Origin of the sequence: Bradyrhizobium sp. HKCCYLRH3059 (assembly GCF_051168035.1) — a bacterium.
Taxonomy (GTDB): Bacteria; Pseudomonadota; Alphaproteobacteria; order Rhizobiales; family Xanthobacteraceae; genus Bradyrhizobium.
The window spans coordinates 113,538-167,125 of record NZ_JBNPUF010000002.1 but is presented as its reverse complement, the minus strand read 5'-3'; the positions used below and the strand labels follow the sequence as shown (position 1 = coordinate 167,125).

Here is a 53,588-nt window from a genome sequence, read left to right as displayed (position 1 = left end):
AGAAGTCGGTCGCCGAAGGTATCGTCTACGGCGCGTTCGGCATCATCGAGGCCAAGACCAAGCAGAGCCCGCTGACGGTGTTCGAGCAGGCTCTCGAAAACGTCATGCCGACCATCGAGGTCCGCTCCCGTCGCGTCGGCGGCGCGACCTACCAGGTGCCGGTCGAGGTTCGTTCGACTCGCCGGCAGGCGCTGGGCATCCGCTGGCTGATCTCGGCCGCGCGCGACCGCAACGAGAAGACGATGACCGAGCGGCTTTCGGCGGAGCTGCTCGACGCCTCGAACAATCGGGGTAACGCCGTGAAGAAGCGTGAAGACGTGCACCGGATGGCGGAAGCCAACCGCGCCTTCTCGCACTATCGCTGGTAACGGCGACCCGAACGGAAATCAGGGAACACACCCATGCCCCGCCAACACGCCATCGAAGACTATCGCAACTTCGGCATCATGGCGCATATCGACGCCGGCAAGACCACGACGACCGAGCGCATCCTCTATTATACCGGCAAGAGCCACAAGATCGGCGAAGTGCACGAAGGTGCCGCGACGATGGACTGGATGGAGCAGGAGCAGGAGCGTGGCATCACGATCACCTCGGCTGCGACCACTGCGTTCTGGAACGGCAAGCGCCTGAACATCATCGACACCCCCGGCCACGTCGACTTCACCATCGAGGTCGAGCGCAGCTTGCGGGTGCTCGACGGCGCCGTGTGCGTTCTCGACTCCAACCAGGGCGTCGAGCCGCAGACCGAGACCGTCTGGCGCCAGGGCGACAAGTACAAGGTTCCGCGCATCGTCTTCGCCAACAAGATGGACAAGACCGGTGCCGACTTCTTCAAGTGCCTGGCCGACATCGTCGATCGCCTGGGCGCGAAGCCTGTTGCGATCCAGCTGCCGATCGGCGCCGAGAACAATTTCAAGGGCTGCATCGATCTCGTGACGATGAAGGCGATCGTCTGGAACGACGAGGCGCTCGGCGCGAAGTTCGACTACGTCGAGATCCCGGCTGATCTCGCCGACCAGGCCAAGGAATATCGCGAGAAGCTGGTGGAGGCCGCCGTCGAGCTCGACGACGACGCGCTCACCGCGTTCCTGGACGGCAAGGAGCCGGACGAGGCGACTCTGAAGCGCCTGATCCGCAAGGCCGTGCTGACCGGCGCGTTCTATCCGGTGCTGTGCGGCTCGGCCTTCAAGAACAAGGGCGTGCAGCCGTTGCTCGACGCCGTCGTCGACTATCTGCCGTCGCCGCTCGACGTGCCTGCGATCAAGGGCACCGACGACAAGGGCAACGAGGTCGTGCGCAAGGCGGACGACAAGGAGCCGCTGGCGCTGCTCGCGTTCAAGATCATGGACGACCCCTTCGTCGGCACGATCACGTTCTGCCGCATCTATTCGGGCATCCTGACCTCGGGCACCGGCGTGGTGAACTCGACCCGCGAGAAGAAGGAGCGCATCGGCCGCATGCTGCTGATGCATGCGAACAACCGCGAGGACATCAAGGAAGCCTATGCCGGCGACATCGTCGCCCTCGCAGGCCTCAAGGAAGCCCGCACCGGTGACACGCTGTGCGATCCGTCCAACCAGGTGATCCTGGAAAAGATGGAATTCCCGGAGCCGGTCATCGAGATTGCGATCGAGCCGAAGTCGAAGGCCGACCAGGAGAAGCTCGGCGTCGCGCTGGCGAAGCTGGCCGCTGAGGATCCGTCCTTCCGCGTGTCGACCGATCACGAGTCGGGCCAGACCATCCTCAAGGGGATGGGCGAGCTCCATCTCGACATCAAGGTCGACATCCTCAAGCGCACCTACAAGGTCGATGCGAACATCGGCGCGCCGCAGGTGGCGTTCCGTGAGCGTATCACCAAGCCGGCCAACGTGGACTACACCCACAAGAAGCAGACCGGTGGTACCGGCCAGTTCGCGGCCGTGAGCCTCGTGGTCGAGCCGAACGAGCCCGGTGGCGGCTACGTGTTCGAGTCCAAGATCGTCGGCGGTGCGGTTCCGAAGGAATACATCCCGGGCGTCGAGAAGGGCATCGAGAGCGTGCTCGGCGCGGGCGTCGTCGCCGGCTTCCCGGTGGTCGACGTCAAGGTGGCGCTGGTCGACGGCAAGTATCACGATGTCGACTCGTCGGCGCTGGCCTTCGAAATCGCCTCTCGTGCGGCTTTCCGCGAGGCGCTGCAGAAGGGCAAGTCGGTTCTGCTCGAGCCGATCATGAAGGTCGAGGTGGTGACCCCGGAAGACTACACCGGCTCGGTCATCGGCGACCTGAACTCGCGTCGTGGCCAGATCCAGGGCCAGGACATGCGCGGCAATGCCAACGTCATCAACGCGATGGTGCCGCTCATGAACATGTTCGGTTACGTGAACAACCTGCGCTCCATGAGCCAGGGGCGCGCGACCTTCACGATGCAGTTCTCGCACTACGCTGAAGCGCCGGCCAACGTGTCGGCCGAAGTCCAGAAGAAGTTTGCCTGATTGTCGTTAGCTCAAGTTAGCGACTGAACGGAGAGTCAAATGGCCAAAGCTAAGTTTGAACGTAACAAGCCCCACTGCAACATCGGCACCATCGGTCACGTCGACCACGGCAAGACCTCGCTGACGGCTGCAATCACCAAGATCCTGGCCGAGACGGGCGGTGCGACGTTCACTGCCTACGACCAGATCGACAAGGCCCCGGAAGAGAAGGCGCGCGGCATCACCATCTCGACCGCGCACGTCGAGTACGAGACCAAGAACCGCCACTACGCCCACGTCGATTGCCCCGGCCACGCCGACTACGTGAAGAACATGATCACCGGCGCTGCCCAGATGGACGGCGCGATCCTGGTCGTGTCGGCCGCTGACGGCCCGATGCCGCAGACCCGTGAGCACATCCTGCTCGCTCGCCAGGTCGGCGTGCCGGCGCTGGTCGTGTTCCTCAACAAGTGCGACATGGTCGACGATCCGGAGCTGCTGGAGCTCGTCGAGCTCGAGGTCCGCGAGCTGCTCTCGAAGTACGAATTCCCGGGCGACAAGATCCCGATCATCAAGGGCTCGGCGCTGGCCGCTCTGGAAGATTCGGACAAGAAGCTCGGCCACGACGCCATCCTCGAGCTGATGCGCAATGTCGACGAGTACATTCCGCAGCCGGAGCGTCCGATCGACCAGCCCTTCCTGATGCCGGTCGAAGACGTGTTCTCGATCTCGGGCCGCGGCACCGTGGTGACCGGCCGCGTCGAGCGCGGCATCATCAAGGTCGGTGAGGAAATCGAGATCGTCGGCATCCGTCCGACCCAGAAGACCACCGTCACCGGCGTTGAAATGTTCCGCAAGCTGCTCGATCAGGGCCAGGCCGGTGACAACATCGGCGCGCTGCTCCGCGGCACCAAGCGCGAGGACGTCGAGCGCGGCCAGGTGCTGTGCAAGCCGGGTTCGGTCAAGCCGCACACCAAGTTCAAGGCTGAGGCCTACATCCTCACCAAGGAAGAGGGTGGCCGTCACACGCCGTTCTTCACCAACTATCGTCCGCAGTTCTACTTCCGCACGACCGACGTGACCGGCGTCGTTCACCTGCCGGAAGGCACCGAGATGGTGATGCCGGGCGACAACATTGCGATGGAAGTGCACCTGATCGTGCCGATCGCGATGGAGGAGAAGCTGCGCTTCGCCATCCGCGAGGGCGGCCGCACCGTCGGCGCTGGCGTCGTCGCCTCGATCATCGAGTAACAACAGCGAATAGGGAATGGCGGGTGGGCGAGTGGAGATTATCCATTCGCCGTTCGCTACTCGCCACTCACTACTCACAGAAAGATACGGCAATGAACGGCCAAAATATCCGCATCCGTCTCAAGGCGTTTGACCATCGTATCCTCGATACGTCGACGCGCGAGATCGTCAACACGGCGAAACGGACCGGCGCGCAGGTTCGCGGACCCATTCCGCTGCCGACCCGCATCGAGAAGTTCACCGTGAACCGTTCGCCGCACGTCGACAAGAAGAGCCGCGAGCAGTTCGAGATGCGCACTCACAAGCGCCTGCTCGACATCGTCGATCCGACCCCGCAGACCGTCGATGCTCTCATGAAGCTCGATCTGGCCGCCGGCGTCGACGTCGAGATCAAGCTCTAAGTTTTTGGATTCACGTTCGCACCTCACGCGGACATAGAGAAGAACAGGAAGCACGCCGATGCGCTCCGGAGTGATCGCACAAAAGGTCGGGATGACGCGGGTCTTCACGGAGACCGGCGAACATATCCCCGTGACCGTGCTGAAGCTCGGCAATTGCCAGGTGGTCGGTCACCGCACCACCGAGAAGAACGGCTACGTCGCGCTGCAGCTCGGCAGCGGCAGCCGCAAGACGGTCTACATGCCGAAGGCGGAGCGCGGCCAGTTCGCGGTCGCCAAGGTCGAGCCGAAGCGCAAGCTCGCCGAATTCCGTGTCAGCGAGGATTCGCTGATCCCGGTCGGCGCCGAGATCCAGGCCGACCATTTCGTCGTCGGCCAGTTCGTCGACGTCACCGGCACCTCGGTCGGTAAGGGCTTCGCCGGCGGCATGAAGCGCTGGAACTTCGGCGGTCTGCGCGCCACGCACGGTGTGTCGATCTCGCATCGTTCGATCGGTTCGACCGGTGGCCGTCAGGACCCCGGCAAGACCTGGAAGAACAAGAAGATGCCCGGTCACATGGGCGTCGATCGCATCACCACGCTGAACCTGCGTGTGGTGCAGACGGACGTCGAGCGCGGCCTGATCCTGGTGGAAGGCGCGGTGCCCGGCTCCAAGGGTGGCTGGATCTCGGTGCGCGACGCCGTCAAGAAGCCGCTGCCGAAGGAAGCGCCGAAGCCCGGCAAGTTCAAGGTCGCGGGTGAGCAGGCTGCCGAAGCGCCGGCCGTGCAGGAGGGCGCATAAATGGAACTGAAAGTCACCACCCTCGAGGGCAAGGAAGCCGGCTCCGTCCAGCTGTCCGACGCCATCTTCGGTCTGGAGCCGCGTGCCGACATCATCGCGCGCTGCGTCCAGTGGCAGCTCAACAAGCGTCAGGCCGGCACCCACAAGGCCAAGGGCCGCGCCGAGATCTGGCGCACCGGCAAGAAGATGTACAAGCAGAAGGGCACCGGCGGTGCTCGTCACGGCTCGGCTCGCGTGCCGCAGTTCCGTGGCGGCGGCCGCGCCTTCGGTCCGGTCGTGCGCTCGCATGCGACCGACCTGCCGAAGAAGGTCCGTGCGCTGGCGCTGAAGCATGCGCTGTCGGCCAAGGCCAAGGACGGTGATCTGGTCGTGCTGGAGAACGCCACCCTGGAGGCGGCGAAGACCAAGGCGCTGATCGGTCACTTCTCCGGTCTCGGCCTGACCAACGCCCTGATCATCGACGGCGCCGAGCTGCATACCGGCTTCACCAATGCCGCCCGCAACATTCCGAACATGGACGTGCTGCCGATCCAGGGCATCAACGTCTACGACATCCTGCGCCGTCAGAAGCTCGTGCTGACCAAGGCGGCGATCGATGCGCTGGAGGCGCGCTTCAAATGAAGACCATCGATCCGCGCCACTACGACATCATCATCGCGCCGGTCGTGACCGAGAAGGCGACCTTCGCCTCGGAGCACAACAAGGTTCTGTTCAAGGTGGCCGCCAAGGCGACCAAGCCGCAGATCAAGGAAGCGATCGAGAAGCTGTTCGACGTCAAGGTCAAGAGCGTCAACACGCTCGTCCGCAAGGGCAAGACCAAGGTGTTCCGCGGCAATTTCGGTTCGCAATCGGACAGCAAGCGCGCGATCGTGACCCTCGAAGAGGGCCACCGTATCGACGTGACCACCGGACTGTAAGGCTGAGCTGCCATGGCACTGAAGACATTCAATCCCACGACGCCCGGCCAGCGCCAGCTGGTGATGGTCGATCGTTCGGCCCTCTACAAGGGCAAGCCGGTCAAGGCGCTGACCGAAGGCAAGCAGTCGAGCGGCGGTCGCAACAACACCGGCCGCATCACCGTTCGCTTCCTCGGCGGCGGTCACAAGCAGTCGTACCGCACGGTCGACTTCAAGCGCGACAAGGTCGACGTTCCCGCGACCGTCGAGCGCCTGGAGTATGATCCGAACCGGACCGCCTTCATCGCGCTGGTCAAGTATCAGGACGGCGAGCTCGCCTACATCCTGGCGCCGCAGCGACTGGCGGTCGGCGACACCATCGTCGCCGGCAACTATGTCGACGTGAAGCCGGGCAACGTCATGCCGCTGGGCAACATGCCGGTCGGCACGATCGTGCACAACATCGAGGTCAAGATCGGGAAGGGCGGCCAGCTCGCGCGTTCGGCCGGCACCTACGCCCAGATCGTCGGCCGCGACCAGGACTACGTGATCGTCCGCCTGAACTCGGGCGAGCAGCGCCTGGTGCACGGCCGCTGCCGCGGCACCATCGGTGCGGTGTCGAACCCGGACCACATGAACACCTCGATCGGCAAGGCCGGCCGCAAGCGTTGGATGGGCCGCAGGCCTCACAACCGCGGTGTCGCGATGAACCCGATCGACCATCCGCACGGCGGCGGCGAAGGCCGTACCTCGGGCGGTCGTCACCCGGTCACTCCGTGGGGCAAGCCTACCAAGGGCAAGAAGACCCGCACCAACAAGTCGACCGATAAATTCATTCTCTTGAGCCGCCACAAGCGGAAGAAGTAAGGAACGACGGACATGGTTCGTTCAGTCTGGAAAGGCCCGTTCGTCGAGGCGTCGCTGCTCAAGAAGGCAGATGCGGCGCGCGCGTCCGGCCGTCACGACGTCATCAAGATCTGGAGCCGCCGCTCGACCATCCTGCCGCAGTTCGTCGGCCTGACGTTCGGCGTCTACAACGGCCAGAAGCACGTGCCGGTGGCGATCAACGAAGAGATGGTCGGCCACAAGTTCGGCGAGTTCTCGCCGACCCGCACCTTCCACGGCCATTCGGGCGATAAGAAAGCCAAGAAGGCTTGAGGATTAAGCGATGAGCAAACCAAAGCGCGAACGGAGCCTCCCCGAAAACGAGGCCAAGGCTGTGGCCCGGATGCTTCGGGTGAGCCCGCAGAAGCTGAACCTGGTGGCGCAGATGATCCGCGGCCGCAAGGCGTCGGCCGCCCTCGCCGACCTGCAGTTCTCGCGCAAGCGGATTGCGGTCGACGTCAAGAAGTGCCTGGAATCGGCGATCGCCAATGCCGAGAACAATCACGAGCTCGAGGTCGACGATCTCGTCGTCTCGCAGGCTTTCGTCGGCAAGGGAATCGTGATGAAGCGTTTCTCGCCGCGCGGTCGTGGCCGTTCGGGCCGAGTTTTCAAACCGTTTTCGCAGCTGACGATCATTGTGCGTCAGGTCGAGGCGAGCGCTTAAAGCAGGCGCTGGGAGAATACGATGGGTCAAAAGATCAATCCGATCGGTCTGCGTCTCGGCATCAACCGGACCTGGGATTCGCGCTGGTTCGCCGGCAAGGCCGAGTACGGCAAGCTGCTGCATGAAGACGTCAAGATCCGCGAGATCCTGCACAAGGAGCTCAAGCAGGCGGCCGTCGCCCGTATCGTGATCGAGCGTCCGCACAAGAAGTGCCGCGTCACGATCCACTCGGCACGTCCGGGCGTCGTGATCGGCAAGAAGGGCGCCGACATCGACAAGCTGCGCAAGCGCGTCGCCGACATCACCTCGTCGGACGTCGTCATCAACATCGTCGAGATCCGCAAGCCGGAGCTCGATGCGACCCTGGTCGCCGAGTCGATCGCCCAGCAGCTCGAGCGCCGCGTCGCGTTCCGCCGCGCCATGAAGCGCGCCGTGCAGTCGGCGATGCGTCTCGGTGCCGAGGGCATCCGCATCAACTGCTCGGGTCGTCTGGGCGGCGCGGAAATCGCCCGCATGGAGTGGTATCGCGAGGGCCGGGTGCCGCTGCACACGCTGCGCGCCGACATCGACTACGGTGTGGCCACCGCGTTCACCACCTTCGGCACTTGCGGCGTGAAGGTTTGGATCTTCAAGGGCGAGATCCTCGAGCACGATCCGATGGCACAGGACAAGCGGATGAACGAAGGCGGCGGCGAGAGCTCGCAGCCCCGGTCGCGCCGCGACGCGGCCTGATCGATCAGCCGCGACAAGACAGGTTTGAGGGCTCAAAGCCATGATGCAACCAAAGAAGACCAAGTTCCGAAAGGCGCATAAGGGCCGTATTCACGGCGTTGCGTCCTCGGGCGCGACGCTGGCCTTCGGCCAGTTCGGGCTGAAGGCGATGGAGCCGGATCGCGTCACCGCGCGCCAGATCGAGGCCGCCCGTCGTGCCTTGACCCGTCACATGAAACGCGCCGGTCGCGTCTGGATCCGCGTGTTCCCGGATCTCCCGGTGTCGAAGAAGCCGGCTGAAGTCCGCATGGGCTCCGGCAAGGGCTCGCCTGAATTGTGGGTGGCCCGCGTCAAGCCGGGCCGGGTGATGTTCGAGATCGACGGCGTGAGCAACCAGATCGCGCGCGAGGCGCTGCTGCTGGCGGCCGCCAAGCTGCCGATCAAGACGCGCTTCGTCGAGCGCATTGCGGAGTAATGGTCATGGCCGAGATGAAGATTGCCGACATTCGCGCGATGAGCCCCGATCAGATGGACGATGCGATCGTCAACCTGAAGAAGGAGCGCTTCAACCTGCGCTTCCAGCGTGCCACCGGGCAGCTGGAGAACACCGCGCGGCTGCGTGAGGCGCGCCGCGACATCGCCCGTATCAAGACCATCGCCGCGCAGCAGCGCGCCAAGACGAAGTAAGAGGCTCGACATGCCGAAACGGACCCTTCAGGGCGTCGTCGTCAGCGACAAGCAGGCCAAGACGATCGTTGTGCGCGTCGACCGGCGCTTCACCCACCCGATCTACAAGAAGACCATCCGCCGCTCGAAGAACTACCACGCCCACGACGAGAACAACGAGTTCAAGCCGGGCGACATGGTGTGGATCGAGGAGAGCAAGCCGATCTCGAAGCTCAAGCGCTGGACCGTGGTCCGGGGCGAGCACAAGAAAACCGCCTGAGGCGCGGACCGCGGCCCTCGTCGAAGAGGGCCCGTTTCGCTTTCGGGATCAAACAAGGCGCAGCTTTCCTGCGCAGCAGATGAAGAGGACGAGGTGCATCAATGATTCAGATGCAGACCAACCTCGACGTGGCCGATAATTCCGGCGCACGCCGTGTCATGTGTATCAAGGTGCTGGGCGGCTCGAAGCGCCGCTATGCCACCGTCGGCGACATCATCGTGGTGTCGATCAAGGAAGCCATTCCGCGTGGCAAGGTGAAGAAGGGCGACGTCATGAAAGCCGTCGTGGTGCGCGTCCGCAAGGACATCCGCCGCGCCGACGGCTCGGTGATCCGCTTCGACCGCAATGCGGCCGTCCTGATCAACAACCAGTCGGAGCCGGTCGGCACCCGTATCTTCGGGCCGGTGCCGCGCGAGCTGCGCGCCAAGAACCACATGAAGATCATTTCGCTTGCGCCGGAGGTGCTGTGATGGCTGCCAAGATCCGCAAGGGCGACAAGGTGATCGTCCTGACCGGTCGCGACAAGGGTCGCACCGGCGAGGTGTTCGAGGTGCGTCCCGACGAGGGGACGGCGCTGGTGCGGGGCATCAACCTGGTGAAGCGTCACCAGAAGCAGACCCAGAACCAGGAGGGCGGCATCATCAGCAAGGAGTCGCCGATCCAGCTGTCGAACGTCGCTTATGTCGGCAAGGACGGCAAGCCGACGCGCATCGGATTCAAGATTCAGGCGGACGGCAAGAAGGTCCGCGTTGCCAAGAGCTCGGGAGTTGAGATCGATGGCTGAGACTGCTTACACCCCGCGCCTCCGCACGGAATACGACCGCACGATCAAGAGCCAGCTGACCGAGAAGTTCGGCTACGCCAACGTCATGCAGGTGCCGCGGCTCGACAAGGTCGTGCTCAACATGGGTATCGGCGAGGCCGTGAACGACCGTAAGAAGGCGGAAACCGCCGCGGCCGACCTGTCGCTGATCGCCGGCCAGAAGGCGGTCGTGACCTACTCGCGCGTCGCCATCGCGACCTTCAAGCTGCGCGAGAACCAGCCGATCGGCTGCAAGGTCACCTTGCGCAAGACGAAGATGTACGAGTTCATCGACCGCCTGATCAACGTCGCGCTGCCGCGCGTCCGCGACTTCCGCGGCCTGAACCCGAAGAGCTTCGACGGCCGCGGCAACTATTCGCTCGGCATCAAGGAGCACATCATTTTCCCCGAGATCGACTTCGACAAGGCCGGGGAGAGCTGGGGCATGGACATCACGGTGTGCACCACCGCGACGACCGACGACGAGGCCCGTGCCCTTCTGACCGCATTCAATTTCCCGTTCCGGCAGTGAGCAGCTGACTTCAAGCTTCTCAAACGCGGATACCCAGGAGCCAAGCATGGCAAAGAAGAGTTCAATCGAGAAGAACAACCGGCGCAAGCGGATGGCGAAGAACGCCGCCCCGAAGCGCGCCCGGTTGAAGGCGATCATCGCCGACAAGTCCAAGCCGATGGAGGAGCGCTTTGCCGCGACCCTGAAGCTGGCCGAGATGCCGCGCAATTCGTCGGCGACTCGCATCCGCAACCGGTGCGAGCTGACGGGCCGGCCGCGGTCGAACTACCGCAAGAACAAGCTGAGCCGCATCGCGCTGCGCGAGCTCGGGTCCAAGGGCCTGGTTCCGGGCCTCGTGAAGTCGAGCTGGTAAGGAGGGTCGCACCATGTCAACGCACGATCCCATCAGCGATCTGATCACCCGCATCCGCAACGCGCAGATGCGCTCGAAGTCGAAGGTCTCGACGCCTGGCTCGAAGATGCGCGCCAGCGTGCTCGAGGTGCTGAAGTCCGAAGGCTACATCCGTGGCTATGCCACGCTGGAGCATCCGTCGGGCCGGAGCGAGATCGAGATCGAGCTGAAATATTTCGACGGCGAGCCCGTGATCCGCGAGATCGAGCGCGTCTCCAAGCCCGGCCGCCGCGTCTACACCTCGGTGAAGAATCTGCCGCGTGTGAACAACGGGCTCGGAATTTCTGTTTTGTCGACGCCGAAGGGAATCATGGCCGACCACAGCGCGCGTGACGCGAATGTCGGCGGTGAAGTTCTCTTCACGGTGTTCTGAGAAGGATTGAGCCATGTCACGTATTGGCAAGAAGCCTGTGGCGGTGCCGTCCGGAGTGACGGCCTCCGTCGACGGACAGACCGTCAAGATGAAGGGGCCGAAGGGCCAGCTTCAGTTCATCGTTCATGACGACGTGGACGTGAAGTTCGAGAACGGCCAGGTCAAGGTTGCCCCGCGTTCCGAGACCAAGCGCGCCCGGTCGCTGTACGGCACCGCGCGCGCCCAGATCGCCAACCTGGTCGAAGGCGTGACCAAGGGCTTCGAGAAGAAGCTCGAGATCACCGGCGTCGGCTACCGCGCCGCGATGCAGGGCAAGAACCTGCAGCTAGCGCTCGGCTACAGCCACGATGTCGTCTACCAGATCCCGGAGGGCATCACCATCGCGGTGCCGAAGCCGACCGAGATCACGGTCACGGGCATCGACCCGCAGCGCGTCGGCCAGGTGGCCGCTGAAATCCGCGCCTACCGGCCGCCGGAGCCCTATAAGGGCAAGGGCGTGAAGTACGCGGGTGAATTCATCTTCCGCAAGGAAGGCAAGAAGAAGTAACGGAGCCGGACATGTCGAGAGCCAAGGTTACGAATGCCCGGCGCAAGCAGCGCGTGAGGCTGTCGCTGCGCCGCTCCGCCGGCGGCCGTCCGCGTCTGTCGGTGTTCCGCTCGTCGAAGCACATCTACGCTCAGGTCATCGACGATCAGAAGGGCGAGACGCTCGCCTCCGCGTCGTCGATGGAGAAGGAGATGCGCTCGGCCGGCAACACCGGTGCCGACATCGACGCGGCGAAGGCGGTGGGCAAGCTGCTCGCCGAGCGCGCGGTGAAGGCGGGGATCAAGGAAGTCGTGTTCGATCGCGGCGGCTATCTCTATCACGGGCGCGTCAAGGCGCTGGCCGACGCGGCGCGCGAGAGCGGGCTGAGCTTCTAACATCAATGGATATGGGCGTCAGAGCCCCTCAGAAGATTGGATAGCACCATGGCAGGTGAACGGGAACGAGGCGGTCGCGATCGCAAGGAGCGCGAGGAGCGCGACAGCGAGTTCGTCGACAAGCTCGTCCACATCAACCGAGTCGCGAAGGTCGTGAAGGGCGGTAAGCGCTTTGGCTTTGCGGCGCTCGTCGTGATCGGCGATCAGAAGGGCCGGGTCGGGTTCGGCCACGGCAAGGCACGTGAGGTTCCGGAGGCGATCCGCAAGGCGACCGACTCCGCCAAGCGCAACCTGACCCGGGTCGCGCTGCGCGAGGGCCGCACCCTGCACCACGACATCTTCGGTCGTCACGGCGCAGGTCGCGTCTATCTGCGTGCGGCTCCGGCCGGTACCGGCATCATCGCCGGCGGCCCGATGCGCGCCGTGTTCGAGACGCTGGGCATCCAGGACGTGGTGGCGAAGTCGATCGGCTCGTCCAACCCGTACAACATGGTGCGCGCGACCTTCAACGCGCTGAAGCACCAGGATAGCCCGCGCTCGGTCGCCGCGCGCCGCAACATCAAGGTGTCGACCCTGCAGGCCCGCCGCGTCGGTGGCGATGCCGAAGCCGCCGCCGACTAAGGTTGGGCCGACTAACGAACGCGCGCCGTCCGCTGGATGGCGCAACTCGGAGTGAACACGATGGCTAGCGCCAAGACGATCAAGATCGAGCAGATCGGCAGCCCGATCCGCCGGCATCACTCGCAGCGCGAGACGCTGATCGGGTTGAAGCTCAACAAGATCGGCCGCGTGACCGAGCTGCCGGATACGCCGGCGGTCCGCGGCATGATCACCAAGGTTCATCATCTCGTCCGCATCGTCGACGAGAAGTAAGGAGAAGGGCGATGAAGCTCAGCGATATCGCCGACAACGCCGGCGCGCGCAAGAAGCGCATGCGCGTCGGCCGCGGCATCGGCTCCGGCAAGGGCAAGACCTCGGGCCGTGGCGGCAAGGGCCAGACCGCGCGCTCCGGCGTGCGCATCAAGGGCTTCGAAGGCGGTCAGATGCCGATGCATCGCCGCCTGCCGAAGCGCGGCTTCAACAACATCTTCGCGCTCGATTTCGTCGAGATCAATCTCGACCGGATCCAGCAGGCGATCGATGCCAAGAAGCTGGACGCCGGCAGCGTGATCAACGCCGAGTCCCTCGTGAAGTCCGGTGCGCTGCGCCGCGCCAAGGACGGCGTGCGCCTGCTCGGCCGCGGCGAGCTCAAGGCCAAGATCAACATCGAGGTGCATGGCGCCTCGAAGTCGGCGATTGCGGCGGTCGAGAAGGCCGGCGGCACCGTCAAGCTCCTGGCGCCAGCCAAGGACGAAGGCGAGGCGGCGTAACATCTGCGTCATTGCCCTGCCGCCGGCGCATGCCGGAGAGGGCAGGGCAATGGACAGAACGCGCCCGCGCACCAGATAATATCCGGCGTCTGCCCAGCCCTGCGAGCCCTCGCGGGGCCCAGTGCGGTGAAGAAGGGCGGCGGGAGAAAGCTAGATATGGCCTCAGCAGCGGAACAACTGGCGGCAAACCTCAATTTCGGCGCGCTTGCGAAGGCCGATGAGCTGAAGAAGCGCATCTGGTTCACCCTCGGCGCGCTGCTGGTCTACCGCCTCGGCACCTACATTCCGCTGCCGGGCATCGACCCGAACATCTGGGACACGGTGTTCCGCACCCAGGCCGGCGGCATTCTGGGCATGTTCAACATGTTCGCCGGCGGCGGCATCCACCGCATGGCGATCTTCGCGCTGAACATCATGCCGTACATCTCGGCATCGATCATCATTCAGCTGCTCACCACCGTCTCGCCCCAGCTCGAAGCCCTCAAGAAAGAGGGTGAGGCTGGCCGCAAGATGTTGAACCAATACACCCGCTATCTGACGGTGATTCTCGCTGCCGTGCAGTCCTACGGCATCGCCGTCGGCCTCGAAGGCGCGGGCAACGTCGTCGCCGATCCCGGCCTGTTCTTCCGCCTCTCCACCGCGATCACGCTGACCGGCGGCACCATGTTCCTGATGTGGCTCGGTGAGCAGATCACCTCGCGCGGCATCGGCAACGGCATCTCGCTGATCATCCTGTCCGGCATCGTGGCCGAGCTGCCCTCGGCGCTTGCCAACATGCTCGAGCTCGGCCGTCAGGGCGCGCTGTCGACCGGCCTGATCCTGATCGTCATCGTGATGGCCGTCGCCGTGATCGCCTTCATCGTGTTCGTGGAGCGCGCCCAGCGCCGGCTCCTGATCCAGTATCCGAAGCGCCAGGTCGGCAACAAGATGTTCGAGGGCCAGTCCTCGCATCTGCCGCTGAAGCTGAACACCTCGGGCGTGATCCCGCCGATCTTTGCCTCGTCGCTGCTGCTGCTGCCGACCACGGTCGCCAATTTCAACGCCGGCAAGGGACCCGAGTGGTTCCAGTGGATCACGACGCAGCTCGGTCATGGCCGGCCGCTGTTCCTGGTGCTGTATCTGGCGCTGATTCTGTTCTTTGCCTTCTTCTACACCGCGATCGTGTTCAACCCGACCGAGACCGCCGACAACCTGAAGAAGCATGGCGGATTCATCCCCGGCATCAGGCCGGGCGAGCGCACCGCGGAATATATCGATTACGTGCTGTCGCGGATCACCGTGCTCGGCGCCATCTATCTGGCGATCGTGTGTCTGATCCCGGAAATTCTGATTTCCTACGCTTCCGTCCCGTTCTACTTTGGTGGCACTTCGCTTCTGATCGTGGTCAGCGTTACGATGGATACCGTGGCGCAGGTTCAGGGTTATCTGCTCGCCCATCAGTATGAGGGGCTGATCAGGAAGTCGAAGCTGCGGGGGCGCCGCCGCGGATAGCGGCGGATCGCGGCCCGGGAACCACCAAGCCAAGAACAAGGTGTGCGGGAGGGTCGCTCACCGTGTGCCGGGGGGCGAAATTCGATGAGACTCATTCTTCTGGGGCCGCCCGGTTCGGGCAAGGGAACGCAGGCGCAGCGCCTGGTGCAGCAATATGGCATCGTTCAGCTGTCGACCGGCGACATGCTGCGTGCCGCGGTGGCGGCGCAGACGCCGATCGGGCTGAAGGCCAAGGACATCATGGCGGCGGGTGGCCTTGTCCCGGACGAGGTCGTGGTCGGCATCATTGCCGACCGGATCGAGCAGCCGGACGCCGCCAATGGTTTCATCCTCGATGGCTTCCCGCGCACGGTGCCGCAGGCGGAGGCGCTGGATGCGCTGCTGAAGCAGAAGCAGATGAAGCTCGACGCGGTAATCGAACTCCGGGTCAATGAAGGCGTGCTGCTTGAGCGCGTCGAGCGCCGGGCCGCCGAGACCCGCGCGCGCGGCGAGGCTGTGCGGGCCGATGATACGCCGGAGGTCCTGACCAAGCGCCTAGCCAGCTACCGCGACCAGACCGAGCCCCTGATCCACTATTATTCGGACCATCGGATGCTGGCGACCGTCGACGGCATGATGCCGATCGAGCAGGTCACCGAGGAGATCGGACGGATCCTGGCCGCCGTCGGCAAGTCCGGCGGCAGCCGGGCGGCCAAAAAGGCAAACCCGGCCAAGCGCAGTGCCAAGGCTCGGGGCAAGACCGCGCCGGCAAAATCGGCCAAAAAGGCTCCCAGGGCGCCCGCGCCGGCGAAAAAGGCCACAAAGACAGCCAAAAAGGTCGCAAAGACTGCGAAAAAGGGAGCAAAAGCGGCCCCCAAGAAAGCCCCCAAGGCTGCGAAGAAGGCCCCCAAGCCCGCTGCCAAGGCGACCCGGGGAACCCGGAAAACCTCTGCAAAGGCTGCAAAAAAGCGCGCCAAGAGGTGACCGAATCTTGTAGGGGCGGTTGACGACCGCCGTGTGAATCCATTAATAAGCCCGCATCCAAGTCGGATGGTTTTCCAAAGATGCCGGGCCCCACGAATCGAGGGGTGGGCGTCTTGTTCGCGTTTGCGGACACCTGCCCGAGATAGCGAGAACGAAGGCCGGTCCATCCTGGGATCGGTGACAGGAGAGAAGTCCGTGGCCCGTATTGCCGGTGTCAACATCCCGACCAACAAGCGCGTCCTGATCGCGCTCCAGTATATCCATGGCATCGGCCCGAAGATCGCGGGCGAGATCATTGACAAGGTCAAGATCGCCGAGGATCGCCGCGTCAACCAGCTGAGCGACCAGGAAGTCCTGCAGATCCGCGAAATCATCGACCGCGACTACGTTGTCGAGGGCGACCTGCGGCGCGAGACCGGCATCAACATCAAGCGTCTGATGGACCTCGGCTGCTATCGCGGCCTGCGCCATCGTCGTGGCCTGCCGGTGCGCGGCCAGCGCACCCACACCAATGCGCGCACGCGCAAGGGGCCGGCCAAGGCGATCGCCGGCAAGAAGAAGTAATTTGGCGAATTGCTGATAGCGGGTGGCGAGTAGGGGCAATCCCTATTCGCTACTCGCTATTCACCATTCGCCTTTCTGGTGTAGCCGCTGGCACTACGGCGGCGTTGAGATCTCGAGAAAGGTACTTATATGGCCAAGGAAGCCGCACGTGTCCGCCGTCGTGAGCGCAAGAACATCGCCTCCGGCGTCGCCCACGTGAATTCGTCGTTCAACAACACCACCATCACCATCACCGACGCGCAGGGCAACACCATTGCCTGGTCGTCGGCGGGCACGATGGGGTTCAAGGGATCGCGCAAGTCGACCCCGTATGCCGCGCAGGTCGCGGCGGAGGACGTGTCCAAGAAGGCTCAGGAACACGGCATGCGCACCCTCGAGGTCGAGGTTGCCGGCCCGGGTTCCGGCCGTGAATCGGCGCTCCGTGCGCTGCAGGCTGCGGGTTTCACCGTCACCTCGATCCGCGACGTGACGACGATCCCGCACAATGGTTGCCGCCCACGCAAGCGTCGGCGCGTCTAATCTGAAAGAGGCGGACAGCATGTCCGCCTCGTCGTGCTTTTGAGACATTTCGACTGCCGCGATCTGAAGCGCGGTTCTCCAACGCCAGTCAGTCAGATCCCATGACTGGCCCATGGGTGAAACAGTGACGATCCAGAAGAATTGGCAAGAATTGATTCGGCCGAACAAGCTCCAGGTCACGCCGGGCTCCGACGCGACCCGTTTCGCCACCGTGGTTGCCGAGCCGCTGGAGCGCGGTTTCGGGCAGACGCTCGGCAATGCGCTGCGCCGCATCCTGCTGTCGTCGCTGCAGGGCGCCGCCGTGCAGTCGGTGCACATCGACGGCGTGCTGCACGAGTTCTCCTCGATCGCTGGTGTCCGCGAGGACGTCACCGACATCGTGCTGAACATCAAGGACATCGCGATCAAGATGCAGGGCGAAGGCCCGAAGCGGATGGTCGTGAAGAAGCAGGGCCCGGGCGCCGTCACCGCCGGCGATATCCAGACCGTCGGCGACATCGTGGTGCTCAACCCTGACCTGCAGCTCTGCACGCTGGACGAGGGCGCAGAGATCCGCATGGAGTTCACGGTCGCCACCGGCAAGGGCTACGTCGCCGCCGATCGCAACCGCCCCGAGGACGCCCCGATCGGCCTGATCCCGGTCGACAGCCTGTTCTCTCCGGTCCGCAAGGTCTCCTACAAGGTCGAGAACACCCGCGAGGGCCAGATCCTCGACTACGACAAGCTGACCATGACGATCGAGACCAACGGCGCGATCACGCCGGAGGACGCGGTGGCCTATGCCGCCCGCATCCTGCAGGACCAGCTCAACGTCTTCGTCAACTTCGAAGAGCCGCGCAAGGAAGTCGCCCAGGAGATCATCCCGGACCTCGCCTTCAACCCAGCCTTCCTCAAGAAGGTGGACGAGCTCGAGCTGTCGGTACGTTCGGCGAACTGCCTGAAGAACGACAACATCGTCTACATCGGCGACCTCGTGCAGAAGTCGGAAGCGGAAATGCTGCGCACCCCGAACTTCGGCCGCAAGTCGCTGAACGAGATCAAGGAAGTGCTGGCCCAGATGGGTCTGCATCTCGGCATGGAAGTGCCGGGCTGGCCGCCGGAGAACATCGACGAGCTGGCCAAGCGCTTCGAGGATCATTACTGAGCATTCGTCGTTCCGGGTTCGATGCTGCGCATCGCCCCGGAATGACGTCCACCACTCGGGCGAACGCAGGCAGCCCACCTGAGCAACATGTCCGACGAACCGTCGCGGCAGATAGAAATGAAGGACTAAGACAATGCGTCACGGCAAGGTTCATCGGAAGCTCAACCGCACCGCCGAGCATCGCAAGGCGATGTTCGCCAACATGTGCGCCGCGCTGATCAAGCACGAGCAGATCGTCACCACGCTGCCGAAGGCCAAGGAGCTGCGGCCGATCGTCGAGAAGCTCGTCACCCTCGGCAAGAAGGGCGGTCTCGCTTTGCGTCGCCAGGCGATCGCCGAGATGCGCGATGTCGACCAGGTCAAGAAGCTGTTCGACGTCCTGGCACCCCGCTACAAGGACCGCAACGGCGGCTACACCCGCATCATCAAGGCCGGCTTCCGCTACGGCGACAACGCCGCGATGGCCGTGATCGAGTTCGTCGATCGCGACGTCGATGCCAAGGGCCAGGATTCCGGCCCGGTGCAGGAGACCTCGGAAGCGGCGTAAGCGCAGCTCCGACCCGACGTTCAAAACGGCGCCTTCGGGCGCCGTTTTCATTTTGAGGTTCTGTAGCCCGGATGAGCGAAGCGACATGTGGGGTCGCCTGCACAGCTCGTGTGACTTTAACAGCATAGACCGGAGCGCCGCGCATGAGCGCCGCAGAACTGCACATCGTCTACGAGGCGGATGAGGACCGCACCGGCAAGATCATAGCGACGGCCAGGGCCGGAGTGTTTGCCGCGCGCGGCGAGGCGTGGTTCGGCTGCGACCTGAATGCCTTCGTGAAGGGTCTGCGCTCCTATCCGCTATCGTGGGACAAGCCGCCGATGATCGAAGGCGGTTACTTCGATGGACAAGGCGGCCTCGCGCGATGCCTCGTCCGGATCGTCATCAGGCCATACGACTTCCGTGGACATTTGCTGGTGCATGCGGATCTGGCTACGCTCGTTCAGAGCACAGCGGATGCCGACGTGCAGAACAGCGCCTCGATCCGCTTCCTGACCGAATATGCACTCGTCGAACGTTTCGCGACCGAGCTGGCACAGGTCCTGAACGGCAAGCGCGAAGCGGCTATCCTGATAGGGACCACGAGCTGACAACCACGGCGCCTTCGGGCGCCGTCTTATTTCGAGGATCAGCTCTGCGCGCGGCGCGTTGAGTGTCGGCGCGCGACGCCCCACATCCGTTCCTTCAGCACAACGGAGAGCTGCTCATGCACATCGACCTTTCAGGAAGAACTGCGCTCGTCACCGGGTCCACCGCCGGCATCGGCTTCGCCGTTGCCAAGGGATTGGCCGCCTCGGGCGCCGAGGTCGTCCTGAACGGCCGGACCACCGACCGTGTCGATGCGGCCGTCGCGAAGCTGAAGCAGGCGGTTCCGGCGGCGAAGCTGCGCGGCGTCGCCGGCGATGTCGCTCAGATCGGCGGCTGCAACGCCATCGTCACCGCGCTGCCCGAGGTCGACATTCTCGTCAACAATGCCGGCATCTTCGAGCCGAAGGAGTTCTTCGACATTCCCGACGAGGACTGGAGCCGCTTCTTCGAGATCAACGTCATGTCCGGCGTGCGCATGGCGCGCGCCTACATGCAGGGCATGCTGAAGCGCAACTGGGGGCGCATCATCTTCATCTCCTCGGAGTCGGCGGTGAACATCCCGACCGAGATGATCCATTACGGCATGACCAAGACCGCGCAGCTCGCGGTCTCCCGCGGCCTCGCCAAACTGACCCGCGGCACCGGCGTGACCGTCAATGCAGTGCTGCCGGGACCGACGATGTCGGAAGGCGTCGAGACCTTCGTCAAGGATCTCGCCCGTCAGAACGGCCAGTCGGAGGAGGAGGCGGCCTCGTCTTTCGTCAAGCAGCACCGGCCGGCCTCGCTGCTGCAGCGCTTCGCCGGTGTCGACGAGATCGCCAACATGGTCGTCTACGCCGCCTCCAAGCAGGCCTCCGCCACGAACGGCGCCGCGCTGCGCGCCGAGGGCGGCATCCTCGACACCATCGCCTGAGGCCGGCCATGGCGGCTTACGTCATCTCCGAGGTCGAGGTGCGCGACATCGAGGCGATGGAACGCTATCGCACCCGCGCGGCGCACTCGATCGCGCAATATGGCGGGCGCTATCTGGTCCGCGGCGGGACCTCCGAGACGGTCGAAGGCGGCCCGCCGGCCAAGACCCTCATTATCGTCGAGTTCCCGTCGATGGCCCGGCTGCGCGAATGGTATGCGTCGGCCGAATACGCCGACGCCCTGGGCGAGCGCTGGAAGGCGCTGGACCGCCGGCTGATTTTCGTCGAGGGTGCTGCACCTGCGTAGAGAACGGACTCTGTTGCGCCCATGCTGACCATCACCCCCCGCCGCAGGCGTTGGCTCAAGCTGACCTCGGCGCGGTGGCAGCGGCGGGTGCTGTTCGTGGCCGGCGGCCTGGTGGTGGGCGCGGCGGCGGTGGCGCTGGCGGAGCTCGCCGACCTGGCCCAGCTCGCCTTCAACTGGCTGTTGTCGAAATCACGCTACGCCTCACTGATCGTGACGCCCGCCGGCTTCGCGCTGTCGGTCTATCTGACCCAGCGCTTCTTCCCGAACGCGCAAGGCAGCGGCATCCCGCAGGCCATCGCCGCGCGCCACCTGACGGACACGAGCGCGCGCAGCCCGCTGGTGTCGATCCGCATCGCCATCGGCAAGGTGCTGCTGACCCTGCTCGGGCTGCTGTGCGGCGGCTCGGTCGGCCGCGAGGGGCCGACCGTGCAGGTCGGCGCCTCCATCATGTTCGCGCTCGGCCGGCTGTCGCCGCGGCGGCAGCCGGGCTTGATCCTGGCCGGCGCCGCCGCCGGGGTCGCGGCCGCCTTCAACACGCCGCTGGCCGGCATCGTGTTCGGCATCGAGGAGATGAGCCGTGCCTTCGAGACGCGGACCTCGAGCCTCGTCATCGCCACCGTGATCGCCGCTGGCCTGACCTCGCTGGCCCTGATGGGCAATTACGCCTATTTCGGCACGACGCCGATCGCGCTCGGCAAGGGCATCGACTGGCTGGCGGTGCCCGTCTGCGGGGTCTTGGGCGGCGCCGCCGGCGGCCTGTTCAGCCGCATCCTGATCACGATGGCGCGCGGGCTGCCCGGGGCATCCGGCCGGCTCATCAAGCGCCACCCGCTGCCGTTCGCGCTCGCCTGCGGCTTTGCCGTCGCGCTGTGCGGGCTGGCGTCAGGCGATACCATCTACGGCACCGGGTATGCCCAGGTGAAAGGGGCGCTGGAGACCGGCACGCCGCTGCCGGGCGATTTCGGCGTGCTGAAATTCCTCGCCACCACCTTTGCCGCGATCAGCGGCATTCCTGGCGGCATCTTCGCGCCGTCGCTCGCAGTCGGGGCGGGTATCGGCGCCAACGTCGCCAGCCTGTTCCAGCAGTCGCTCCTGGCGCCGATCATGCTGCTCGGCATGGTCGCCTATTTCGCCGGCGTCGTGCAGGCGCCGATCACCGCCTTCGTCATCGTCACCGAGATGACCGACAACCACGCCATGGTGGTGCCGCTGATGATGGCCTCGCTGATCGCCTACGGCACCTCGCGTCTGATCTGCGAGGAGGGGCTCTATCACGCTCTCGCCAAGGGCTTCGTCGCCCGAGCTGAGACCAAGGCTGAGGCCGCGCAGGAGTCGAAGCAGGCCACGGCGCCGTCCTGACCCAGCGCTCATCCACCATGTTCGGAGCGCGCCGATAACGGCTGTCGGTTCAATCGCTTGATGGCAGATCCTGAGATCTGCCATCGGCTCGAAAGGGCTGCCGGCGGCCCCGTTGCCGGCGCCGCCGCGCAAGGTTCGTCGGCCTACTTCCTGAACGGATCCGGCCGCATCAGGAGCCGGCCGGAGATCGAGTTCGGCACCTCGTAGGGCGAGCCGATCGACAGCACGTGGCTCAGCGCGATCAGCCGGTTCGGCAGCTTGGCCGGCGGCGGTGTCTGGAACGAATAGGACGTCGGGTTGTGGCACAGGAAGCAGTTCAGCACGTTCTTGATCGGCGTGTTGTCGGCGTTCTGCACGAAGGTCTCGGCGGTGGCGTTGGCGAGATTGACCGAGCCGACCGCGCTGGTCTGGTTGCTGTTCAGGTTGTACGAGTTGGGGAGCATCCAGACGGTGCCGTCGAGGCTGTAGCTCGCGAACGTCGATTGCGGGCCCTTCAGGCCGGAGAGAAAGCCCTGGGCTTGCACCGTGATCGCGAAGATGTTGCCGACGCCGTTGGGCTGGTTCTCGCCGCCGGTCTGGTTCTCGAGCACGACGTTGGTCACCGGCGTCAGCTTCTGGGTCGCCGGATCGAGCCGCAGTTGCGGCCGGTTGGCGCCGGGCAGCGCCGCGATGTTGACCTGCGAGAACGGCGTGCGGCCCTTGTAGAGCGTGTAGCTCTTCGGATCGGAGCGGCTTGCCGATGGCGCAAAGGTGTTGTCCGGCGTCTGCGGCGAGTTGTTCTTCAGCTCGAACGTGCCCCACAGGAATTCGGGGTGGTTCTCGGTGTAGCCGACCACGTGCAAGCCGATCAGCGCCACGGTCACCGTGACGAACTTGCCGGGCGTCGGGCGGATCGTGATCAGGCCGGGGGTGACGTTGTTCTCCAGCACCGGCACCTGTGCCTGGGTCGTATAGGCGCCCGCAGGCGGTGCCTGCCCGGGGTCGAGCCGCAGCCACGTCGCCTTGAACACCGCATCGCCCACGGCGAAGGAGGAATCTGCCGGCTGGCTCTGGTAGCCGCCGGTCGCGATCAGGTTCTTGCGCGCCGTGTTGAAATAGCCCTGGTTCATGTGGACCGAGGCGTAGACGGGATAGCCGTTCTGCGCGACCAGCATGTTGCCGTCGGCTTCGACGATGGCGCCGGCACCTTCGGTGAAGCCGGCCGTGCCGTGGAAGACCTGGGCGCGGGCCGCCAGCGTCAGCGGGCGCGGCCGTGGTGCGCCGGCATTCTCGGCGTTGCCGAGCAGCTCGTCGGGCGTCGCCAAGGTCATGAACCGCGGCACGGCGGCGCCGGAGCCCGAGTCCTTCACCAGCGCTGTCGCCCAGACGAACGCCTCCCACGACCATTGATGGAAATTGCAGTCGGGCGTCGGGATGGTCTTGGTGTCGGAGGTGGGGAAGGCGGCGTCCGGCTTGAGATAATTGCCCAGTCCCTCCGACCAGCCGAAGGCCGGGCAGTTCTTCGCCGGCGGCGGCGGAGCAGCGCTGGCGGGGTTGAGAGCGCCGGCAAGGCCGCTCGCGGTGACGGTCGTCGCGAAAGTGAGCATGAGCCACTGAATCGTCTTCATGGCCGGTCTCCATTGATGTGCGCGCTGGGACGGGCCGATGGTCGCCGCCATGCGTCGCAAATGATTGTTAAAAATGATTCATTCAAAAGTAGTGCGCGGCGAACATGCACCCAAAGGTGAGATTTGCAAGACCGGCAGCTCACGCAGTCCGCAATTTTTTTCGGACGCCCCTCGCGGCAGTGGAATGCGGCTCGCGGCAGCATTCGTCTTCACCAGCCGACACGGGCTGCAGTGTGAGCGCAGGCACGGTTGACACCACGGATCGCGTGCATCCTGGCGGCCGTTCGCTGGAGAAGTGCGGACAATGAGGTCTTCACGCCAGTGGACAGCAACCACAGGAGAGTGAAATGAAGTCCATCATGGCCGCTGCGTTGCTGCTCGCGTTGACGTCGGGCGCAAGCCTTGCGGGTACGCCGCTGATCGATGCGCGGCAGCACAACCAGTCACATCGCATCTACAATGGCATCGCGAGTGGACGGCTGACCTATCCGGAGGCGCAGCAGCTCGTCCGCGGCCAGATCCACGTCCAGAAGCTGGAAAACAAGGCCAAGGCGGACGGCGTGGTGACGCCGTTCGAGCGTGCCCGCATCAACGTCGCGCAATCCGTGCAGGGCGCGCGCATCTTCTGGAAGAAGCACAATTAGCCGCGCACGGCAGCTCGCTGGTGGCAAAGCGCCGCTTCGGCGGCGCTTTGCCACCACGTGATGCGGCGGCGCCGCCGCTCACACCAGCGCGGCTGCGACGCCGGCCAGGGCGCTGAACGTGACCACGACGAGCGGCGGCGCGCGCCAGGCGACCAAGAGGACAAAACCGACCAGCGCGATGCCAAAATCCGCGGCGTTGTGGACGGTGGTCGTCCAGACCGGGTCGTACAGGGCCGCTCCCAGCACACCGACGACCGCAGCGTTGACACCCCGCATCATCGCCTGGGCGCCGGCGCGTTTGCGGAACGAGTCCCAGAACGGAAGCGCGGCGAGCAGGACCAGCATGCCCGGCAGGAAGATGCCCAGGAGACCGAGCGCGGCCCCGACGATCCCATGCGGCTCCGGAGCGACGACGGCGCCGAGATAGGCGGCGAAGGTGAAGAGCGGGCCCGGGACGGCCTGCGCCGCACCGTAGCCGGCGAGAAAGGCGTCGTCGCTCAGCCAGCCAGGTCCGACGAAGGCCTCGCGCAGCAGCGGCAGCACGACATGTCCACCGCCGAACACCAGCGCGCCGGAGCGATAGAAGGCATCGAACAAGGCGACGCCGGTCGATCCCGTCACGCCGCGCAGCAGCGGAAGTCCCGCCAACAGGACAACGAACAGCGCGAGCGCGATCAGCCCCACGCTCCGCGAGACGGGGATCGCGACGTGTCCCGACGGCGCCGCCTCGCCGCGGCAGAGCCAGAGGCCGGCGAGCCCGCCGAGGACGATCGCTCCGATCTGCGCGACCGAGGCCGTACTCGACAGGATCATGAGCGTTGCGGCGACCGCGATCGAGGCGCGCGCACGATCCGGACACAGCGAGCGCGCCATGCCCCAGACCGCCTGCGCGACGATGGCGACCGCGGTCAGCTTCAGCCCGTGCAGCAGGCCGCTGCCGATCGGTCCGCTCAATCGGCCCGCACCGTAGGCGAACAGGACGAGCACGGCGGCCGACGGCAGGGTGAAGCCGGTCCAGGCGGCGAGCGCGCCGAGATAGCCGGCCCGCATCAGCCCGATGGAGAAGCCGACCTGGCTGCTGGCGGGGCCGGGCAGGAACTGGCACAGCCCGACCAGATCGGCATAGGCATGCTCGTCGATCCATTTCCGTCTGACGACGAACTCGTCGCGGAAATAGCCGATATGAGCGACCGGACCGCCGAAGCAGGTCAGGCCGAGCGTGAGGAAGATCCGCAGAACCTCGAGTGGAGATCCGGAGCGGCGGCCGTGATCGGCGGGCGGGTTGGTCGCGGACTTCAGGCTGCTCACGGACGTTCGTTCCAGTCGCGAGGAGGTTCTTATCGGCTTTCGTTAAGGGGAAACGGGACCGTCGGCCAGTCTCAATCGCTCCTGGCCGCTGATCGGACCGCGCGTCGGCTGCCGGCCATCTTATGCTTTCGATCGGCAGGATGGTGGGCACGGCGCCACCGCGATCTCGCGCGCGGGGAGACCGCGCGTGCGCCTTTGCCCACTGTTGGCCTGTTAGTTAGCTCCATCCCTCCAGCACGATCTTGCCGCGGGAGGTGTTGCTCTCGATCAACGCGTGCGCGCGCTTGAGGTTGGCCGCGTTGATGGTGCCGTAATTGTCGCCAAGGGTGGTGCGGATCACGCCCTTGTCGATCAGGTCGGACACGTCGTTGAGCAGATGGTGCTGCGCGATCATGTCGGCTGTCGTGAAAGATGAGCGCGTGAACATCGACTCCCAGTGGATCGAGATCGCCTTGCCCTTGAAGGCGGCGAGCGAGAACTCGGCGGGATCGTCGATCAGGCCGAACTTGCCCTGCGGCGTCATGAAGTCGGCGATCGCCTTGTAGTGCTGCTCGGTGTGGGTGAGGCTGGCGATGAGGCTGACCGGCGGCAGCTTCAGCGCGTCGATCTGCTCTTTCATCGGCTTGCCATGATCGATCACGGCATGGGCGCCGAGCTTCAGGCACCAGTCGCGCGACTCCGGTCGCGTCGCGGTGGCGAGCACGGTCAGCCCGGTGAGCCGGCGCGCGAGCTGAATCAGGATCGAGCCGACGCCGCCGGCCGCGCCGGTGATCAGCAAAGTGCGGTCGTCGAGGCTCCTGCCGGGGATCGCGCCGAGCCTGTCGAACAAGAGCTCCCAGGCCGTGATCGAGGTCAGGGGCAGGGCGGCGGCTTCGGCGAACGACAGGCTCTTCGGCTTGCGGCCGACGATGCGCTCGTCGACCAGATGGAATTCGGCATTGGTGCCCTGGCGCAGGATCGAGCCGGCGTAGAACACCTCGTCACCGGGCTTGAACAGGCTCACGTCCGGGCCGATAGCCTCGACCACGCCAGCGGCGTCATAGCCCAGGATCTTGGTTTCGCCGGCGGGCGGTGCGGCGCGCTTGCGCACCTTGGTGTCGACCGGATTGACCGACACCGCTTTCACGGCGACGCGGATGTCGCGTCCCTTCGGCTCGGGTTTGGCGGTCTCGAGATCGAACAGCGCGCGGTCCTCGGTGATGGGCAGCGACTGCTGGTATCCGACGGCCTTCATGAACAGCCTCCTGGTTGGCTTGGCGATAGGATCTGTTTGTCCTGCTGGCGCCAGTTCAGCAAGTACTGTAAAAATGGGGAACTAGTCCCCGTTTGGATACTATTGGGCCAACACGCGATGAAACGGAAGAATTTCACCCGCCGTCCCGGCTGCGCGGTCGAAGCCACGCTCGATCTGATCGACGGCAAGTGGAAGGGCGTGATCCTCTACCACCTGCAGGGTGGCAGCCAGCGCTTCGGCGAGCTGCGCCGGCTGATGCCCGGCATCACCCAGCGCATGTTGACAAAGCAGCTGCGTGCGCTGGAGGAGGACGGGCTGGTCGTCCGCAAGGTCTATGCCGAGGTGCCGCCGCGCGTCGAATACAGCCTGTCCGAGGTCGGCGAGAGCCTGCGGCCGGTGATCGAGGTTCTCAGAAGCTGGGGCGAGCGGCACCAGGAACGGCTGTCCTGCGCGCCCGTTGCAGAGACCATCAAAACGCCGCATCAGGCCGCCTGAGCTTGGCCGCACCGGCCGTTCCGCTTATATCGAAACCGTCATTTCCCAGGATTGTTCGCATGTCGTTGATTCGCTCCACACTGGTCCTGCTGCTGTCTCTGCTGGCCGCGTCTCCGCTGGCGGCGCAGGACCGGCGCGTGCCGCAGTCCCAGGCCGAGCTGCGGCTGTCGTATGCGCCGATCGTGCAGCGCGTGCAGCCGGCGGTCGTCAACGTCTACGCCGCCAAGGTGGTGCAGAACCGCAATCCCTTTCTCGACGATCCGATCTTCCGCCGCTTCTTCGGTCTGCAGGGCGGGCCGCAGGAGCAGATGCAGCGCTCGCTCGGCTCGGGCGTGATGATCGATGCGTCGGGTCTCGTCGTCACCAACGTGCATGTGATCGAGGGCGCCGACGAGGTGAAGGTTTCGCTCGCCGACAAGCGCGAGTTCGAGGCCGAGATCGTGCTGAAGGACAGCCGTACCGATCTCGCCGTGCTCAAGCTGAAGGGCACCAAGGAGCAGTTTCCGACCCTCGACCTCGCCAACTCCGATGATCTTCTGGTCGGCGACATCGTGCTGGCGATCGGCAATCCGTTCGGCGTCGGCCAGACCGTGACGCACGGCATCGTCTCGGCGCTGGCGCGCACGCAGGTCGGCATCACCGACTATCAGTTCTTCATCCAGACCGATGCCGCGATCAATCCCGGTAATTCGGGCGGTGCGTTGGTCGATATCAACGGCCGTCTGGTCGGCATCAACACCGCGATCTATTCCAAGTCCGGCGGCTCGCAGGGCATCGGCTTTGCCATTCCCGCGAACATGGTGCGCGTCGTCGTGGCCTCGGCCAAGAGCGGCGGCAAGGCGGTGAAGCGCCCCTGGCTCGGCGCGCGGCTGCAGGCGGTGACGCCCGAGATCGCCGAGAGCCTCGGCCTGCGCTCGCCGACCGGCGCGCTGGTCGCCTCGGTGGTCGCGAACAGCCCGGCGGCGAAGGCGGGCATCAAGTCGTCGGACCTGATCGTGTCGATCGACGGCCAGCCCGTCGATGATCCCAACGCGTTCGACTACCGTTTTGCGACCCGTCCGCTCGGCGGCACTGCGCAGATCGAGGTGCAACGCGGCGGCAAGCCGGTGAAGGTCGCGGTCGCGCTGGAGACCGCACCGGACACCGGGCGCAACGAGATGGTCATCAACGGCCGCTCGCCATTCCAGGGCGCGAAGGTCGCCAACATCTCGCCGGCGGTCGCCGACGAGCTGCACCTCGATGCCGACACCGAGGGCGTGGTGGTGCTCGAGCCGGGCGACGGCACCACCGCCGCCAATGTCGGCTTCCAGAAGGGCGACGTCATCATGGCCGTGAACAACCAGAAGATCGCCAAGACCGCCGACCTCGACAAGGCCTCGCGCGAATCCGCCCGCATCTGGCGCATCACCGTGCTGCGCGGCGGCCAGCAGATCAACGTCACGCTCGGCGGATGAGCCCGAAGCGTCCCCAGCAGGGAGGCCCGAGCCTCTTCGCTGCGGCGGGGATGGAGCAGGATGCGCCACGGCCGCTGCCGGAGCGGCTGCGCCCGCACAAGCTGTCCGACGTCGTCGGGCAGGATCACATCCTCGGGCCCGATGGCGCGCTGACGCGCATGCTGGAGACGCGCACGCTGGGCTCGCTGATCTTCTGGGGCCCGCCCGGCACCGGCAAGACCACCGTGGCGCGGCTGTTGGCCGACGCCACGGAGTTGCATTTCGAGCAGATCTCGGCGGTGTTCTCCGGCGTCGCCGATTTGAAGAAGGTGTTCGACGCGGCGCGCGCGAGACGCGAGACCGGGCAGGGCACACTGCTGTTCGTCGACGAGGTGCATCGCTTCAATCGCGCCCAGCAGGATTCCTTCCTGCCGGTGATGGAGGACGGCACCGTCGTGCTGGTCGGCGCGACCACGGAGAACCCGTCCTTCGAGCTCAACGCCGCTCTGCTGTCGCGTTCGCGCGTGCTGGTGTTCCACTCGCTCGATGCCGCCGCGATCGAGAAGCTCTACAGCAACGCAGAGGCGGTCGAGGGCCGCAAGCTGCCGCTCGATGACGAGGCGCGCGCCGTGCTGATCCGCATGGCCGACGGCGACGGCCGCGCCGCGCTGACGCTCGCCGAGGAGGTCTGGCGCTCGGCGCGCAAGGACGAGATCTTCAACGCGGTGCAGCTGCAGGACATCCTGCAGCGCCGCGCGCCGATCTACGACAAGTCCGCCGACGGCCACTACAACCTGATCTCGGCCATGCACAAATCGGTGCGCGGCTCGGATCCCGATGCCGCGCTGTACTACTTCGCCCGCATGCTCGACGCCGGCGAGGATCCGCTGTTCCTCGCCCGTCGCATCGTGCGCATGGCCGTGGAGGACATCGGCCTCGCCGATCCGCAGGCGCTGGTGATCGCCAACGCCGCCAAGGACGCCTATGATTTCCTGGGCTCACCCGAAGGCGAGCTCGCGATCGCGCAGGCCGTGATCTATGTGGCGACCGCGCCGAAATCCAACGCCGCCTACAAGGCGTTCGGCGCAGCCAAGCGCGTGGCGAAGGAGGGCGGCTCGCTGCTGCCGCCCAAGCACATCTTGAATGCCCCGACCAAGCTGATGCAGAGCGAAGGCTACGGCACCGGCTATCAGTACGACCACGACACGCCCGACGCGTTTTCGGGACAGGACTACTTTCCCGACGCCCTCGGCCGCCAGCAGTTCTACGATCCCCCGGAGCGCGGCTTCGAGCGCGAGATCAGGAAACGGCTGGATTATTGGGCGAAGCTGCGGAAGGAGCGGGGCGGGTAGGATCGCTGACCTTGCGGCTTGCTCGGTTCACCTCGGCCCGCTTGCTGGGAAACACCGAGCTCTCCTGCGGACGCCTGACTCGGAGACCGCTATGCCAAGTGACCATCAACTACTTCCCGCTCTGTACGAACTCCGCGATCTCCCGCGTCAGTCGGTCGTCCTCGGTATTGATCGCATACACCTCGGACATGTGGCTGTGCTGCGGCAGCATCACCGCGCGGGCGCAGCCGGATGGCCGTTTGCAGGCGGCCTGCTTCAACAGGTCGAACTGCTCGACGAAGCGCGGCGGGTCGAGCTCGGCGGAGACGATCATGAGCGGCAGACTCGAGGCTTGCAGGCCTGATAGCGACGAGCGCTCCTTGAAGCGCGAGGGATCGGTGCCGAAATAGGCCATCTCCTGGTCGCCAAGCGGCGTCGCGGTGAGGTCGTAGACGCCCGAGGCCATGATCGCGCCCGCAAGGCCGCCGCCGGCGACCTTGTGGAATTCGGGATGCGCGACATAGGTCGCGACGTGCACCGCGCCGGCCGAATGGCCCATCAGATAGATGCGCGCGGGATCGCCGCCGTTCTCGGCGGCATGGGCGACCACCCATTGCACCGCGCTGGCGACGTCCTCGACGCCGGCAGGCCAGGGGAATTTCGGCGCGAGGCGGTAGGTGATGTCGACGCCGACGAAGCCGCTCTTCACCGCCCATAGCATGATGTTGTCGTAGAACGGGCCGTCCGGCGTGGTGCGCTTGTTGCCGCCGATGAAGGCGCCGCCATGCACGAAGATCAGCACGGGCCGGGGCGGGGCCGGGGCATCCGGTGTGAAGACGTCGAGCAGATTGCGTTCGGCCGTGCCGTATCTCACATCGCGCTGCACCTTGACGCCGGTGTAGGGTTCCTTGGCCTGCAGCGGCGCGTAGATCGCGGCGGTCTTCGGCGGGGCGATGACCCGACCCATCTCGATCAGCTTCCAGGCGATGTCGTCGGGCATCGGGCTCTGCTGCGCCTGCGTGGCGGTCGTCGCCAGCGTGGCTGCCAGGATCGCCAAGCCCAGTCGCGTGAGCGTCATTCGATTCGCTCCGATCAGTATCGATGGCCCAAGGGGCCGACTCACAAGCGGATTTATCGCGATTTCGCCGTGACTGGCAGTGGCTTTTGAGATACGCAACCTGCCATGAGCCGCCGTATCAAGCGAACCCAGACCCGATCCGATCGCCCGACCGATCGCCGCAGCGAGCGGCCGAAGGCCGAGGCGGCCCGCAGCGCAGGCGCCGCGGCCAAGCGTGAGTCTGCGAAGCGTCCCGATGCCGAGCGGCCGCGGCGCGACCGTTTTGCCGGTGACCGCGAGGCGGCACCGCGCGGCGATTTCGGGCGCGGCAAAGCCGAGCGCAGCCGTGCGCCGCGCGCCGAGGGAGAGGATCGCCGCGACAGCTTCGCGCCGCGCAAACAGCCGCCGGCCAAGCGCGCCGGCGCCGGCAAGCCGGCGCGGTTCAGCTCGGAGCATGCCGAGCGCAGGCCTGCGGCGCCGCCGCCGAAGAAGGTCGAGCCGGAGACGCCGTTGCTGCCGACGAAGGTGCAGACCGTGGTGGTCACGGCCGACGAGAACAACATGCGCGTCGACCGCTTCCTCGAGGCGCGCTTCCCCGGTCTGTCGTTCTCCCACATCCAGCGCATCGTCCGCAAAGGCGAGTTGCGCGTCGATGGCAAGCGCGCGGACTCCAAGGACCGCCTGGAGGAAGGCCAGAGCGTGCGCATTCCGCCGCTCAAGCTCGATGCGCCGAAGGAGCGCGCCGGCCTCTCCGAGGGCGAGCGAAAGACGCTGGAGAGCCTCAAGGCGATGACGCTGTACGAGGACGACGACGTGCTCGTCCTCAACAAGCCCGCCGGGCTCGCGGTGCAGGGCGGCTCCGGCATGACCCGCCACATCGACCAGATGCTGGAGGTGATGCGCGACGCCAAGGGCCAGAAGCCGCGGCTCGTGCACCGCATCGACCGCGAGACCTCCGGCTGCCTCCTGATCGCCAAGACCCGTTTCGCCGCCACGCATCTGACTGGCGCCTTCCGCAGCCGTTCCGCGCGCAAGATCTACTGGGCGCTGGTGGCGGGCGTGCCCAAGCCCAAGCAGGGCCGCATCTCCACGTATCTTGCCAAGGAGGAGAGCGAGGACGACACCATCATGCGCGTCGCCGCCCATGGCGACGAGGGCGCCAGCCACGCCGTGACCTACTATGCCGTGGTCGAGGCCTCGGCCAACAAGCTCGCCTGGGTGTCCTTGAAGCCGGTGACGGGGCGCACCCATCAGTTGCGCGCGCACATGGCCCATATCGGCCACCCCATCGTCGGCGACCCCAAATATTTCAACATCGAGAACTGGGCGCTGCCCGGCGGCCTGCAGAACCGGCTGCATCTCTTGGCGCGCCGCATCGTCATCCCGCATCCGCGCGGCGGGTTCATCGACGCCACCGCGCCGCTGCCGCCGCACATGCTGCAGTCGTGGAACCTGCTCGGCCTCGAGCATGACCGCTTCGACCCGATCGAGAACGCGCCGGAGGAGTGAGCGGCTCCGGAGCGCTCAGCCTCTCTGTTCGACGAGTTGAATGCCCGCGTCCCGCAGCGCGCAGAAGATGTTTTCGATATCCTCGGGCGGCATGTCCCATCCGCACAGCGCGTTCAACTCGTCGAAGGTGATCTTGCCATCCTGCTCGCTCATCGCGATCAGCCGGCGAACGATCTCCGGCATGTTCATGGTCGTCCTCCTCTTTGCAGCCTCTGCTTAAGGGGAGGAGAATCGGTTTCCGCTGCGGCCTTCAGTTCCGGAACTGCTGCAGGAACAGTGTGAGCGAATCGTGCGGGGTTTCGACATCGAGGATGACCCAGCCGTCCGGCCCCTTGACCACGATGAAGTTCATCGTCACGCGGTGACCCTGGTTGTCGAAGCTGGCGGCGACATAGGTCTTGTCGAACTGCCTGCGCACAATCGAGATCGCGACCGGGCCGAGCTTCCAGCGCGGGCTCTGCACCAGGAAATCGTAGGGCTCACGCCGCGGCGCCGTCCAGGCCCTGGCGAGGCTCGGATCGAAGAACTGCCGTGCGACCTCGGCCGTCCGCGGCAGCCCGGCGGAGAGCTCCGGCGCGCCCCGGCCGTAATGCGCATAGACGTTGCGCACCAGCGATTCCGGCGTGCGGAAGCCGGCTACGGCCGGGACGGTGCTGCCGAGCAGGACGAGAGCGGAGAGCAGGGGACGCATCGGCAGCTCGCATTTCAGGCGGACAGGGCTTATCTACCGCGAAAACAACGGATCCCGTGTGATCATCCCGCGAGAGGGCTGGAATTCTGATGCGTGAACTGTTTGACGACGTCGTCGGCCGGTCGCCGCTCGATCCGCAGGAATCGGCGCGCCAGGCGATGCGGACGCCGCTGCGCAAGCGCTTCTACAAGGAGGCCGGGACCGCCGCCGCCGAGGGCGGCTTCAACGTGACCCTCGACGGCCGGCCGATCCGCACGCCGTCGGGGCGCGTCGTCATCGTTCCCGCCGGGGAGCTGGCGGCGGCCGTGGCCGCCGAGTGGCAGGCCCAGGGTGAGAACATCGACCCCGCCACGATGCCGCTGACGCGGTTCGCCAACAGCGTCGTGCAGTCGGTGGTCGACCGCACCGATGACGTGCGCGAGGACATTGCCAAATATCTCCAATCGGACCTGTTGTTCTACCGGGCCGGCCATCCTGAGGGGCTGGTCGCGCGCGAGGCCGAGCATTGGGACCCGGTGCTGGACTGGGCCCGCGATAGTCTCGGCGCGCATTTCATCCTGTCCGAAGGCATCATGCATGTGACCCAACCGGAGGCTGCGGTGCAGGCGGCGCGCGGTGCGCTGCCGACCGGCCCGTGGACGGTGGCGGCGGCGCATGTCGTCACCACACTGACCGGCTCGGCGCTGCTGGCGCTGGCGCTGGTTCATGGGGTGCGCGACCCTGGCCAGATCTGGGCGGCAGCCCATGTCGACGAGGACTGGAACGTCGCGCAATGGGGGGCCGACGAGGAGGCGATGAGCCGCCGCGCCGCCAAGCAGATCGACTACGAGGCCGCCGTCCGCATCCTCCAGGCGGTCGACGCCGCGCTCTGAGGCCGGTTAACGCCGGGTTTAGGGGCAACCGATAGGCTGTGCGCGTAACCCGAGTACGCGCATGGTCCAGAGTGTCACCCCGTCGCCTTCCGTGAGCGCCGTCCGCGGCGTCGGCAGCTCGCCGGCCGGAACCACGGTGGCGGCAGCAACCACGCTGCAGGCCGGCGCACTGGTCAGCGCCAGGGTGCAGCAGGTGCTCGCCGAGAATCTGGTCCAAGTCGCGATCGGAAACCTGTCGATGGAGCTCGCGAGCGAGCTGCCGCTGCAGGCCGGCCAGACGGTGCAGGTCGCCGTGTCGCAGACCGCGCAAGGGCTGCAGCTCGCCATCGTCGGGCAGGGCGGCAGCGCTGCCGCTGGCACCACCGGCACCCCGACGCCGGCCGCCACCGTCGTCGACGTCACCGGCCGGCTGGCGCCGGGGCTGCCTCCGCCGCCGGATCCGCTGACCGGGATGGAGCGGCTCGCATTGTCGATTGCCAGCGAGGAGGCGGCGACCCGTCAGGGCAGCCAGGGCCAATTGTTCGCCGATCTCCAGGCCGTCGCCGACTCGCCGAACCTTCCACCGGCCTTGCGCGCCGCCGTGGCCCAGGTGCTGGCGCAACAGACCCAGCTATCGCCGGCGCTGACCGCGGAGGATGTGCAGAACGCCGTACAGCATTCCGGCCTGTTCCTGGAATCCTCGCTCGCCAATGGCGCCGCCGGTGCCGGCACGCCCGACCTGAAGGCGGCGCTGATCGTGCTGCGCCAGACGCTGGCGACGGTGCTGCAGACCGCCGAGCCCGGCATGGCGGCGTCGACGCAGCCGTCGCCCGGTGGCTCCTACGCCTCGGTGCTGTCCGAGGCCGGCCGCGCCGCCGCCGCGCAGCAACAGAGCGGCGCACCCTCGCTGGTGCCCGACATCGAGATCGAGCTGCCGCCCCAGCCCTGGGCCACGGGAATGGGGCGGCCCGACGCCGCGTCTGCCGGCTTCACCGGCTCGGCGCTGATCGAGGCCCTGACGGGCGCCAAGGCGCAGTCGCTCACGCCCGGCACGGTGCTGGCCGTGCTGCAGGAAGCGCAGCAGCAGATTCCGCGCGCCGCCGGCCTCGTTCCCGGACGCAACGCCAATGGCCGCGCCGATATGGTCGTGCGCACCAACACGCCGCCGCCGCCGTTCCGCGGGGCTGCACCGATGCCGCAGGCCGTGGCGACGCCGACGCTCGGCCCGGACACGCCGCTGCCGGCGATCGCGCACCGCCTGCTCGACGAGACCGACCAGGCGCTGTCGCGCCAGACCCTGCTGCAGGTGGCGTCGCTGCCGGATCGCCCGGACGCCTCGACCGCGCGCACCGATCCCGCGCCGCCGCGCTGGAACTTCGAGATTCCCTTCGCTACCCCGCAGGGCACGGCCATGGCGCAGTTCGAGATCTCGCGCGACGGCGGCACGCAATCGCCGGACGCCGCCAAGCGCGTCTGGCGGGCGCGCTTCTCGCTCGACGTCGAGCCGGCCGGCCCGGTGCATGCGATGATCAGCTTCAGCGCCGAGCGCACCTCCGTGCGGATGTGGGCCGAGCGTCCGGTCACCGCCGCGCGCTTGCGCGCCGGTCTCTCCGAACTGAGCCAGGCCCTCAGCCGTGCCGAGCTCTCGCCGGGCGATCTCGTGGTGCAGGACGGCTCGCCGCCGGCGGCGATGCCGCCCAGGGCCGGCCATTTCCTGGATCGCGCGCTATGAGCATCGAGGTGAAGGCCGCCAACAAGACCCAGCTCGCCGTCGCCTTGCACTATGACAAGGGCCAGGGCGCGCCGCGCGTCGTCGCCAAGGGCAAGGGCACGATCGGCGCCAAGATCATCGAGGTCGCGAAGGCGCACGACATCCCGATCGAGGAGAACGAGGTGCTGGCCGGCGCGCTCTCCAATGTCGAGCTCGGCGACGAGATCCCGGAGGAGCTCTACAAGGCCGTCGCCGAGGTGCTGGTGTTCGTGCTCAACCTGTCGCGGCCGATGCGCTGAGCGCGCCGCATTTGTGATCTCCGTCATGCGTCGGTCGTCACCGCCCTGTGATAGGGAGGAGCCGACGACGACGGAGAAATTCGCGATGCCCATGATGAGCCGCCGCCACGTGCTCGCCCTGATGACCGGCGCCAGCCTGCTGCCCGCACGTTCATTCGCGCATGTCGCGCCGCCGCGCAACGAGATCCGCGGCGATCTCGCCAAGCGCTTCACCGACGAAGGCACCAAGGGGACTTTCCTGGCCTACAAGGTCGAGGAATATCTCGTCATCGCCAGCGACACCGATCGCTCCGGCGAGGCAAGGCTGCCGGCCTCGACCTTCAAGATCGCGAACTCGCTGATCGCGCTGGAGACGGGCGTCGTCGAGGATCCCGACAAGGACGTGTTCAAGTGGGATGGCGTCTCGAGATCGATCGAGGCCTGGAACAAGGACCACACCTTGCGCAGCGCGATCGCGGTCTCCGCCGTGCCGGTCTATCAGGAGATCGCGCGCCGCATCGGCGCTGAGCGGATGCAGACATATCTCGAGGAGCTCGACTACGGCAATCACGACATCGGCGGCGGCATCGACCAGTTCTGGCTGACCGGCGCGCTTCGCATCGATCCCGTCGAGCAGGTCGATTTCATCGATCGCCTCAGGCGTGGCGCGCTTCAGGTCTCCAAGCGCAGCCAGGATCTGACCCGCGACATCATCCCCGTGACCAAGGTCGGCGATGCCGTCATTCACTTCAAGTCCGGACTGCTCGGCAAGGAGCAGGGGTCGCTCGGCTGGATGGTCGGCTGGGTCGACAAGGGCGATCAGCCGACCGTGTTCGCGCTCAACATGGACTGCCCGGAGCCGCGCCACGTCGAGGCTCGGATGACGCTGACGCAGGCGTGCCTGAAAGACATCGGCGCGATGTGAATCGAACTGCCGTGATGTCGTGGCGTAGCCCGGATGAGCGCAGCGATATCCGGGATCAGCGAACGTGAGTTCCTCAAGGACCAGGACACTGTCGTCATTGCGAGGAGCGAAGCGACGAAGCAATCCAGAGTCATCGAGGGATTCTGGATCGCTTTGCTTCGCCGCTTCGCGCGCAATGACGCGGAGTTGTTGGTGGCCTATCTCCGCGCCAGCTCCAGGTCGACGCCCCTGATCTCCGTGCCTGCCGGGCGGATCGACACGGTCTGTCGGCGTCCCTGCGTCGTCAGCGACAGCCCGGCGGAAAACGTCTGCCCACGCGCCTGGGCTTCGATGCGGTTGCCGACCGCGCGGCCCTCGATCGTGCCGGATGCGTTGTGGCTCGATTCGCTCCATTGCCCCGAGATCTCGCCGCCGCGATAGGCGACGTCGCTGGAGAGGTCGATGTTGTAGCTGTCGCTCGCGCAGCGGATGTTGAGCCGGAGCTGCTCGCCGGCGCCGCCGACGTCATAGGCCGCGCGGCAGCGCAGCCGCTCCTGGTTGCCGTCGGACATGCTGATCACGCCGCCGCCGGTCCAGGAGCCCTCCAGCCCCCGGAACGGCGCGGCAGGCGCCGCATGGGCCGCGCCGCCCAAGGCGAGGGCGGTCAGCAAAGTTGGGATCGCAAGGCGAGAGGCGCGCATCATCGGGCTCCGTTTCATCGTCGAAAAGTGAGCGACAACGCAGCAAGACCCGATGCGTTCGACCTGTCACCTCAAGAATTGATCCAAATCGTTCTATTTTTGCTCACGACAGTTTGAACAGTGCGCGCAGGAAATCCGTCACCGCCTGGCGGGCGGCCTCCGCGGTGGCGGGGTTGCCACCGACATGCGGATCGAACTCGACGCAGGCGTCCTGATAGGTGAAGGGCTGCTGCGTGTCGGCATTGATCAGCATCCCGCCGTCGCTCTCCTTGATGTGGCAGTTGCGCACGGTCTGCGCCTTCGGCGCGACGGCGAGCATGTTGGCGCCGAGCAGGCCGAGATCGAAGCCGTGCGGCGAGTCCGGATATTCGGTCAGCGCGACGTCGCGGCCCGCTGCCTTCAGCCGCTCGACATAGGCCTTGCAGGTCCGCACCGGATTGTAGTCGTCCGGTCCGCCGTGAAAGATCCGGATCGGCCGCGCCACGACGTCGGTCTCACCGAGGTAGGTCGTCGAGCAGTCCGGATAGAACGGGATGTAGGCGGCAAATTGCAGCCCGGAATTGTTCCAGCGCTTGTGGAAGCGCTGGAGGCTCGCATACAGCGCCGCCTGTCCGCCGCGTGAAAAGCCCATCAGCACGATGCGCTCGGGATCGACGCGCGGATGCTTCGCCAGCACGTCCAGCGCACGATAGATGTCCATGATCAGGTTCAGCCGGCCGAGCTGGGCCTGGTTGGTGCTGGTCGCGGTGATGCCGCGCCCGGTGAAGCCGTCGATCGCGAAGGTCGAGATCCCCATTGCATTGAAGGTGCGGCTCCAGGCTGCGATGTTGGCGCCGACGCCGCCCGAGCCGTGCATCAGCACCACCACCGGCAGCCTGCCGCTGCCCTGCGCCACGCGCATTTCGCCGACGACGGTGACCGGCTTGCCGCCGTCGTCGCCGGAGAGGAACTGCCGGTCAGATAGCGTGAGCGAGGGGATCGGATACATCTCGACCCGGGCCGGCACGTCCTTGGTGATGCCTTGCGCGCTCGCGCTGCCGCCGAGCCCAGGACCGAGTGCAGCGAGCAGCATCATGACCACCGCCGTTGCTGCCGAACGCCGCGCTGGTCCAGCGGTGGTCTGCGATACGCGTCTGAGACAGAAACAGGCGCGCGCGGCAAGCGCCAACGGCGCGCTACCATGGTGTCGCTCCATGACCGTCCTCCTGGCTCGCCGCTTGTGGCGCGGCTTTGCAACCAAGTAGAACGAGCGATCATGGCGCTGTCAAACCATCCCGTGAGATGCATGGTGGACAACGGATCGAGGGGGCATGTGCGTTGCTCGGGCGGGCAGCCCGGCGGAGAGCGGTATGCTGATCACGCGGCGCTCGTGCGACCGTTTGGCGATCGCGGCCTCTGCGCCCGGTAACGTGATCAGGACGAGGCGATCATCGACCGTCAGCGTCGCGTGATCCGACTTGCGGGTGATCCATTATCCTTTCGGTGTCGTTGCGGATTCTTCGTGCCTTTCGGACTCCGCATCAACGCCCGGGAAGCAAAGCGCGACATATCGCCCAGCATCCTTGCAGACTTCTGCGATGATACATGGTGCGCAGTTGTCGCAGTCGCCGCATGTTGCGGAAAAATTCTGGATTGCAGCTATCAGTTCGCCTATGAGGAGCGCACGAACGTTCGCCGGCTCGCGACGGTGGCATACGACGCGCCGAGTTGGTGAGCGACGATCTGGAAGACGGGCGGCGGATCCTCGGCGATCCGATGTCCTCGATAATCGTCCAGCATCCATGCGCGCCGGCGACGTAACAAGATGGACTTCATGCTGAGAGAGCAATTGATCCGTTCGGCGGGCGCGACGATCTGTGCGGTCTCGTTTCTCACGCTTGCAGCATGCAGCGACCGTGACGGCTCCGGTGCCTCCCAAGCGTCGAGCCCGCCCGAGGTCGGCGTGATCACGGTCGAAGCGGCGCCGGTGACGTTGACCAAGAACCTGCCGGGGCGGATCACGTCGATGCGGATCGCCGAGGTGCGGCCGCGCGTCAGCGGCATCGTGGTCGAGCGCAGCTTCGAGCAGGGTGCGCTCGTCGAGGCAGGCGCCGTGCTGTACCGGATCGATCCGGCGCCGTTCCAAGTCGAGCTCGACAAGGCTCGCGCTGCGCTCGCCAAGGCGGAGGCCGTGCTCTATCAGGCCGATCGCCAGGAAGACCGCCTCAAGACCTTGTTGACCGGCCAGGCCACGTCCCAGGCGCAGTACGAGCTCGCGGTTGCCTCCGAGCGCCAGGCCGAGGCCGACGTTGCGGCCCAGAAGGCCGCGGTCGCGCAGGCGCAGCTCAATCTTGATTGGGCGACGGTGCGCGCGCCGATCAGCGGCCGCATCGGCCGTGCGCTGGTCACCGAAGGCGCGCTGGTCAATCCCAACGAGACGACTCATCTCGCCACCATCCAGCAGCTCGATCCGGTCTATGCCGACTTCACCCAGTCGGTTGCCGAGCTGAACGAACTGCGGCGCGATCTCGCGGAAGGGCGGCTGAAGAGCGTTGCGCCTGACGCGGCGCGCGTCCGCCTCGTGTTGGACGACGGCTCAATCTACAAGCATGCAGGGCGCCTGCTGTTCTCCGACGTCAGCGTCGATCCGGGCACCGCCAAGGTGACGTTGCGCGGCGAGTTTCCGAATCCCGAAGGCGAGCTGCTGCCCGGTATGTATGTCCGGGTGCAGATCGAGGAGGCGATCGATACCAACGGCATCGTGGTCCCGGCGCAGGCTGTGCAGCGCACGACGTCGGGCAGCAGCGCCGTCTATGTCGTCAATGACGAAGGCCGCGCCACCCTTCAGCCGGTACGTGCCGGGCGCACGCTCGCCTCCGGCGTCCTGATCGAGGATGGCCTCAAGCCCGGCTGGCGCGTCGTCGTCGACGGCGTCCAGAAGGTGGCGCCCGGCAGTGCCGTCACAGCCGTGCCCTGGAAGGTTTCCGGCTCCGACAAGCCGTCCGCCTCGAACTGACGCAGTCACGGCCCGGAGGTTGTCATGTCGCGCTTCTTCATCGCACGTCCGATCTTTGCCTGGGTCGTGGCGATCTTCATCTGCCTGGCCGGCGTGCTGTCGATTCCGTTCCTGCCCGTCGCGCAGTATCCGATCATCGCGCCGCCCTCGATCTCGATTTCGACCGCCTATCCCGGCGCGTCGACCGAGAACCTGTATTACAGTGTCACGCGCCTGATCGAGGAGGAGCTGAACGGCGCCGCCGGCATCCTGAACTACGAATCGACCAGCGACACCACCGGCGAGGTCGAGATCCTCGCTTCGTTCAAGCCGGGGACCGACATCGACCTCGCCTCCGTCGACGTCCAGAACCGCATCAAGCGCATCGAGCCGCGCCTGCCCGAGGCGGTGCGGCAGCAGGGCATCGTCATTCTCGAGGCGAGCAGCGCCATCCTGCAATTCGTCACCTTGACCTCGACCGACGGCAGTCTCGACGAGATCGGGCTCGGCGACGTCGCGACGCGCTACGTGCTGCCCGAGCTGCGCCGGCTGCCCGGCGTCGGCCGTGCGCGGCTGTTCGCCACCGAGCGCGCGATGCGCATCTGGCTCGATCCCGACAAGCTGCTCGGCCTCGGTCTCACGCCGCAGGACGTCGATCAGGCGATCGCGGCGCAGAACGCGCAGGTCGCCTCCGGCCAGCTCGGCGTGCAGCCGTCGCCGACCCGCCAGCGGGTGCAGAACACCGTGCTGGTGAAGGGCCAGCTCGAGTCGCCGGAGGAGTTCGGCAACATTGTGCTGCGCGCCAACCTGAATGGCTCGGCCGTGCGGCTTGCGGACGTCGCGCGCATCGAGGTCGGCGGTCTCTCTTATGCGTTCTCGTCCTGGCTCAACGGGAAGCCGGCCGCCTCGGTCGCGGTGCAACTGGCGCCGGCCGGCAATGCGCTCGCCACCTCCAAGGCAGTCAAGGCGCGGATGGAGGAGCTTGCCGCGTTCTTTCCCCCGGGCGTGAAGTACGAAGTCTCCTACGACGTGACCCCGGTGATCGCGGCCTCCGTCAAGAAGGTGCTGATGACGCTGGGCGAGGCCGTCGTGCTGGTGTTCCTGGTGATGTTCCTGTTTCTGCAGAACATCCGCTACACGTTGATCCCGACCATCGTGGTGCCGATCGCACTGCTCGGCACCTGCGGCGTGCTGCTCGCGCTCGGGTTCTCCATCAACGTGCTGACGATGTTCGGCATGGTGCTCGCGATCGGCATCCTCGTGGACGACGCCATCGTCGTGGTCGAGAACGTCGAACGCATCATGGCGGAAGAGGGGCTGCCGCCGCGCGAGGCGACCGACAAGGCGATGGATCAGATCACCGGCGCGGTGATCGGCATCACGCTGGTGCTGATGGCCGTGTTCGTGCCGATGGCCTTCTTCCCGGGCTCGGTCGGCATCATGTATCAGCAGTTCTCCGCCGCCATGGTGGTGTCAATCGGCTTTTCGGCGTTCCTCGCGCTGTCGCTGACGCCCGCGCTGTGCGCGACCCTGCTGAAGCCGATCGAGAAGGGGCACGGCCACGCCGCACGCGGCTTCTTCGGCTGGTTCAACCGCCGCTTTGCCGCGGCGACCAACCGCTACAGCCAGGCGACGCGCTGGATCGTGGCGCGCGCCGGACGCTTCATGATCGTTTATGCACTGATCCTGGCGGGGCTCGGCTATTCGTTCTGGCGCATGCCCGGCGGCTTCCTGCCGGTGGACGACCAGGGCTTCGTCATGGTCGACGTGCTGGCGCCCGCCGATGCCAGCGCCAACCGGACCCTCGACATCTTGCAGGAGGTCAACGAGAAGCTGGTCGCGACGCCCGGCATCGACACGGTGTCGTTCGTCGCCGGCTTCAGCTTCTACGGCCAGGGCGCCAACACCGCGCAGGCCTTCGTGACGCTGAAGGACTGGTCGGAGCGCAACAAGGCCCAGAGCGCGGACGCCCTGATCGCCAAGCTCAATCCGCAGTTCGCGAAAATCCGTGATGCCGAGGTGTCGGTGCTGGCGCCGCCGCCGATCGACAATCTCGGCAACACCTCCGGCTTCAGTTTCCGCCTGCAGGATCGCTCGCAGCGCGGCTATGATGCGCTGATGGCGGCCAAGGATACGCTGTTTGCGGCCGCGGCGAACTCGCCCGTGCTCGGCAAGCTGAGCGTCGAGGGGCTGCCGCCGGCGCCCTCGGTCCGTCTCGAGATCGACCGTGCCAAGGCGGCCGCGCTCGGCGTCACCTTCGCGGCCATCAACGGCGCGCTGTCGACGAGCCTCGGCTCGAGCTACATCAACGACTTCCTCAATCTCGGCCGCATGCAGCGCGTGATCGTGCAAGCCAATGAGGACAAGCGCCTCAAGCCGGAGGACCTGCTGACCTACAGCGTGCGCAACACGGCCGGCGAGATGGTGCCGTTCTCCTCCTTCGCCCGCCTGTCATGGGTGGTCGGGCCGACCCAGGTCGTCGGCTTCGACGGCTACCCGTCGGTCCGCATCACCGGCAATCCCAAGCCGGGCTACACCTCCGGCGACGCGATCGCCGAGATGGAGCGGCTGATGGGCACCTTGCCGAAGGGCTTCGGCTACGCCTGGACCGGCCAGTCGCTGCAGGAGAAGCTTGCGGGATCGCAGGCCGCGTTCCTGCTCGGGCTGTCGATCCTGTTCGTCTTCCTCTGCCTCGCCGCGCTGTACGAGAGCTGGGCGATCCCGTTCGCGGTCATGCTCGCCGTGCCGCTCGGCCTGATCGGCTCGGTCGCCGCGGCCTGGCTGCGCGGCCTGCCGAACGACGTCTATTTCACCGTCGGCGTCATCACCATCATCGGCCTGTCGGCGAAGAACGCGATCCTGATCATCGAGTTCGCCAAGGACCTGCGGGCGCGCGGGATGCCCCTGATCGAGGCCACCGTCACCGCCTGCGAGCTGCGTTTCCGGCCGATCATCATGACGTCGCTGGCCTTCATCCTCGGTGTCGTGCCGCTGGTGATCGCCACGGGGGCGAGTGGCGCGAGCCAGCAGGCGCTGGGCACGGGCGTGCTCGGCGGCATGATCACGGCGACCTTCCTCGCGGTGCTCTGGGTACCGGTGTTCTTCGTCGTGGTGATCCGGTTCTTCACCCGCGACAAGCCGGCCGCGGCGACGCCGAACCGGGAGCTGCCGTCGGCCGCGCACTGATCCGGGGCGTGCAGGGGACGCGCCGTCCGATCAGGCCGCGGCCCGGCCGATCCGGCCGAGATGGGTGAAGCCGAAGCCGTCGGCATATTTCAAACCGTAGCCGGCGAGGCGGTCGACGCCGATATGGGCAAGCCAGACGGTCGCGATCGCCGTGACCAGCGGTTGTCCGGCCAGGAGTCCGAGGGCGAGCAGGGCGGCGGGCGCCAGCGTGCTGTGGACGGCATTGTAGACGACCGCGCCGACGCGCGGTCCGCCGAGATAGGCCGCGAAGCTGGTGTCCGGGGCCAGAAACAGCGCCGCGAACAGCCACCACGACCCGCCCTGGTGGGCATAGAAGGCGGCTGCGCCGGCGGCCAGCGCCAGCCCTTCGAGCCGCAGCAGCAGGCGCGGGCCGCCATGGACGGCGCCATGGGATGTGCCGGCAGGCTCAGTGACCAGATCCGGTTGAGCGGCCATATCCATGATTCTGCTTCCAATTCCGAACTGTGGGAGGAGGGGCGGCACGGCCGAAAGCGGCTTTCCGGCTCCGAAATAGCCGTGATAGAAGGCCGCCAACAGTCACGACATCGGGAACGGGCGGGAAGCGCATGAAGGACATCCTGGACACCCTCGAGGAGCGGCGCAAAGGCGCCAAGCTCGGCGGCGGCGAGAAGCGCATCGAGGCGCAGCACGCACGCGGCAAGCTGACGGCGCGGGAGCGCATCGAGCTGCTGCTCGACAAGGGCTCGTTCGAGGAGTTCGACATGTTCGTCGAGCACCGTTCGACCGAGTTCGGCATGGAGAAGACCAAGGTCCCGGGCGATGGCGTCGTCACCGGCTGGGGCACCGTCAACGGCCGCAAGACTTTTGTGTTCGCCAAGGACTTCACCGTGTTCGGCGGCTCTTTGTCCGAGACCCACGCGCTGAAGATCACCAAGCTGCAGGACATGGCGATGAAGGCGAGGGCGCCGATCATCGGCCTCTATGACGCCGGCGGCGCCCGCATCCAGGAGGGCGTCGCGGCGCTCGCGGGCTATTCCTACGTGTTCCGCCGCAACGTGCTGGCGTCCGGCGTGATCCCGCAGATCTCGGTGATCATGGGCCCGTGCGCCGGGGGCGACGTGTATTCGCCGGCGATGACCGACTTCATCTTCATGGTGAAGAACACCAGCTACATGTTCGTGACCGGCCCGGATGTCGTGAAGACCGTCACCAACGAGGTCGTGACCGCGGAGGAGCTCGGCGGCGCCTCGGTGCATGCGACGCGCTCCTCGATCGCCGACGGCGCCTTCGACAACGACGTCGAGACCCTGCTGCAAATGCGGCGCCTCATCGACTTCCTGCCGTCGAACAACTCCGACGGCGTGCCGGAATGGCCGAGCTTCGACGACATCGAGCGCGTCGACATGTCGCTCGACACGCTGATCCCGGACAATCCGAACAAGCCCTACGACATGAAGGAGCTGATCCTGAAGGTCGTCGACGAGGGCGACTTCTTCGAGATCGCGGAAGGCTTCGCCAAGAACATCGTCACCGGCTTCGGTCGCATTGCCGGTCGCACCGTGGGCTTCGTCGCCAACCAGCCGATGGTGCTGGCCGGCGTGCTCGACAGCGACGCCTCGCGCAAGGCCGCGCGCTTCGTCCGCTTCTGCGACGCCTTCAACATCCCGATCGTCACCTTCGTCGACGTGCCGGGCTTCCTGCCGGGCACCGCGCAGGAATATGGCGGCCTGATCAAGCATGGCGCCAAGCTGTTGTTCGCGTACTCGCAATGCACGGTGCCGCTCGTCACCGTGATCACCCGCAAGGCCTATGGCGGCGCCTTCGACGTCATGGCCTCGAAGGAGATCGGCGCCGACATGAACTACGCCTGGCCGACGGCGCAGATTGCGGTGATGGGCGCCAAGGGCGCCGTCGAGATCATCTTCCGCGCCGACATGGCGGATCCGGAGAAGATCGCCGCGCGCACCAAGGAATACGAGGACCGCTTCCTGTCGCCGTTCATCGCTGCCGAGCGCGGATACATCGACGACGTCATCATGCCGCACTCCACCCGCCGCCGCATCGCCCGTGCGCTCGCCATGCTGCGTGACAAGAAGATGGAGATGCCGGCCAAGAAGCACGACAATCTGCCGTTGTGAGCGGCGGTTGAAGAGCAGGGAGGGCGGCGCACCGGCGGGTCGCCGTCGTATTTGACGAAGTCTGGCGGCCGCCGCGCGCTGCCGCCGGATCGGCGCGGCAATCTGCGCCGTTTTCGCCCCTGGCGTTAAGCTTACGGCTTAACTAACCTTTAACGAAGGGTTTGCGGGAACTGGGCCGCTGGCCTAGCCTTTGTCGATCGCTGATGGGTCAGAAGAGTAGGGTCGCGTATCATGGCTGTTAGAACATCGGCATATCGGAATTCCAGAGTTCTGGTCGTCTGCGCGGCAGCCGCCGCGCTGGTGTTCTCCTCCGAGGCCGCGTCGGCCCGGTCTGGCGTTGCCGTGGCTGCGCCCGTGGCCGCCGGTCAGGCGGGGGCAAGCCAAGTCGTCCCGCCGGCGCCTGGCGTGCGGCCCTTCGTCCGTCACCACCACCGCGGTTATCGTTCCTATCTGCCGGCTGCCGGCGCGTTCGCCTATGGCGGCTATGGCGAGCCCGTGCCGCAGCAGATCCCCGAGCACACATCGGCCGATGTGCGCTACACCTATACCTACGACGTCCCGTGGGACTGGGTCCACCGCTTTCCGCCGAACGTCGTGCCGTCGGATCGCCCCTATGTGTCGAGCTGCCCGATGCAGACCGTGACGGTGCCGGGACGCCGCGGCGGCGATCACTCCGTCACGATCACCCGCTGCTACTGACGTTTTGAGCCAGCTCAATGCGACCCGTGTGAACCGGCGCTAGATTTCATCAAATACCGACCGGCCTCGCTCGCGCGAGGTCGCGAGGTGACGAGGCCCGGACTCCTAGGCACTCCGGGCCTCGTTGATTCTGATAGTCTCCCGTCATCGCGCGAGTCGGCGCGGGGAGGCTCCAATGATCGAGACGACGGCGAGGTCGCGTTTTTTGATCGTGCGCATCTGCATGGCGCTGATGATATCGGCCGCCGCCGCTCAAGCCGCCGGCGCCGATGAGACCGTGACGATCGGCGGCTCCCGCGTCGCCCTGATCAGGCCGGCCTCGGTGCGCGCCAGCGTGATCCTGCTGCCCGGCGGCGACGGCGCCATCAATGTCGGCGATCGCGGCGACATTCACGGCCTGCTCGGCAACCAGCTGGTGCGCACGCGCAACGCCTATGCCGCCCGCGGGCTCGCCGTCATGGTCGCGGACGCCAGCACCGATTTGAAGGCCGCGGTGGACTACATGGCCGCGATCAAGCGGCCGGTGACGGTGATCGGGACCAGCCGCGGCACGTTGCGCGCCGCGGAAGGCATTGCCCGCGGTGCCCGGCCGGATGCGCTGGTGCTGACTTCGGGCTTCCTCAGCCCGGAGTCCGGCAGCTCCTCGAACGTGATGTCGATCCTTGGCTCGCCCTCCGCCTTGCCGCGGACGCTGGTCATTCATCACACCAGTGACGGCTGCAAGTTCACGCTGCCGGCGGGCGTCGATCCATTCATCAGATGGTCGAGCGGCCGCGCGCGGGTGAAGTGGCTGTCGGGCGGCGCGGAGGCGGGGGATCCCTGTCAGGCGCGCGGCCATCACGGCTTCAACGGGCTCGACGGGCAGGTGGTTGGCCTGGCCGCAGGGTTTCGCTGAGCGGCCGATTGCAGGTAGACTCAGCGACAACACCAACATGGTCCGGAGGAAACTCGATGCCGTCAGCCATTTTCGTCGTTCGCGCGACCCTGCCTGATCCCGCCCGGCGCGATGAGTTCGATCGCTGGTATCGCGACGTTCATCTGCCCGACGCGATCAGGAGTTTTGGCGTGCGCAAGGCGTGGCGGGTCTGGAGCCTCGCTGACCCGGCGGTGCATCAGGCGATGTATCAGTTCGATGCCATCGATGCGATGGAGCGCGCCGTCGGCGGCGACGAGATGAAGCGCCTGATCGCCGACTTCAATCGCGACTGGCCCGACGTGACGCGGACGCGCGAAAGCTTCGTACTGGCGGACGGATTTCCAGTTGATTCTTGACTTTGGGTGCATTCTCATCGAGCTGCGGTAGCCATCAATTCGCGAGTGGCCACCAAATGCTCGCAATCGGAGATGAATTTCCTTCAGCATCCGCGCAATGGCCGAGCAGGTGTTCAACAACCTAGCAATTGTCTCGCTCGTACGGCGTGCTGGATGCTCTCGGCGCTTTCGGAAATGATGATCTCACGCGGTCGAGGCCCGCCAGCAAAATCGTCAACCGGTCTATATCTCCTTCAGGATTGCTTCAATTTCGGGTATCAAGTTCCGCCCGGGACAGTCGGTAGGGGCATGAAGTTTGTGGATGGTGACGCTGGACGTTGGAAGATTCCAACGAATTAAGAGCCACTTTAATAGGCCTCGCAATGCTTCTCTTTGCCCTGGGCGTACCACTTCATGTTCGAAGTCACCCTCGACAGCAATCTGAATGTAACCTCTAGGATCGTAGCCCGTATTAGTGTCACCGGCGAACCTTACATCCCGTCCCTCAGCGATGGAGCCCCTTGCGTCGATGTAGAAATGATAAGGTACATCGGGCCAGGATGGTTTTGACTTTGATGGTGAGACTCGACCTGGCGATTGCGAGAATGCCTGCAAGCCGCGCATCTTCGCCTCGATGCTTGTCGAGTTGTTACTGCGAACGCCCGTATGATGTATAATTATGCCAATGACAGTCTGGGCTGTCATTCCACCATTTGCCGGTTTCGCTCCCCATTGTTCGCGCGACACGATCTCCGGCTGCACGCCCTGAACATCGGGGTTTCGGTCAGCAAAGGACCGCTCGGTACCGGTCGCGCTGCAATTCGAAAGCGTTGCAGCGAGGGCGAGTAACAAAACGAGCTGCTTCCCCATGGCCATTCCTTCGGGTCTGAAGTCGAATAGAGCGTATCCGGGTGCTATTAGGAATGCCTGGACAATGGTCAGGGCGGCCCAAGCTGGACGATCGGCACCAAAGTTAGGCGCGCTTCAGCAGCTATTCTTAAAGTATGCTGTTGGATAGCCGCGCTGCTTGTATCCTTGTGCGGCGCTCTGGGCTGTGTCCCTGTTCAGCGGGCCGACTCCGACACAGTACCAGCCGGCGCGGAAGTTAGGATAGTAATTACGAGCATTTGTGTCGATGAGTTGTGCTTGAAGCGCACCGCTGATTCCGCGGGCGACACTCAGATCTTCGGAACAATATGCTATCGCGTAGTAGCCGCACCTGCGGCCCCCTTCTGAGGGCGGGTTCGGCTGCGTAGGGCTGGGTGCTAAAGCTGCGTTGGGCGCCTGAAGAGCAGCGGGTGCCATCGCCGTTGCAGGTCGGGCACTCGAGTTGGCCTTCTCATTTTCAGAGTCGGCCCTTTCAAAGACGGCATTTGCGAAGCAAGGGCTTGAGCCACTCTTCAACTCCCATACCATCTTGGCTTGAGCATTCGTAGTAAGAATGAGGTAGTAACAGGTAAATCCAGCGCCAGCGATCTGATAGTTCGATCCGCTCTCGCCCCTTGAGCTCGTGATGGAGGCCTGACCGAGATTGGGTAAGCTAGCTTCGCGCGTCTGACCAATCTTGTTGAAGACGATGTGCGGTCCAGGCGGACTGATCGAAACCCACACGCCGTCGAACATTTGTAAGGCATCGTCGGCGAGCGCATTTGTCGAGAAAGCCAATGATACGCTCGTCACCCCGGCAACGAGAAAGACGGGAACGCGCATCGCTCACTGCTCCGCGCTAGGGAGGATCTTTCTTGAAATGCGCAGATGGGAAACACACCGATGAGCCACCTTTGAGTTCCCAGGTCATCTCGCTATTGTTTATCTTGCCGACGAAGTATTGACACGAAAAGCCCTCGCCGGAGACTAGGAAGTTCGACCCGTTCTCGCCGTTTGACACCCGGATGGCCGCCTGTCCTAAGACAGGAAGGCTGGCTTCACGAGAGTTGAGGCCCACCTTGTTGAAGATGAAGTGCGGACCGGGCGGATTAACCGAAACCCAAACGCCGTTGAAAATGTCCAGCGCGTCCGCCCGAGCGTTAGCGGTTGCAAAAACAAGAAGGTACCCAAGAGCTATCAAAAAACAGCGCATTGCGCTTCCCCTTCAGGTTAATATACTAAGGTCAAAAAGCCGTATGCGCGGCATTGCCAAGGCTACAACCACTGCATTAGGATTTCCAGTGTTTTGACGAGGCCCGGACTGAGCACGGAAGAAGGGCAGAGGGGGATAGTATGTTGATAGTTAGGGTATGGAAGAGTGATTTCTGTTCGAAGCTTCTGATGGCCGGCCTCTGCGCAGCCTTTTTCCTGCCTCAAGCCCAAGCGCAAACTCAAGGCCTTCTCGATGGTCGGTTGCTCGGCAACTGGCTCAAGAGTGGATCCGGAGACAATATTCGCTTTCTGTCAAATGGTGATTTGAACATTTCGTTTTCCGGGGCGGCAACCGTTTTCAACGGAGTCGGATCGGTCGAGAGGTGTGCCGATGGCGGCGCGAATATTTGCCTAGTCGGGCCGCGCTTTAGGTGTGCCTACCGGTATGCTTTTGCCGGTGAAGGACTAAATCTCTCGTTCCGTACAGGTGGGCCGGACGTGGCCTGTAGAGCCGCGGCAGGCGATTACCGGCGGGTGGAGCCCTAAGCGACTGGGGCTACTTCCGTTCTGAATCGTGTCCATCGAGCAGTCCCGGCGGGGCTTTTGATCCATTGGTCCCGCAAAAACGTCTGCTGACGGTTTGAGTGATTGCTTGCGCTATTTGAGCCTGCATTGTCTCCGTTTGAAGATTGATTTCGTCCGCTCGGTTGACGATCACGCCCGCCTCAAGGAGCAGAGCCGGATAGAAAGCTTCCTTCAGCACGGCTAACCGATCATTCAGATAGATCCCGCGCTGCCGATCAATGAGTTTTCGCCCTTCACCGGGAATCTTCATCGCATGGTGCAACGAAGGCCGCAGTCCTTGCCTGATCAGTTCATCTGCCAAAATCTGGGCAGCCGCTAAGCTTTCGGCAAACTTGGGAGTGAGCTCAGACAGGAAGATCGAAAAGCCGGAAAATTCGTCGCTGTAATGGTTTGCTCGTCCGGCGAAGCTCCATTCATGGATGAATAGCGGCTGAACTGAATCGTGATGAATGGAGATAAATAGAGTTGGAGAATAGCGTTTTGCCTGGGCGACGCGGTTGAGTAGCTGTTCTTGACCTATGCCGTGTACGACCAGCACGCTCACAAGGTACCCCGACCTTGCAAGTTCCAATGAAACCCTGCGAGCGAGGTTGAGGTTGAACTCAAACTCCGGCACGCCGCGCGCGCTAGTCGCTCCGGGTTGCTCAGGCGTGTGGCCGACGTCCAGCATAACCTTCGCGATCGATGTGCAGTGCGGCACAGACGCTGACTGTGATGCTGCGGTCGGTATCAGAGCGATACTGCTAAGGCTGCTCGCGAGAAGGACAGCTCGAAGGCAAGATAATGCTCGCATGGAGGCCCCGGTCCAAAGCACCGCTTCTAATGCACTTGCCGATGGAGACCGATCCGATCAATCATACGGTTGTTCGAGGGAACTGTTAGCAGCCGTCACCACTGCGAAGCCGAGATAAGCAGGCTTTCAACTGGGAAATCCGCCTCGAATAGGCGCTCGCCAAGCAAGTTATATTCGTAGCACAGGCATTTCGATCGTTGGACAACCAACTCTTCTCGGTTGCAGCCAGTCGTGAAGAGCTGGCCGCGTCACCGTTGCTGCGAGCGTAAGCCTGAGCCGATGTATACAAAGCGTCAAGATTTTGATCGAGCTGAGCTAGGCCGCTGTCTGAACAGACAGTTCGTTCCGCCTCATTCAAGCGCGCGGAGCAGGAGAAGCTCGGAGAGACGGGGGGGCGAGGCGGTGGAGGTGGCGGTAACGGTGTCGGTGCCGGTACTGGTACTGGTACCGGTACCGGTACCGGGCTATCGGCTTGCTCGAAAGCAGCTGACTTGAAACAGACGTCCCCACCGCTCTTCAGCTCCCAGACCATTCTTGTCCGCTGGTTGGTGGTGAGTATTAGGTAGAAGCAGGTGAACCCTGGGCCCGAGATTCGGAAATTTGATCCGTCTTCTCCATTGGATGGACCTATCGTGGCTTGGCCTAGTATCGGCAAACTAGCCTCTCTTTGACCCAGGCTGATCGTATTAAACACGACGTGCGGTCCCGGCGGGTTAACTGCCACCCACACGCCGTTGAAAATCTGTGTTGGATCGCCCTGCGCCTGAGCGCCGACGGTTGAGGCTAGGGAGCTCAACAACACCAAGGTAATGGCACGATAAAACACTGCTTGCTCTGAACGTTTTTCAATTCGGGTGCTCAGTCTAATCCGCTCGCCAGCGGCTGATCAAGCCATACTCGACCTGGACCGCGTACGCGTCTCCCGAGGCCGGATCACTATTGCTGCGCCATGTCCGATCGTTACGTGCTGGTCATCCGAACGCGTAGTTCTCCGCCTATTCAAGCGTTCACTCACAAGCGTCGTCCTGAATCGTAGTCGGCAACATTGAACGTCGGGGCTTGCTGCACGTGGCTATGGCATTGGGGTGTATGGTCGCCGCAAGCGTCGCACTCGTTGCAACCCCGTCGGCCGCTGCACCGCCGTCAGCCGCGCCGCTCGACGATGGCGCCGCGGTGGAGCGCGCGATCGGCGGCGCGAGATGTCGCGGCTGATCGCGGACTTCAATCGCGATCGGCCGGGTGTGACGCGTATGCGCGCGAGGTCGTGCTGGCGCAGACGGTCGACGCATGCTCGGTGCCGCCGGAAGAAGCCCTTTCGGATCACGGGGACGACGTGTCGATGGTATCATGTGCGCGCCATTTGGCTGTGATCGACTAAGTTCAGCTCACGTTCAGGTGATGGGTCGAATACTCCCTTCATGCCCTGGCTCGTGCATCATGGAGGCGTGCGATGGAACGACGGAACTTCCTCAAGCTTGCATTGGGGTTCGGCTGCGCGGCGGCGGCCGGCGCCGTGCTCCGCACCACCGATGCGGTCGCTGCGCCGCTCGCGCCATTCCCGCTGAACGAGGCGGCGCCTTCAGCCAGGGATCAGCACGTCGAGCCCGCGGTCGGTTCGCAGGATGAGGCCGACCGACTCGCGCCGGAGCAGGTTCGCTGGGGGCATCACGGACACCATGGTCATGGCCACCATTGGGGCTGGCGCCGGCGGCATTGGGGTTGGCGGCGCCGTCATTGGGGCTGGCGCCACCATCATCGGCACTGGCACCGCCATTGGCATCGCCGCCACCATTGGTGATCGGCGCAGCCGCATTGCGAGAAAGCGCAGTTTCTGGCGTGTGACCGCAACACGGCAGGGGTCGGCGTGGCGCGATCCCTGTCGCTCATTGTTTGCTTTCACCTGCCGAGGAAGTCCAGCAGCAGCCGGTCGTACGTCTGCGGCGCATCGAGGAAGACGAGGTGGCCGGCATTGGCGACCACCTCGGCGCGCGCATCGCCCATCCGGCTGGCCAGGCCCTTTGCCAGCTCGGCGTTCTGTCCCATCTTCGCTTTCAAGGCCTCGGGCGCGTTGGGCCGTCCCGGCGCGTTGTGATCGTCCGCGCCCATGATGAACAGCGTCGGCTGCGTCAGCAGCGGGATCTCGTGCACCACCGGCTCGCGGTAGATCATCTGATAGGAGCTGACGAAGCTCTTCAGCCAGCGCGAATAGTCGGCGCTTTGCTTCAGGTTGAAGCGTGCATCGATGAACGGCGTGACCTGCTCCGGCGGCAGCTTCAGCGCGTAGTTGGTCTCCAACTGCTTGCGATAGCCGTCCGCCGTCAGCCGGTCCTCACTCTCGATGATCTTTTCCGACGGGATCGGCGGCACGTAGACGCGATAG

The 53,588-nt window shown here is 65.1% G+C and carries 64 protein-coding genes (2 of these 64 cut by a window edge); 50 read left to right on the top strand and 14 right to left on the bottom strand.

The features are described from left to right. From rpsG to ACQR13_RS07625, 34 genes are all read left to right on the top strand, one after another. Positions 1–368, top strand: the 3' portion of a protein-coding gene (rpsG, locus tag ACQR13_RS07790; protein WP_006611835.1) for a 30S ribosomal protein S7. It extends 103 nt beyond the left edge of the window; only the last 368 of its 471 coding nucleotides appear in the window; its start codon lies off the left edge, out of view; it ends in the stop codon at positions 366–368. A 33-nt stretch (positions 369–401) separates the two neighbouring features. Beyond that, positions 402–2,474 carry an elongation factor G gene (fusA, locus tag ACQR13_RS07785; RefSeq protein ID WP_315714564.1) on the top strand — a complete coding sequence of 691 codons (2,073 nt, stop codon included), beginning with the start codon at positions 402–404 and terminating at the stop codon, positions 2,472–2,474. A gap of 39 nt (positions 2,475–2,513) precedes the next feature. Then, positions 2,514–3,704, top strand: a complete 1,191-nt coding sequence (gene tuf, locus ACQR13_RS07780) for an elongation factor Tu (protein WP_006611837.1) — start codon at positions 2,514–2,516, stop codon at positions 3,702–3,704. A 92-nt stretch (positions 3,705–3,796) separates the two neighbouring features. Continuing rightward, complete coding sequence (rpsJ, locus tag ACQR13_RS07775) at positions 3,797–4,105, top strand: 30S ribosomal protein S10 (protein ID WP_002712302.1); 309 nt, start codon at positions 3,797–3,799, stop codon at positions 4,103–4,105. Positions 4,106–4,163: 58 nt separating this feature from the next. Beyond that, positions 4,164–4,883, top strand: coding sequence for a 50S ribosomal protein L3 (gene rplC / locus ACQR13_RS07770; RefSeq protein WP_006611838.1), 720 nt, complete (start codon positions 4,164–4,166; stop codon positions 4,881–4,883). After that, the gene (rplD, locus tag ACQR13_RS07765; RefSeq protein ID WP_315714563.1) at positions 4,884–5,504 is read left to right on the top strand and encodes a 50S ribosomal protein L4; all 621 of its coding nucleotides are present in this window, start codon (positions 4,884–4,886) and stop codon (positions 5,502–5,504) included. After that, on the top strand, positions 5,501–5,800 hold the full coding sequence (locus tag ACQR13_RS07760) for a 50S ribosomal protein L23 (protein WP_172108066.1): 300 nt from the start codon (positions 5,501–5,503) through the stop codon (positions 5,798–5,800). Before rplD ends, ACQR13_RS07760 begins: the two co-directional genes overlap by 4 nt. Positions 5,801–5,812: 12 nt before the next feature. Then, on the top strand, positions 5,813–6,646 hold the full coding sequence (gene rplB / locus ACQR13_RS07755) for a 50S ribosomal protein L2 (RefSeq protein WP_006611841.1): 834 nt from the start codon (positions 5,813–5,815) through the stop codon (positions 6,644–6,646). A gap of 12 nt (positions 6,647–6,658) precedes the next feature. Then, a complete protein-coding gene (rpsS, locus tag ACQR13_RS07750) occupies positions 6,659–6,937 on the top strand; it encodes a 30S ribosomal protein S19 (RefSeq protein WP_006611842.1) in 279 nt (92 codons plus the stop codon). Between the two features lie 10 nt (positions 6,938–6,947). Further along, positions 6,948–7,328 carry a 50S ribosomal protein L22 gene (rplV, locus tag ACQR13_RS07745; RefSeq protein WP_315714562.1) on the top strand — a complete coding sequence of 127 codons (381 nt, stop codon included), beginning with the start codon at positions 6,948–6,950 and terminating at the stop codon, positions 7,326–7,328. A gap of 21 nt (positions 7,329–7,349) precedes the next feature. Then, positions 7,350–8,060, top strand: coding sequence for a 30S ribosomal protein S3 (gene rpsC / locus ACQR13_RS07740; protein ID WP_012045041.1), 711 nt, complete (start codon positions 7,350–7,352; stop codon positions 8,058–8,060). 40 nt (positions 8,061–8,100) lie between these two features. After that, on the top strand, positions 8,101–8,514 hold the full coding sequence (rplP, locus tag ACQR13_RS07735) for a 50S ribosomal protein L16 (protein WP_008963467.1): 414 nt from the start codon (positions 8,101–8,103) through the stop codon (positions 8,512–8,514). Between the two features lie 5 nt (positions 8,515–8,519). Then, a complete protein-coding gene (gene rpmC / locus ACQR13_RS07730; protein WP_006611846.1) occupies positions 8,520–8,726 on the top strand; it encodes a 50S ribosomal protein L29 in 207 nt (68 codons plus the stop codon). A 10-nt stretch (positions 8,727–8,736) separates the two neighbouring features. Continuing rightward, the gene (gene rpsQ, locus ACQR13_RS07725; RefSeq protein ID WP_212358258.1) at positions 8,737–8,985 is read left to right on the top strand and encodes a 30S ribosomal protein S17; all 249 of its coding nucleotides are present in this window, start codon (positions 8,737–8,739) and stop codon (positions 8,983–8,985) included. Positions 8,986–9,086: 101 nt separating this feature from the next. After that, the gene (gene rplN, locus ACQR13_RS07720; RefSeq protein ID WP_006611848.1) at positions 9,087–9,455 is read left to right on the top strand and encodes a 50S ribosomal protein L14; all 369 of its coding nucleotides are present in this window, start codon (positions 9,087–9,089) and stop codon (positions 9,453–9,455) included. Beyond that, a complete protein-coding gene (gene rplX / locus ACQR13_RS07715) occupies positions 9,455–9,769 on the top strand; it encodes a 50S ribosomal protein L24 (protein WP_315714561.1) in 315 nt (104 codons plus the stop codon). The genes rplN and rplX overlap by 1 nt, the downstream gene beginning before the upstream one ends. Continuing rightward, positions 9,762–10,319 (top strand): 50S ribosomal protein L5, encoded by a 558-nt coding sequence (gene rplE / locus ACQR13_RS07710; RefSeq protein ID WP_172108070.1) that lies wholly within the window; start codon positions 9,762–9,764, stop codon positions 10,317–10,319. Before rplX ends, rplE begins: the two co-directional genes overlap by 8 nt. Before the next feature lie 46 nt (positions 10,320–10,365). After that, positions 10,366–10,671: a 30S ribosomal protein S14 gene (gene rpsN / locus ACQR13_RS07705; RefSeq protein ID WP_315714560.1), complete on the top strand. Its 306-nt coding sequence runs from the start codon at positions 10,366–10,368 to the stop codon at positions 10,669–10,671. 13 nt (positions 10,672–10,684) lie between these two features. After that, the gene (rpsH, locus tag ACQR13_RS07700; RefSeq protein WP_315714559.1) at positions 10,685–11,083 is read left to right on the top strand and encodes a 30S ribosomal protein S8; all 399 of its coding nucleotides are present in this window, start codon (positions 10,685–10,687) and stop codon (positions 11,081–11,083) included. Between the two features lie 13 nt (positions 11,084–11,096). Beyond that, entirely contained in the window at positions 11,097–11,630 is a 534-nt protein-coding gene (rplF, locus tag ACQR13_RS07695; RefSeq protein ID WP_315714558.1) for a 50S ribosomal protein L6, read from the top strand. Between the two features lie 11 nt (positions 11,631–11,641). After that, positions 11,642–12,004: a 50S ribosomal protein L18 gene (gene rplR, locus ACQR13_RS07690; RefSeq protein WP_006611854.1), complete on the top strand. Its 363-nt coding sequence runs from the start codon at positions 11,642–11,644 to the stop codon at positions 12,002–12,004. A gap of 48 nt (positions 12,005–12,052) precedes the next feature. Further along, on the top strand, positions 12,053–12,625 hold the full coding sequence (gene rpsE / locus ACQR13_RS07685) for a 30S ribosomal protein S5 (protein ID WP_006611855.1): 573 nt from the start codon (positions 12,053–12,055) through the stop codon (positions 12,623–12,625). Between the two features lie 60 nt (positions 12,626–12,685). After that, positions 12,686–12,877, top strand: a complete 192-nt coding sequence (gene rpmD / locus ACQR13_RS07680; protein ID WP_006611856.1) for a 50S ribosomal protein L30 — start codon at positions 12,686–12,688, stop codon at positions 12,875–12,877. An 11-nt stretch (positions 12,878–12,888) separates the two neighbouring features. After that, the gene (rplO, locus tag ACQR13_RS07675) at positions 12,889–13,374 is read left to right on the top strand and encodes a 50S ribosomal protein L15 (protein ID WP_009031841.1); all 486 of its coding nucleotides are present in this window, start codon (positions 12,889–12,891) and stop codon (positions 13,372–13,374) included. A gap of 156 nt (positions 13,375–13,530) precedes the next feature. Further along, entirely contained in the window at positions 13,531–14,865 is a 1,335-nt protein-coding gene (gene secY / locus ACQR13_RS07670) for a preprotein translocase subunit SecY (RefSeq protein WP_434862715.1), read from the top strand. 84 nt (positions 14,866–14,949) lie between these two features. Further along, positions 14,950–15,828, top strand: coding sequence for an adenylate kinase (locus tag ACQR13_RS07665; protein ID WP_315750031.1), 879 nt, complete (start codon positions 14,950–14,952; stop codon positions 15,826–15,828). Positions 15,829–16,023: 195 nt separating this feature from the next. Further along, positions 16,024–16,392: a 30S ribosomal protein S13 gene (gene rpsM, locus ACQR13_RS07660; protein ID WP_315714555.1), complete on the top strand. Its 369-nt coding sequence runs from the start codon at positions 16,024–16,026 to the stop codon at positions 16,390–16,392. A 129-nt stretch (positions 16,393–16,521) separates the two neighbouring features. Continuing rightward, a complete protein-coding gene (gene rpsK / locus ACQR13_RS07655; protein WP_006611861.1) occupies positions 16,522–16,911 on the top strand; it encodes a 30S ribosomal protein S11 in 390 nt (129 codons plus the stop codon). A 112-nt stretch (positions 16,912–17,023) separates the two neighbouring features. Next, positions 17,024–18,055 carry a DNA-directed RNA polymerase subunit alpha gene (locus ACQR13_RS07650; RefSeq protein WP_315714554.1) on the top strand — a complete coding sequence of 344 codons (1,032 nt, stop codon included), beginning with the start codon at positions 17,024–17,026 and terminating at the stop codon, positions 18,053–18,055. A gap of 133 nt (positions 18,056–18,188) precedes the next feature. Further along, complete coding sequence (gene rplQ, locus ACQR13_RS07645; RefSeq protein ID WP_006611863.1) at positions 18,189–18,602, top strand: 50S ribosomal protein L17; 414 nt, start codon at positions 18,189–18,191, stop codon at positions 18,600–18,602. 143 nt (positions 18,603–18,745) lie between these two features. Continuing rightward, positions 18,746–19,192, top strand: a complete 447-nt coding sequence (locus ACQR13_RS07640) for a hypothetical protein (protein WP_315749619.1) — start codon at positions 18,746–18,748, stop codon at positions 19,190–19,192. Positions 19,193–19,308: 116 nt separating this feature from the next. Next, the gene (locus ACQR13_RS07635; protein ID WP_315749621.1) at positions 19,309–20,103 is read left to right on the top strand and encodes an SDR family NAD(P)-dependent oxidoreductase; all 795 of its coding nucleotides are present in this window, start codon (positions 19,309–19,311) and stop codon (positions 20,101–20,103) included. Between the two features lie 8 nt (positions 20,104–20,111). Beyond that, a complete protein-coding gene (locus ACQR13_RS07630; RefSeq protein ID WP_315714551.1) occupies positions 20,112–20,408 on the top strand; it encodes a DUF1330 domain-containing protein in 297 nt (98 codons plus the stop codon). A gap of 21 nt (positions 20,409–20,429) precedes the next feature. Then, entirely contained in the window at positions 20,430–21,767 is a 1,338-nt protein-coding gene (locus ACQR13_RS07625) for a chloride channel protein (RefSeq protein ID WP_315714550.1), read from the top strand. Between the two features lie 143 nt (positions 21,768–21,910). Here ACQR13_RS07625 and ACQR13_RS07620 read toward each other — a convergent pair whose 3' ends face one another. Then, positions 21,911–23,374 carry a hypothetical protein gene (locus tag ACQR13_RS07620; RefSeq protein WP_434862714.1) on the bottom strand — a complete coding sequence of 488 codons (1,464 nt, stop codon included), beginning with the start codon at positions 23,372–23,374 and terminating at the stop codon, positions 21,911–21,913. A gap of 347 nt (positions 23,375–23,721) precedes the next feature. Between ACQR13_RS07620 and ACQR13_RS07615 the strand changes: the two genes are divergently transcribed. Continuing rightward, on the top strand, positions 23,722–24,018 hold the full coding sequence (locus ACQR13_RS07615; RefSeq protein WP_315749624.1) for a hypothetical protein: 297 nt from the start codon (positions 23,722–23,724) through the stop codon (positions 24,016–24,018). A gap of 78 nt (positions 24,019–24,096) precedes the next feature. Here ACQR13_RS07615 and chrA read toward each other — a convergent pair whose 3' ends face one another. Next, on the bottom strand, positions 24,097–25,326 hold the full coding sequence (gene chrA, locus ACQR13_RS07610) for a chromate efflux transporter (RefSeq protein ID WP_434862713.1): 1,230 nt from the start codon (positions 25,324–25,326) through the stop codon (positions 24,097–24,099). Positions 25,327–25,543: 217 nt separating this feature from the next. Next, a complete protein-coding gene (locus ACQR13_RS07605) occupies positions 25,544–26,560 on the bottom strand; it encodes a zinc-binding alcohol dehydrogenase family protein (RefSeq protein ID WP_316171212.1) in 1,017 nt (338 codons plus the stop codon). A gap of 117 nt (positions 26,561–26,677) precedes the next feature. On the opposite strand from ACQR13_RS07605, the gene ACQR13_RS07600 reads away from it, so the two are divergent. From ACQR13_RS07600 to ACQR13_RS07590, 3 genes are read left to right on the top strand one after another with little or no spacing between them, the layout of a single operon-like run. Continuing rightward, on the top strand, positions 26,678–27,055 hold the full coding sequence (locus ACQR13_RS07600; protein ID WP_316171213.1) for a winged helix-turn-helix transcriptional regulator: 378 nt from the start codon (positions 26,678–26,680) through the stop codon (positions 27,053–27,055). Positions 27,056–27,114: 59 nt separating this feature from the next. Continuing rightward, positions 27,115–28,509, top strand: coding sequence for a DegQ family serine endoprotease (locus ACQR13_RS07595; RefSeq protein ID WP_315749632.1), 1,395 nt, complete (start codon positions 27,115–27,117; stop codon positions 28,507–28,509). Next, positions 28,506–29,840 carry a replication-associated recombination protein A gene (locus ACQR13_RS07590; RefSeq protein WP_316202171.1) on the top strand — a complete coding sequence of 445 codons (1,335 nt, stop codon included), beginning with the start codon at positions 28,506–28,508 and terminating at the stop codon, positions 29,838–29,840. Before ACQR13_RS07595 ends, ACQR13_RS07590 begins: the two co-directional genes overlap by 4 nt. 109 nt (positions 29,841–29,949) lie before the next feature. Here the strand turns inward: ACQR13_RS07590 and ACQR13_RS07585 are convergent, their stop codons facing one another. Then, entirely contained in the window at positions 29,950–30,897 is a 948-nt protein-coding gene (locus ACQR13_RS07585; RefSeq protein WP_316202170.1) for an alpha/beta hydrolase, read from the bottom strand. Between the two features lie 105 nt (positions 30,898–31,002). Between ACQR13_RS07585 and ACQR13_RS07580 the strand changes: the two genes are divergently transcribed. After that, positions 31,003–32,385 (top strand): RluA family pseudouridine synthase, encoded by a 1,383-nt coding sequence (locus tag ACQR13_RS07580; protein WP_316202169.1) that lies wholly within the window; start codon positions 31,003–31,005, stop codon positions 32,383–32,385. A gap of 15 nt (positions 32,386–32,400) precedes the next feature. Here the strand turns inward: ACQR13_RS07580 and ACQR13_RS07575 are convergent, their stop codons facing one another. Next, positions 32,401–32,574 (bottom strand): RNA polymerase sigma factor region1.1 domain-containing protein, encoded by a 174-nt coding sequence (locus ACQR13_RS07575; protein ID WP_315749636.1) that lies wholly within the window; start codon positions 32,572–32,574, stop codon positions 32,401–32,403. A gap of 61 nt (positions 32,575–32,635) precedes the next feature. Then, complete coding sequence (locus ACQR13_RS07570) at positions 32,636–33,076, bottom strand: hypothetical protein (protein WP_315749638.1); 441 nt, start codon at positions 33,074–33,076, stop codon at positions 32,636–32,638. A gap of 89 nt (positions 33,077–33,165) precedes the next feature. Between ACQR13_RS07570 and ACQR13_RS07565 the strand changes: the two genes are divergently transcribed. From ACQR13_RS07565 to blaOXA, 4 genes are all read left to right on the top strand, one after another. After that, on the top strand, positions 33,166–33,948 hold the full coding sequence (locus ACQR13_RS07565) for an ATP12 family chaperone protein (protein ID WP_315749639.1): 783 nt from the start codon (positions 33,166–33,168) through the stop codon (positions 33,946–33,948). Between the two features lie 61 nt (positions 33,949–34,009). After that, entirely contained in the window at positions 34,010–35,659 is a 1,650-nt protein-coding gene (locus ACQR13_RS07560; protein ID WP_434843444.1) for a flagellar hook-length control protein FliK, read from the top strand. Next, on the top strand, positions 35,656–35,937 hold the full coding sequence (locus ACQR13_RS07555) for an EscU/YscU/HrcU family type III secretion system export apparatus switch protein (RefSeq protein WP_315714536.1): 282 nt from the start codon (positions 35,656–35,658) through the stop codon (positions 35,935–35,937). The genes ACQR13_RS07560 and ACQR13_RS07555 overlap by 4 nt, the downstream gene beginning before the upstream one ends. Positions 35,938–36,022: 85 nt before the next feature. Then, positions 36,023–36,841, top strand: coding sequence for an OXA-1091 family oxacillin-hydrolyzing class D beta-lactamase (gene blaOXA / locus ACQR13_RS07550; RefSeq protein WP_434862712.1), 819 nt, complete (start codon positions 36,023–36,025; stop codon positions 36,839–36,841). A gap of 197 nt (positions 36,842–37,038) precedes the next feature. Here the strand turns inward: blaOXA and ACQR13_RS07545 are convergent, their stop codons facing one another. After that, the gene (locus ACQR13_RS07545) at positions 37,039–37,524 is read right to left on the bottom strand and encodes a hypothetical protein (protein ID WP_315714534.1); all 486 of its coding nucleotides are present in this window, start codon (positions 37,522–37,524) and stop codon (positions 37,039–37,041) included. Positions 37,525–37,624: 100 nt separating this feature from the next. Further along, positions 37,625–38,596, bottom strand: coding sequence for a dienelactone hydrolase family protein (locus tag ACQR13_RS07540; protein ID WP_316225300.1), 972 nt, complete (start codon positions 38,594–38,596; stop codon positions 37,625–37,627). Positions 38,597–39,334: 738 nt separating this feature from the next. Here ACQR13_RS07540 and ACQR13_RS07535 point away from each other — a divergent pair. After that, a complete protein-coding gene (locus ACQR13_RS07535) occupies positions 39,335–40,516 on the top strand; it encodes an efflux RND transporter periplasmic adaptor subunit (protein WP_316192723.1) in 1,182 nt (393 codons plus the stop codon). Positions 40,517–40,540: 24 nt separating this feature from the next. Continuing rightward, positions 40,541–43,681 (top strand): efflux RND transporter permease subunit, encoded by a 3,141-nt coding sequence (locus ACQR13_RS07530; RefSeq protein WP_315749646.1) that lies wholly within the window; start codon positions 40,541–40,543, stop codon positions 43,679–43,681. Between the two features lie 30 nt (positions 43,682–43,711). Here ACQR13_RS07530 and ACQR13_RS07525 read toward each other — a convergent pair whose 3' ends face one another. After that, complete coding sequence (locus tag ACQR13_RS07525) at positions 43,712–44,143, bottom strand: DUF4260 domain-containing protein (protein WP_315749647.1); 432 nt, start codon at positions 44,141–44,143, stop codon at positions 43,712–43,714. Between the two features lie 125 nt (positions 44,144–44,268). Here ACQR13_RS07525 and ACQR13_RS07520 point away from each other — a divergent pair, with 125 nt between their 5' ends. The 4 genes from ACQR13_RS07520 to ACQR13_RS07505 all read left to right on the top strand — a co-directional run bounded on the left by ACQR13_RS07520 (position 44,269) and on the right by ACQR13_RS07505 (position 47,772). After that, positions 44,269–45,801, top strand: a complete 1,533-nt coding sequence (locus ACQR13_RS07520) for an acyl-CoA carboxylase subunit beta (protein ID WP_009027335.1) — start codon at positions 44,269–44,271, stop codon at positions 45,799–45,801. Between the two features lie 231 nt (positions 45,802–46,032). After that, positions 46,033–46,500, top strand: a complete 468-nt coding sequence (locus ACQR13_RS07515) for a hypothetical protein (protein ID WP_315714530.1) — start codon at positions 46,033–46,035, stop codon at positions 46,498–46,500. A 175-nt stretch (positions 46,501–46,675) separates the two neighbouring features. Next, the gene (locus ACQR13_RS07510; RefSeq protein WP_315749648.1) at positions 46,676–47,395 is read left to right on the top strand and encodes an alpha/beta hydrolase; all 720 of its coding nucleotides are present in this window, start codon (positions 46,676–46,678) and stop codon (positions 47,393–47,395) included. 56 nt (positions 47,396–47,451) lie between these two features. Next, the gene (locus ACQR13_RS07505) at positions 47,452–47,772 is read left to right on the top strand and encodes a hypothetical protein (RefSeq protein WP_315749650.1); all 321 of its coding nucleotides are present in this window, start codon (positions 47,452–47,454) and stop codon (positions 47,770–47,772) included. A 222-nt stretch (positions 47,773–47,994) separates the two neighbouring features. Here ACQR13_RS07505 and ACQR13_RS07500 read toward each other — a convergent pair whose 3' ends face one another. From ACQR13_RS07500 to ACQR13_RS07485, 4 genes are all read right to left on the bottom strand, one after another. Continuing rightward, positions 47,995–48,621, bottom strand: a complete 627-nt coding sequence (locus ACQR13_RS07500; RefSeq protein WP_315749652.1) for a peptidoglycan recognition protein family protein — start codon at positions 48,619–48,621, stop codon at positions 47,995–47,997. A 114-nt stretch (positions 48,622–48,735) separates the two neighbouring features. Then, a complete protein-coding gene (locus ACQR13_RS07495) occupies positions 48,736–49,461 on the bottom strand; it encodes a hypothetical protein (protein ID WP_315749654.1) in 726 nt (241 codons plus the stop codon). Between the two features lie 16 nt (positions 49,462–49,477). Continuing rightward, a complete protein-coding gene (locus ACQR13_RS07490) occupies positions 49,478–49,831 on the bottom strand; it encodes a hypothetical protein (protein WP_315749656.1) in 354 nt (117 codons plus the stop codon). 555 nt (positions 49,832–50,386) lie between these two features. Continuing rightward, positions 50,387–51,085 carry an N-acetylmuramoyl-L-alanine amidase gene (locus tag ACQR13_RS07485; RefSeq protein WP_315749658.1) on the bottom strand — a complete coding sequence of 233 codons (699 nt, stop codon included), beginning with the start codon at positions 51,083–51,085 and terminating at the stop codon, positions 50,387–50,389. A 1,573-nt stretch (positions 51,086–52,658) separates the two neighbouring features. On the opposite strand from ACQR13_RS07485, the gene ACQR13_RS07480 reads away from it, so the two are divergent. Further along, positions 52,659–53,006 (top strand): hypothetical protein, encoded by a 348-nt coding sequence (locus ACQR13_RS07480; protein ID WP_315749660.1) that lies wholly within the window; start codon positions 52,659–52,661, stop codon positions 53,004–53,006. Between the two features lie 98 nt (positions 53,007–53,104). Here the strand turns inward: ACQR13_RS07480 and ACQR13_RS07475 are convergent, their stop codons facing one another. Beyond that, positions 53,105–53,588: the 3' portion of an alpha/beta fold hydrolase gene (locus tag ACQR13_RS07475; protein WP_315749662.1), read on the bottom strand. It continues 521 nt past the right edge of the window; the window shows 484 of its 1,005 coding nt (coding positions 522–1,005); the start codon falls outside the window, past its right edge; its stop codon occupies positions 53,105–53,107.

What these genes read in the sequence shown, in the direction of transcription:
- rpsC (WP_012045041.1), top strand. Translation starts at nt 7,350, where the DNA reads ATGGGTCAAAAGATCAATCCGATCGGTCTGCGTCTCGGCATCAACCGG.
- ACQR13_RS07620 (WP_434862714.1), bottom strand. Translation starts at nt 23,374, where the DNA reads ATGAAGACGATTCAGTGGCTCATGCTCACTTTCGCGACGACCGTCACC.
- ACQR13_RS07495 (WP_315749654.1), bottom strand. Translation starts at nt 49,461, where the DNA reads ATGCGCGTTCCCGTCTTTCTCGTTGCCGGGGTGACGAGCGTATCATTG.
- rplQ (WP_006611863.1), top strand. Translation starts at nt 18,189, where the DNA reads ATGCGTCACGGCAAGGTTCATCGGAAGCTCAACCGCACCGCCGAGCAT.
- ACQR13_RS07545 (WP_315714534.1), bottom strand. Translation starts at nt 37,524, where the DNA reads ATGATGCGCGCCTCTCGCCTTGCGATCCCAACTTTGCTGACCGCCCTC.
- rpsS (WP_006611842.1), top strand. Translation starts at nt 6,659, where the DNA reads ATGGTTCGTTCAGTCTGGAAAGGCCCGTTCGTCGAGGCGTCGCTGCTC.
- ACQR13_RS07760 (WP_172108066.1), top strand. Translation starts at nt 5,501, where the DNA reads ATGAAGACCATCGATCCGCGCCACTACGACATCATCATCGCGCCGGTC.
- rplN (WP_006611848.1), top strand. Translation starts at nt 9,087, where the DNA reads ATGATTCAGATGCAGACCAACCTCGACGTGGCCGATAATTCCGGCGCA.
- ACQR13_RS07560 (WP_434843444.1), top strand. Translation starts at nt 34,010, where the DNA reads ATGGTCCAGAGTGTCACCCCGTCGCCTTCCGTGAGCGCCGTCCGCGGC.
- ACQR13_RS07565 (WP_315749639.1), top strand. Translation starts at nt 33,166, where the DNA reads ATGCGTGAACTGTTTGACGACGTCGTCGGCCGGTCGCCGCTCGATCCG.
- rplP (WP_008963467.1), top strand. Translation starts at nt 8,101, where the DNA reads ATGATGCAACCAAAGAAGACCAAGTTCCGAAAGGCGCATAAGGGCCGT.
- ACQR13_RS07530 (WP_315749646.1), top strand. Translation starts at nt 40,541, where the DNA reads ATGTCGCGCTTCTTCATCGCACGTCCGATCTTTGCCTGGGTCGTGGCG.
- blaOXA (WP_434862712.1), top strand. Translation starts at nt 36,023, where the DNA reads ATGCCCATGATGAGCCGCCGCCACGTGCTCGCCCTGATGACCGGCGCC.
- ACQR13_RS07485 (WP_315749658.1), bottom strand. Translation starts at nt 51,085, where the DNA reads ATGCTGGACGTCGGCCACACGCCTGAGCAACCCGGAGCGACTAGCGCG.
- rplO (WP_009031841.1), top strand. Translation starts at nt 12,889, where the DNA reads ATGAAGCTCAGCGATATCGCCGACAACGCCGGCGCGCGCAAGAAGCGC.
- ACQR13_RS07570 (WP_315749638.1), bottom strand. Translation starts at nt 33,076, where the DNA reads ATGCGTCCCCTGCTCTCCGCTCTCGTCCTGCTCGGCAGCACCGTCCCG.
- rplE (WP_172108070.1), top strand. Translation starts at nt 9,762, where the DNA reads ATGGCTGAGACTGCTTACACCCCGCGCCTCCGCACGGAATACGACCGC.
- ACQR13_RS07505 (WP_315749650.1), top strand. Translation starts at nt 47,452, where the DNA reads ATGCCGTCAGCCATTTTCGTCGTTCGCGCGACCCTGCCTGATCCCGCC.
- rplC (WP_006611838.1), top strand. Translation starts at nt 4,164, where the DNA reads ATGCGCTCCGGAGTGATCGCACAAAAGGTCGGGATGACGCGGGTCTTC.
- ACQR13_RS07555 (WP_315714536.1), top strand. Translation starts at nt 35,656, where the DNA reads ATGAGCATCGAGGTGAAGGCCGCCAACAAGACCCAGCTCGCCGTCGCC.
- ACQR13_RS07540 (WP_316225300.1), bottom strand. Translation starts at nt 38,596, where the DNA reads ATGATGCTGCTCGCTGCACTCGGTCCTGGGCTCGGCGGCAGCGCGAGC.
- ACQR13_RS07500 (WP_315749652.1), bottom strand. Translation starts at nt 48,621, where the DNA reads ATGGGGAAGCAGCTCGTTTTGTTACTCGCCCTCGCTGCAACGCTTTCG.
- ACQR13_RS07515 (WP_315714530.1), top strand. Translation starts at nt 46,033, where the DNA reads ATGGCTGTTAGAACATCGGCATATCGGAATTCCAGAGTTCTGGTCGTC.
- ACQR13_RS07625 (WP_315714550.1), top strand. Translation starts at nt 20,430, where the DNA reads ATGCTGACCATCACCCCCCGCCGCAGGCGTTGGCTCAAGCTGACCTCG.
- ACQR13_RS07510 (WP_315749648.1), top strand. Translation starts at nt 46,676, where the DNA reads ATGATCGAGACGACGGCGAGGTCGCGTTTTTTGATCGTGCGCATCTGC.
- rpsJ (WP_002712302.1), top strand. Translation starts at nt 3,797, where the DNA reads ATGAACGGCCAAAATATCCGCATCCGTCTCAAGGCGTTTGACCATCGT.
- rpsK (WP_006611861.1), top strand. Translation starts at nt 16,522, where the DNA reads ATGGCCAAGGAAGCCGCACGTGTCCGCCGTCGTGAGCGCAAGAACATC.
- rplF (WP_315714558.1), top strand. Translation starts at nt 11,097, where the DNA reads ATGTCACGTATTGGCAAGAAGCCTGTGGCGGTGCCGTCCGGAGTGACG.
- ACQR13_RS07480 (WP_315749660.1), top strand. Translation starts at nt 52,659, where the DNA reads ATGGAACGACGGAACTTCCTCAAGCTTGCATTGGGGTTCGGCTGCGCG.
- ACQR13_RS07490 (WP_315749656.1), bottom strand. Translation starts at nt 49,831, where the DNA reads ATGCGCTGTTTTTTGATAGCTCTTGGGTACCTTCTTGTTTTTGCAACC.
- rpsE (WP_006611855.1), top strand. Translation starts at nt 12,053, where the DNA reads ATGGCAGGTGAACGGGAACGAGGCGGTCGCGATCGCAAGGAGCGCGAG.
- secY (WP_434862715.1), top strand. Translation starts at nt 13,531, where the DNA reads ATGGCCTCAGCAGCGGAACAACTGGCGGCAAACCTCAATTTCGGCGCG.
- ACQR13_RS07595 (WP_315749632.1), top strand. Translation starts at nt 27,115, where the DNA reads ATGTCGTTGATTCGCTCCACACTGGTCCTGCTGCTGTCTCTGCTGGCC.
- ACQR13_RS07665 (WP_315750031.1), top strand. Translation starts at nt 14,950, where the DNA reads ATGAGACTCATTCTTCTGGGGCCGCCCGGTTCGGGCAAGGGAACGCAG.
- ACQR13_RS07635 (WP_315749621.1), top strand. Translation starts at nt 19,309, where the DNA reads ATGCACATCGACCTTTCAGGAAGAACTGCGCTCGTCACCGGGTCCACC.
- rpsH (WP_315714559.1), top strand. Translation starts at nt 10,685, where the DNA reads ATGTCAACGCACGATCCCATCAGCGATCTGATCACCCGCATCCGCAAC.
- rpmC (WP_006611846.1), top strand. Translation starts at nt 8,520, where the DNA reads ATGGCCGAGATGAAGATTGCCGACATTCGCGCGATGAGCCCCGATCAG.
- rplB (WP_006611841.1), top strand. Translation starts at nt 5,813, where the DNA reads ATGGCACTGAAGACATTCAATCCCACGACGCCCGGCCAGCGCCAGCTG.
- ACQR13_RS07525 (WP_315749647.1), bottom strand. Translation starts at nt 44,143, where the DNA reads ATGGATATGGCCGCTCAACCGGATCTGGTCACTGAGCCTGCCGGCACA.
- ACQR13_RS07520 (WP_009027335.1), top strand. Translation starts at nt 44,269, where the DNA reads ATGAAGGACATCCTGGACACCCTCGAGGAGCGGCGCAAAGGCGCCAAG.
- rplD (WP_315714563.1), top strand. Translation starts at nt 4,884, where the DNA reads ATGGAACTGAAAGTCACCACCCTCGAGGGCAAGGAAGCCGGCTCCGTC.
- rplR (WP_006611854.1), top strand. Translation starts at nt 11,642, where the DNA reads ATGTCGAGAGCCAAGGTTACGAATGCCCGGCGCAAGCAGCGCGTGAGG.
- ACQR13_RS07575 (WP_315749636.1), bottom strand. Translation starts at nt 32,574, where the DNA reads ATGAACATGCCGGAGATCGTTCGCCGGCTGATCGCGATGAGCGAGCAG.
- ACQR13_RS07535 (WP_316192723.1), top strand. Translation starts at nt 39,335, where the DNA reads ATGCTGAGAGAGCAATTGATCCGTTCGGCGGGCGCGACGATCTGTGCG.
- ACQR13_RS07590 (WP_316202171.1), top strand. Translation starts at nt 28,506, where the DNA reads ATGAGCCCGAAGCGTCCCCAGCAGGGAGGCCCGAGCCTCTTCGCTGCG.
- rplX (WP_315714561.1), top strand. Translation starts at nt 9,455, where the DNA reads ATGGCTGCCAAGATCCGCAAGGGCGACAAGGTGATCGTCCTGACCGGT.
- ACQR13_RS07650 (WP_315714554.1), top strand. Translation starts at nt 17,024, where the DNA reads ATGGGTGAAACAGTGACGATCCAGAAGAATTGGCAAGAATTGATTCGG.
- rpsN (WP_315714560.1), top strand. Translation starts at nt 10,366, where the DNA reads ATGGCAAAGAAGAGTTCAATCGAGAAGAACAACCGGCGCAAGCGGATG.
- ACQR13_RS07615 (WP_315749624.1), top strand. Translation starts at nt 23,722, where the DNA reads ATGAAGTCCATCATGGCCGCTGCGTTGCTGCTCGCGTTGACGTCGGGC.
- tuf (WP_006611837.1), top strand. Translation starts at nt 2,514, where the DNA reads ATGGCCAAAGCTAAGTTTGAACGTAACAAGCCCCACTGCAACATCGGC.
- rplV (WP_315714562.1), top strand. Translation starts at nt 6,948, where the DNA reads ATGAGCAAACCAAAGCGCGAACGGAGCCTCCCCGAAAACGAGGCCAAG.
- ACQR13_RS07605 (WP_316171212.1), bottom strand. Translation starts at nt 26,560, where the DNA reads ATGAAGGCCGTCGGATACCAGCAGTCGCTGCCCATCACCGAGGACCGC.
- rpmD (WP_006611856.1), top strand. Translation starts at nt 12,686, where the DNA reads ATGGCTAGCGCCAAGACGATCAAGATCGAGCAGATCGGCAGCCCGATC.
- ACQR13_RS07580 (WP_316202169.1), top strand. Translation starts at nt 31,003, where the DNA reads ATGAGCCGCCGTATCAAGCGAACCCAGACCCGATCCGATCGCCCGACC.
- ACQR13_RS07630 (WP_315714551.1), top strand. Translation starts at nt 20,112, where the DNA reads ATGGCGGCTTACGTCATCTCCGAGGTCGAGGTGCGCGACATCGAGGCG.
- fusA (WP_315714564.1), top strand. Translation starts at nt 402, where the DNA reads ATGCCCCGCCAACACGCCATCGAAGACTATCGCAACTTCGGCATCATG.
- rpsQ (WP_212358258.1), top strand. Translation starts at nt 8,737, where the DNA reads ATGCCGAAACGGACCCTTCAGGGCGTCGTCGTCAGCGACAAGCAGGCC.
- ACQR13_RS07600 (WP_316171213.1), top strand. Translation starts at nt 26,678, where the DNA reads ATGAAACGGAAGAATTTCACCCGCCGTCCCGGCTGCGCGGTCGAAGCC.
- ACQR13_RS07640 (WP_315749619.1), top strand. Translation starts at nt 18,746, where the DNA reads ATGAGCGCCGCAGAACTGCACATCGTCTACGAGGCGGATGAGGACCGC.
- ACQR13_RS07585 (WP_316202170.1), bottom strand. Translation starts at nt 30,897, where the DNA reads ATGACGCTCACGCGACTGGGCTTGGCGATCCTGGCAGCCACGCTGGCG.